This window comes from Alphaproteobacteria bacterium LSUCC0684 (genome assembly GCA_041228335.1).
In the GTDB taxonomy this organism is placed as follows: domain Bacteria; phylum Pseudomonadota; class Alphaproteobacteria; order Puniceispirillales; family UBA1172.
Genome location: CP166130.1, coordinates 2,609,669 through 2,664,805, shown reverse-complemented (window position 1 = coordinate 2,664,805; position 55,137 = coordinate 2,609,669). Strand labels below are relative to the sequence as shown.

Genomic DNA, 55,137 nt, shown 5'->3' with positions numbered 1-55,137 from the left:
GCCGCCGTAATGCTCGGCTTTATTCTGTCTTCGTTTTATCTCTTCGGGAAGGCTGCCGCAAAAATCCACCAGCCTGTCTTTCTTGTCCTGAAGAACGTCGCGGGCCTCACGTCTTCGGTTCTGCCGCTTGCCTGGGCTTTTTGTGTTGTCATGATCTGGATCATGAAGGGCGCAACTGCTTTTCACCCCAGAACTACACTGCCTCTTGTCGATATTGTCCTTTATCTGATCGGGCCGGTGGGCACCTTTATTCTGGTAGCAAGGTTCGGCCGCCTGGATGATTTGACTATGGCCATTCGCGCCCTGAAGCCATAGAGGAGATAGAAATTCATGCCTGATTTTTCCATCGTCACCATATCGTTCAACCAGGCAATCTATCTGGAGAAATGCATCACATCCGTGCTCGGCCAGACGGGGGCCAGTTTCGAATATATCGTGGTTGATCCAGGTTCAACCGATGGCAGCCGTGAGATCATCTCACGTTATGCAGGGGAAATAGACACGATCCTCCTTGAGCCGGATAATGGCCCTGCGGATGGGCTCAACAACGGGTTTCAGGCCGCCACCGGCCGATATCTGATTACCATCAATGCCGATGATTTTCTGCTGCCCTTCGCTTTGGAGAAAATTTTCTCTCTATTGAGCGCATCATCTTTTCCGGAAATCCTTTTATGCGGCGGCTGGCTTGTCAACGGCAGGGGCGAGCCAAGACGGCGGATGTTTTCGTCCCGGTATACGCCAAAGGGGCTGGTCAATCATGGATCATCAATGTTTCAGCCAGGCATGATCATCCGGCGGGAGCTGGTTGAAGAGGTGGGCGGGTTCAACACCGACAATCACACCTGCTGGGATCATGAACTGCTGGTTGATCTCACGATCGCGGGGGCAAAGCCCGTCATCAGCACGGCACGGGTAGCCGCATTCAGGATGCATGACACGAGTATTTCAAGTGGCCATTACGGCCCCGAAATGGCGGAAAGATATGCCCGTGATCTTGCGCGAATCCACGACAAAATGAGACCGGGAAAGTCACATGTTCCGGGCCGTGATCTGGGCTTGCTGGCCCGGTGCGAGAAATATCTGCGAACACCGGAAATCATTCCCTATATTTTGCACGACAAGATTCTGCGCCACAAGATCACCCGCGCATGGGCAAGGGATATTCGCTCCCTGTCATCATCTGCCCACAAGCAGAGGGAGGTGAAATGAGCCCTCACTTGCGCAGATTCCATGCCCGCACCACGGGGGAGTGGCCGCCCCTTGACCACGATACCCCCATGCTTCGGCCGCAATACGCCTGTCGCAACGCCTGGGTGAAAACACGCATCCATCAGCATTATACCGGGGGATGAAAGAGATGGCGCATGAATGGAAAATCGCCTTTGCCTGGCCCGGCCTGCCGGAATACGCATCCCGCTGCATCAGGGCCGCAATCGACCGCAACCTTGCGGCAATATCCGTGGTGGCGACACGCCCCGGCATCCCCCTCGAAGATGTGGAGAAATCACTTGGCCAGCCCGTGACGTGGATTGACGGGGACAGAGACGATCTGTCCTGGTCTTCGCTTGAACTCGATATGCCGGATATTCTTTTTGCCGGAGGATATGCAACACCCGCATTCAACAGACTGGCGCAACAGGTCAGGCAAGGGGGCGGGCATGTCATCCTCATGGCTGACAATAACTGGCCCTGTTCCATTGGCGAGCGCGCCCTTACCCCGCTGCGGCACCGGATCATGCGGCGGCGCAGCTATGACGGCATCTTCGTGCCAGGGAAATCCGGACGGCAGCTGGCGCGGCGATGCGGCTATGCCGAGGACGTGATCTGGGGCGGGCTCTACGGGGCTGATCCTGCCCTTTTTCATGGCGGGCTCCCCTTAAGCCAACGACCGAAAACCCTGATCTATGCAGGCCAGTTCATCGAAAGGAAGAATGTCCTCGGCCTTGTTGAGGCGTTTTGCCGGTTTTCGGAAACCCATCCCGACTGGCAGCTTGTTCTATGCGGCACCGGCCCGCTTGAAGACAGGATAAAGCCGCATCCGCAGATCTCACGCCGCCGCTTTGTTCAGCCTGCCGGGCTGGCCGAACTCATGCGCCATAGCCGCTGTCTTGTTCTTCCCTCATCAAGGGAGCACTGGGGGCTTGTCGTGCATGAAGCGGCGCTGAGCGGATGCGCGCTTGTCCTTTCGGACCGGATTGGCGCCGCGGCTGATCTGGCCACCTTGACGAATACGCGGATCCACCCGGCCGGCAAGACCGGCGCGATTCTGCTGAACCTCGAAGAGCTCGCCTCCTGGAGTGATGATGCCTGGCGCGAAGCTGAGCACGCATCACGCAGATTGGCTGAAAACTTCGGGCCCGAGATCTTTGCCGCCGGTGTCGAGGCGATGGTGAAACATTTTGCGGAAAGGAAATCATGACCGGAAAAAATCTGCATGTTCTGCATGTCATCCCGTCCCTTGCCGGGATACATGGCGGCACAACCTCATCGGTGCTGGAAATGATCGACGGGCTGGTCGAGCGCGGGATCAGTTGCGATGTGGCCCTTTCCGATGATGACGGGCCGGGGCAGCGACTTCCCCGCGATGCCGCGGCGCGAAGGATTGCCGGCCGGCATTATTTCCCCAAGCGGTCGGATATCTATACCTTTACCCCTGATATGACGCCATGGCTCAAGGCTAATGTTGCCAGCTATGACCTTGTGCATATCCACGGCCTCTTCAGCCATGTCAACAGCCTCGCCGGACGATGCGCAAGAAAGCGCGGCATTCCCTATATCGTTACCCCCCACGGGATGGCCAACCGATACGGGATGCGGCACAAGCCGATCAGAAAATTCATCGCCTTCAGATTGATGGAACAGGCGCTGCTCGAACAGGCCAGCGCGATCCACCTCACCAGCCGGGGGGAAGAGCGCGATTTCGCCGACCTCTCGATCACAACAAAAGTGAAGATGATCCCGCTTGCGGCGACGCCCGTGCCGCAGGGTGATCCTGCTGCATACCGGCATCTGCCGTCGGTGAAATCTTCCGACACGATCTGTCTTTTCATCGGTCGTCTTGATCCGATAAAAAATCTGGAGGGGCTGCTGGAGGCACTGGCAATGCCCCGTCTTGAAAATTTCCATCTTCTTGTATGCGGGGAGGGCAGCCCTCAATATGCCGCCCGCCTCAAGGATCGGGTACGGCGCCTCGGAATTGAAAAGAAAGTGACCTGGCTTGGATTTGTCAGCGGACCCGGGAAAGCTGATGTCTTTGCTTCATCCGATATGCTTGTTCAGCCTTCGTTTTCGGAAAGTTTCGGCATGGCGGCGATCGAAGCGCTTTCCTCCGGTCTTCCTTGTGTCTTGAGCCGATATGTGGCAACCGCGGAAGATCTTGTGCGGGCCGAACTCGCCATCCCTGTCGGCACGTCACCCCGGTCCATTGCCGCCGGCATGTTGCTGGCAAGAGAATGGAAAACCTCGTCTTTCACCGCCAGAGCCCGGCAGCATGTTGCAACCTGCTTTGATCGTTCGGTCATCTCAACGGCAATGGCGGCTTTCTATCATCAGACGGTGCAATGCAGCGGCGCCGTTGAGGAAATCAAATCATGACAGCTATTCTCGGATTAAACGCCTTCCACGCCGACTCGGCGGCGTGCCTTCTGATAGATGGCAAACTTGCGGGCGCTGTTGCCGAAGAACGCCTGGGGCCGCGTGAAAAGCATTCATCGGCCTTTCCTGCCCATGCGATCCGCTGGCTTCTTGAAGATAACGGGCTGGGGCTGAAAGACATAACCCATGTTGCCATCCCGCGGGACACATCTGCAAACCGGCATTCAAAAATTGCCCATGTGCTGAAACATCCCCTGACCGGCATCCCTTCTGCGCTGGAACATTTTGCAAGAGCCAGGCAAACACGGTCACTCATCGCAGAACTGGCCATGATTTGCGGCACCGATCCCGCCGATGCCAGATTTGAAACCGTGCCGGTCGAACATCACCTCGCCCATATTGCCAGTTCCTATTATTGCTCACCCTTTGACAGTCTGACGGCTGGTTTTTCCTATGATGCCTCGGGGGATTTCGCCTCGGCCATGGCGGCTGCCTGTGAAGGGACACGCATCAGGATCATGGACCGAGTCCTTCTGCCCGACAGTCTAGGCTTCTTTTACACGGCCATCTGTCAGTTTATCGGCTTCGATGCCTTTGGCGAGGAATACAAGGTCATGGGGCTCGCCCCCTATGGCGAGGACAGTTTTCATGAAGAAATGGAAAAGCTCCTTCATCTTCCCGAAAATGGCTGGTATCGGCTGGCACCTGGATATTTCGGCATGCATGGCGGCGGCCAGAGTGGCGCCGTGGACAAAAGCAGCAGGCTTGTGATGGATCAGCTTTATACCCGCAGGATGACCCGTCTCTTCGGCCCTCCTGCCCAACGTGGTGAGCTGACCCGGCGCGAAAAGGATCTGGCCCGCTCAACGCAGGTCCGTTTTGAAGAAGCGGCTCTGCACTTTCTTGAACGATTGCACAGAAAGGTGCCCAGTAGCCAACTGGTCATGGCTGGCGGGTGCGCGCTGAACGGCGTTGCCAATGCGCGCATCCTTCGCGAGACCGCCTTCAGCACACCTTACCTTCAGGCGGCGGCATCCGATGACGGCACCTGCCTTGGGGCGGCACTCTGGGTCTGGCATAACACCCTCGGCCGGACCGAGCGGTTTCACATGAAGCACGCCTTCTGGGGGCCGGAATATTCCGACCAGGACCACCGCAAGGCGATCGAGAAAACACATCTTGATATCACCGAATGCGCCAGTGAAGATGAGCTCGTCAACACCACCGCTGACCTGATCGCGGCAGGGCATGTCACCGGCTGGTATCAGGGCCGGAGTGAATGGGGCCCGCGGGCGCTGGGCAACAGATCGATCCTGGCCAATCCCTGCCTGCCGGACATGAAGGCAACCATCAACGCGAAGATCAAGCGCCGGGAAAGTTTCCGCCCTTTTGCTCCGAGCGTGCTGAAAGAAGATACAGGCACCTATTTCTGCCAGCAGGTCAACTCGCCCTTCATGATGCATGTGGTCAGGGTCAGGCCTGAATGGCAGGAAAAGATTCCCTCGGTCACCCATGTGGATGGAACAGGCCGTCTCCAGACCGTCGATGCGGAGAGCAACCCGCGATATTACCGCCTGATTTCAGCCCTGAAGAAACGTACCGGCGTCGGCATGGTGCTCAACACCAGTTTCAATGAAAACGAACCCATCGTGGACCGGCCCGAACAGGCGGTTGCCTGCTTCATGCGTACTGATATGGACAGCCTGGTCATCGGCCGGTATATCGTTCGCAAACCCCGTTCGTGAAAACATACCTCCGGCCATGTACTCGCGTGGCGGTTATTTATCCTGTCTTTCTGACCGGTATTCGCGGATCCTGATCTCAACAAGAAACCGGTACCAGAAGGCCTGAAGAAAACCATATCTGAAGCCGGCATATCCATCGAGAAAGCCCCCAAGCAGAACATATCGATAGAAAAAATATGCAAATGGCCTGAAAGCCGGCGGCAGGCGATAATAAAGCCCGCGCTTTCTTTTCTGCAAAGAGGGTGCGTGCCCCCGGGCCGGGGCCGTTGCTTGCGCTGGCACGCAGGCTTGCTCTTTGAGATACTGCCTCGCTTCAAGTTCGGCGTATCTGTTGTGTTTCTCGATCCAGAAACTGATCCCTTTCAGGTTATCGTCAATGATATGGATATTCGCTTTGGCCACGGGACCATCAACATGGATATGTTCGTCCACCAGACGCGCATCACAGATAGCATTGTTCTTCCTGAAAAGCCTGAGTACAGGTTTTTTATACATGCCGCCAAATCTGAGGAGCGTCCCCGTGAACACCATTGAGCGGCGGCACAGGATACCCTGAATGTCACTGTTCTCATCGAGAAGACGCGCCCGTTCCGCCTTGAAATCGACCTCGCCTGAAAGATACTCATCCGCATCAAGCCGCAGCACCCATTCAATATCATCCGGCAGTTGCGCAATGGCCCAGTTCATCTGATCTGCGTAGGATATCCATTCATGTTCCAGCACCTTCGCGCCCGAGGCTTGTGCAATGGCAACCGTCCGGTCAACGGACAGGCTGTCGATGACATAGATTACATCAACCCTGCCCTCAACTGACCGGATCGCTCTTTCGATATGCAGCTCTTCATCTCTGGTCAGGATGATGGCGGCGGTTTTCCATGGGTGGATGGAAGTTTTACCGGTGATGGTGCCGGGGACCTGCACCGCTATTTCGTCCGCGGCAGCTTCGATCCCGCCACCGCAAGTGCAACCGCGCTCCACATGAAGATGTTGTTCCACTGGCCAAAGAAATCGGCGCTGGTGGCGATGGGCCAGAAGAGCCCGAAAGGGATAACCCATGCGGTCGCAACAAATACATTGGCGCGGTTCCTGAAACTTGCCCGGAAGCACGTCCAGATGATGGACCAGAGGAATACCGTGCCCAGAACAAGACCGATGATACCTGTCTCTGCGAGGATCTGCACATAATAATTATGCGGATGGGGCTGGATCAGGGTATAGGGCACATCCTTGAGGGCTTCAGGCGCAACAGTCCTGAAATTACCAGTTCCAATACCGGCAACCGAATTATCCTGGGCGATCACCAAGCCGCCGTTTATCGCATGTATCCAGCCGCTGGTCTCAAAATCCGTCGCGCCTTGAATAAATTCATCGGTGTATCTTCTCGCCATTTCCGGCAGGGCAGAAAAAACCGCCAGCACCGCCAGCACCTCAGCAACTACAAGCCCGAGGTACCGCCCCCACTTAGGCTTCCACACAAGCCCCGCCAGCATCCCGCCGCAGGCACGGATCAGGAAATTGATCCGCTCACCCGTCATCACCGAGATCACCATCGTAAAGAGCGCGATAATGCCCGACAGTGCCGCAATGCGGCCCCTCACCGAGACCGCCAGCGCCACCATGATCGTGAAGGCCGGAAGCCCAACCTTGGCAACGTAATTCCCCGGCACCAGATCGCCGTAAGGCCAGGAGAGCCTGCCCCCCTGCTGGCCGACAATAATGATTTCCGCCGTCAGGATCCCGCACATCGCAACCAGCCCCAGCGCGGTGGAAAGAAGCATCGCATAAAGAAGCCGCTTATCCCGCGCAAGCCAGAAGGCGGTGGCCATGGCAAAGAGAGGGAAGCGGAACCAGATGAAGGCCTCCCCCATCGAATAGACAGGATGATCGGAAATCGCGCCGGCGATGATGCACCAGATCCAGAAAAGAAACCCGGCCCTGACCCAGAACGGCTTCAGCCAGTCGCCTTCGCGTTTGATAATGGAGCGCATCACGAAAGTCAGCGCCAGAAGACTGAGCCAGATATCGGCTGGTGTGCGCTCAATGAGAAGGATGAACGGCCCGAGCAGCCAGAAGATATGAAATCCCCGCTCCCAGCGGGGCAACTCGCCGAGTGCGTCCCGCGCGTCACGGATAATCGCCCTGAGCGCCGGCAGGATGCGCATCTTCTCCGCATCGGTTTCAAGATAGGTATCGAGATGGGACATCATCGGCATCTCCTCAATCAAACTCTTCTTCTTGAGGGCACAGAGACGCATCACCCGCACCCTGGTGCCGGAAAAGTCCGATCCTCCCATCGCCGAGGGAATTCCCGCCGAAAAATGAATGCGTCAACCCATCCATATTGTGGGTGAAAGTATCATCTGCGGCACCTATTCAAAAGGTCTAATGCTATTGAATTCAATCACTTTTTCGTGAATTGACAATATGCTGAACCGACTTGCAAGGCGGAAAGATTTCTGCCAGCCGCCTTCAGGTTTCGGTTGGTGCGCTGCCCTTGCCAAGAGCTGTGCTGCCCCGGCGGATGATCCAGAAAATCGCCAGCGCCACAAAGGGCGTGCTGCCAGCCTTGATCAGGTCAAGACCGATATGCCAGTTCTCCAGCGGCAGCATTTTCGCAATGATGCCAACAAGCCCCACCCCGTAATATGTCCCGGCAATGACCGAAAGTCCCTCGACGGTCTTCTGCAGCCGGAACTGGGCGGATGCGCGGCTGTTCATCGATTTCAAGAGACTCGTATTCTGATGCTGGATGATGAATTCGGTATGTGTCTGCAGAAGCCCCCCGGTGCGTTCAACACGTTTGGAAAGACTTTCAAGCCGCGTGCTGAAGGCTTCGCAGGTCTGCATCGCCGGCATCATCCGGCGGTCCAGAAACCCGTCAATTTCCTGATGCCCGTCGAGGCGGGAGGCATTGATGCTTTCAAGCCTGCTGAGAAAGATATCACGGTAAGCCTTGGTCGCCGAAAGCCTGAAAGATGTTGCCGAGGTAAGGTTCTCGATCTGTGCCGCCAGGCCGGAGAGCACCGGCAGGTGCCGTCCCACATCATCCTTTTCCGAGGAGATATGCTGGCTGATGGCATGGGTCAGTCGCTGCAGATCCTTTTCCACCTGCCCGAGTTCAGGGCTGTAATCACGGACAAGCGGCAGCCCGAGCAGCGCCAGCATCCGGTAGGTTTCAAGTTCAACGAGCCGCTGGACAATTCGCCCCATCCGGTTGCCGTCAATAGATGCGTTGAACAGCATGACGCGGGAATATCCCTCCGCATCGATATCAAAACTGAAATGCGCCTGCGCCATCCCATCCATGATCAGGCTTGAGGCCGCGCTTCGGCAGTCAAGAAGATCGGTGATTTTTCTCTGGGTCAGCCCGGCGGGCGGCTTTGCCCCCACTTCAAGCCAGATGGCATGAAACACTTCTGCCTCGATTGACTCGATCAGATCAAGGGGCAGTTCAGGATGAGCGGCAGGGTCAAATGCCCCTTTCGGCAACCCGGATCTTGATTTCTCCTTCGTGACGACAAAGCCGATGGTGACAAATTCACTATGCCGCTCAACCCTGAGGGTAAATGCGTCAAAAATCTCACGCCGGAATTTCTCGCTTTCCCGAATGGGGCTGCGGCCTTTCTCCTCAAGCCACCGGTTGACAGGTTCAAGGATTGCATCCTCCCCCCGATCGTGAAGATAGATAAAACGGAGAAATCTGCCCGAGCCCTCAAAATCATGGAAAGGTCGTGTGTGCAGCTCATCGGCAAGGGTCTGGCGCAGGGGATGCTGGTTCATGAAAACTCGATCCTGAAAAAAGACACTGGCATTTCCCTGTTCTTCACTAAAACACCCTGTCCGGCCAGCATAAAACAAAAAAGAGACGCTCGAAAGCGTCTCTTTTCCAATCGTTGGAGGAAAGGCCGGATGGCAGGCCTCTCTTTCCGGCACGCTTATCTAGGCGTCAAACCGGTCGGCGTTCATCACCTTGTTCCATGCCGCAACGAAGTCGCGGAGGAATTTATCCGCGTTGTCATTCTGGGCATAGACTTCGGCGATCGCCCGCAACTGCGAGTTCGAGCCGAAGACAAGATCAACACGGGTTGCGGTGCGAACCACCTCACCGGTCTTGCGGTCACGTGCCTCATAAAGGTTGTCGGCCTTTGGCTTCCATTCAACATTCATGTCAAGAAGGGTGGCAAACCAGGCATTCGAAAGCTTGCCGCTCTCGCCCCAGACACCATGGCCATCGGCGCTGATCCCGAGCGACCGGAGCCCGCCGACCAGCACGGTCATTTCGGCCGCGGTCAGGCCAAGCAGCTGGGCCTTGTCGAGCAGCATTTCTTCCGGGCTGACGGTGAAGGCTTTCTGCTGGTAGTTGCGGAAACCATCGGCCATCGGCTCAAGCACGGCGAAGGAATCGACATCCGTCTGCTCCGCCGAAGCATCACCGCGGCCAGCCAGGAACGGCACCTTGACATCGGCGGCGCTTTCGATCCCCACCGCACCGGCAAGGACGATCACGTCGGCAACGCTGGCGCCGTGCTCGCTGGCAATGCCTTCGAGCACACCAAGAACACGGGCAAGCTGTTCAGGTTTGTTGGCCTCCCAGTCTTTCTGCGGAGCAAGGCGGATGCGCGCGCCATTGGCGCCGCCACGCATGTCCGAGCCGCGGAAAGTCGACGCCGAAGCCCAGGCGGTTTCAACCATCTCACCGACGCTCAGCCCGCTTGCCTTGATCGCTGCCTTGACGGCATCAACATCATAAGAGGTGCTGCCAGCCGGAACAGGGTCCTGCCAGATGAGGTCTTCCGCCGGAACTTCCGGGCCGAGATAGCGGCATTTCGGCCCCATATCCCGGTGCAGAAGCTTGAACCAGGCACGGGCGAAGGCATCGGCGAATTCTTCCGGATTCTCATGGTAGCGGCGGGAGATCTTCTCGTAGTCCGGGTCCATCCGCATGGCCATGTCGGCGGTGGTCATCATCGGCGTTACCTTGACCGAAGCATCATCGACTTCAGGTGCCATGTCATCTTCGGTGATATTGACCGGATGCCAGATATGGGCCCCGGCCGGGCTCTTGGTCAATGCCCATTCGTATTTGAAAAGAAGATCGAAATAGCCGTTGTCCCACCGGGTCGGGTTCGCCGTCCAGGGGCCTTCGATCCCGCTGGTGATGGTGTCGCGTCCCTTGCCGGATGCGTAGGAACTGGTCCAGCCAAAGCCCATCTCTTCGATTGCGGCACCTTCGGGTTCAGGGCCGACATGGGCCGGATCGCCGGCACCGTGGGCCTTGCCGAAAGTATGCCCGCCAGCCACGAGAGCAACGGTTTCTTCATCATTCATCGCCATCCGGCCGAATGTCTCGCGGATGTCCTGCGCGCTCAGCAGCGGGTCCGGGTTGGCGTTCGGGCCTTCCGGGTTGACATAGATCAGCCCCATCTGCACGGCAGCAAGCGGATTTTCGAGCGACTGGCGCGTGCTTTCATAGCGCTTGTCGCCAAGCCAGTCGGTTTCCACACCCCAATAGATATCCTCTTCCGGATGCCAGATATCGGCGCGGCCGCCCCCGAAGCCAAAGGTCTTGCCGCCCATGGATTCGATGGCGACATTCCCCGCCAGGATCAGCAGATCGGCCCAGGAAATGCTGTTGCCGTATTTCTGCTTGATCGGCCAGAGCAGGCGCCGGGCCTTATCAAGATTGCCGTTATCCGGCCAGGAATTGAGCGGCGCGAAACGCTGCGCCCCGGTCCCGCCACCGCCACGGCCATCGCCGGTCCGGTAGGTCCCGGCAGCATGCCAGGTCATGCGGATGAAGAACGGTCCGTAATGGCCGTAATCCGCCGGCCACCAGTCCTGCGAATCGGTCATCAGATCATGGAGGTCCTTTTTCAGGGCCTTGAAGTCCAGTTTCTTGAAAGCCTCGGCATAGTCAAAGCCTTCATCCAGGGGGTTGGACTTTCTGTCATGCTGGCGAAGGATGTTGAGATTGAGCTGGTTGGGCCACCAGTCCTGGTTGGATGTGCCGGTCTGTTTGTTGCTGGTGAGCGCACCATGCATAACAGGGCATTTTGAAAGTTCGTTCATATCGGCCTCCATGATGGAAGAGAGTTCTTCGGTGAAAGGAATGTGCTTAGTTTACACTCATTCTAAAGTAAATAAAATTGATATATTCCTTTTTTGTGTAAAAAAATCTTCCTGCGCGGGTGATTTCATGCTCAGGACCGGCCGCTTTCGACGGTCATGGAGACAAACTTTCGAAACGCGGAAAGCATGGGCGGGATAAAGATCAGGGTGGCGAAGGTGGAAAGCAGCAGCCCGCCAAAAACAACCACGCCGATCCCGCGGTAGAGCTCGGATCCCGCACCCGGGAAAATCACCAGAGGCAACAGCCCGAAAAGCGAGGTTGTCGTCGACATGAAGATCGGCCGGATCCGGTTTGACGTTGCCTCGACAATCGCCGCATCAATACTCATCCCGTCCTCTCGCATATGCAGCACCGTCTGTTCGATCATCAGGATCGAGTTGTTGACCACCACCCCGGTGAGGATGACGAAACCCAGCATCGTCAGCATATCAAGCGGCTGCCGGATAAAAAGGTTAAGCAGGGCAAGCCCGGCCAGCCCGCCGGCCGCCGCCACCGGCACGACCATCAGGATAATCAGGGGCAGGGCAAAACTGCGCAGCAAAACCGCCATCAGAAGATAGATCACCACCAGTGCCGTTGCCACATTGGCCTGCATTGCCGCCCAGGTGTTTTTCAGCTCGCTTGCCGCGCCGGAGACATCGATACTGAGGTCATCGCTGAACGAAGCGGCAAGCGGGGTCAGCACCTCATTCTGGATGGTCTGGATGCTGTCTTCGAGAGTCAGGCTTTCTTCGGGACGAAGGATGATGGTCATCACCATCCGGCTGCCGAGCCGCCGGATCTCCTGCGGCGCATTGACAAAACTGATCTCCGCGAGACTGGAAAGACGGAGGATCTCACCTTCGCGGGTGACGATGGGGAGTTCGGCAAGCTGCTCGAACGTCATGGTATCGACGCTGCTTCCCGTCACATCCAGATCCATCAGCACCCCGTCATACGTCACCTGGCCGATGACAATCCCGTCGTTGAAGACATCAACCGCATTGGCGAAATCCGCAATACTCAATCCCGCCTGCGAGATTGCCAGAACGTCCGGCGATATACGGATCTGGGTGGAATTGTTATCAAGGCCCGGCCGGATCCGGATCTGGTTGCCGGACTTGCCGGGAAATTTTTTCCTCAGTTCCGCATTGATGCGTTCAACAGCAGGCAGGATCGTATCAAATCCATTGCCCATCACGTCGATCTCGATCGATCGGGAACCGCCGACAGAACGGCCGAAAAGAGATGACTGCTGCACAAAGACCGAAACCCCCGGAATGCCGCGCAACGGTTCCGTCAGCACCTTGCGCAGCTCAAGGATTCGTGCGGGATCTTCGGTGGAGGCCCCGGCAAAAGCCCCGCCGCCATAGGCGACAAAGAAAAACCGGTCAATCTTGGGCGGTCCGTCCGCGGCAACATCATCCTGCCAGAGCGGGCGGGCATGATCTTCCATTTTCTGTGCAATCTTGCGTGTTTCGGTAATGGAATATCCCGGCGGCGTGGAAATCCGGCCAAAAACAAAATTGGCGTTACCATCCGGCAGGTAATCGAGTTGCGGCATCAGGGCCACCGCCGCAAAGGATACCCCGGTCAGGAGACCAAGGCAGAGCAGAAGGCCACTGCGGCTCGATGCCGTGACTTTCCTCGCATAGAAAATCACCATCGCCCGGAACACCCGGGCGATATCATCAATGATCGGCAACCGCCATGACGGGCTGGTGGAATATTCCCGCCGGTTCAGCAGAACAGCCGCAATCGACGGGATGATCGTCACCGAGATCAGCACCGAAATCAGTACCGAGATCGAAATGGCAATGCCAATGTCACGGAAAAGCTGGCCCACGGGAATTTTAAGGATCACCACGGGCAGAAACACGATCACGGTGGTCAGGGCCGATCCAAGGATAGGTGCCCAGACCTGGCGGGCACCGTTATACGCCGCTGTCCTTGCCTCAATCCCGCCCTGCCGCAGCCGGTAAATATTCTCAAGGCTGACAATCGATGCATCAACCACCATGCCGACCGCGAAGGCAAGCCCGGCAAGCGAGATCACGTTGATCGACAAGCCAAGCCCGGAAATGGCGACAAACGTGCCGATCACCGATATCGGGATGGCAAGAAATATAACCACCGTCGGCATTACCGACCGCAGAAACAAGAGCAGGATCACAAGGGCCAGAAAGCCGCCGAAAAAGATATTCTGCTGCACAAGCGAAATGGCCGAGGAAATATAGACCGTCTCATCATAGACAAGTTTCAGGCGCATGCCCCGGTCTTCCAGCACATCCCTGTTGATCTCGCCGATAACCTCTTTCAGCAACTCCATGGTCTTGACCACGTTTGTGCCCTGCTCGCGGATGATATTGATGATCACCGCATCATCGCCGTTGAGCCGCCGGAAACTGGTACGCTTCTCGCCCACGATATCGATACGGGCAATATCCGAAAGCCGCACCGGTTCTGTTGCGCCATCGCTCTGAAGGCCGGTGCGGATGATGACTTCACGGGCAATTTCGGGGGTGAAACTCTCCGTTTCCACCCGGATCGCGTAGCTGCGCTTGCCGACTTCGATATCCCCGACCGATCGCTGGGCCGTGGCCAGCCTCAGGGCGTTGAGCACCGCCGCCATATCAAGGCGATAGATTTCAAGTTTGGCCAGATCAACGGTGATGCGCATGACTTTGTCGCCACCGCCGAATGTGCTGACCTCGGCAATCCCCGGCACCCGGACCAGCGGCTCGATGACGCTGGTCTGGAGAAATCGGCCAAGGTTTTCAAGATCGACTTTGGCGGCCTCACCCTGTTCGTTCCCGGGCGCGGTAAGGGCAACCCTCGCGATCGGGCTGTCATCCGAATTCGAGGTCCGCACGGTGGGCTGCTTTGCTTCACCGGGAAGATCGCTGATGCTTGAAAGCTCCGAAAGCAGGGTGGTCAGCGCCTTGTCCATATCCTGCGTAACAGCATAGGTCAGCGACAACCTGGCCTGACCGGCAAAGGAACGTGCCTCCGCCTTTTCCACCCCGTTGAGCGATGAAAGATCACGTTCAAGACGGGTGATGATTTCCCGATCCACATCCTGGGGCGAAGCCCCGGGCCAGGCGACACGCACCTGCAGGATGGGCTTTTCGATATCAGGGCTCATCTGGATCGGCACATTGAACAGCGCCACCAGCCCGAACAGCAGAATGAAGATCATCAGGGCGATGACCGCCGTCAGGTTATGGATCGAAAACTGGATCAGTCGCTGCATGATGGATCAGGTTTCACTTGCCGTTCACGATCTTGATCTTGGCGCCATTGCGAAGGTTCTCGTTGCCCTTGACGATGACCGCCTCACCTTCGGCAAGCCCGCCGCTGATTTCAACCCGGGCACCGGTTGCCGTACCAAGCTGCACAATCCTTCGGCTGGCCACACCTTCTTGTGCCACGAATACAATCGCCTGACCCTGATCGGAGATGATCGCATCCACCGGCACCGTGATGGCGGGGCGCGGTGATCCCTTCGGGATATCCAGCTGAAGCCGGGCACCATCCGCCATCATGGCCGAAGTCAGGGGGGAGGTGATGTCAAAACGGACCGGGCGTGTTGCCGTTTTCTGGTTTTCTTCCGGCAGTTCAACCCGGAAACGGGTGGTGACCGGCTGGCCTTCGGCGTCCATGCCGGCAATATTCTCACGCCCCCTGAGATACGCGAGAACCCCGACAGGAATATCCGCTTCGATTTCGTAATCATCGCCGCTCAGGATCCGGGCCAGCACGTCGCCTTCCCGCATGAACCGCTGGCGGGATGCCGGCACTTCGATCAGCTGGCCTGCCACCGGGGCGCGGATTTCTGTTTCCTTGAGATCTGCGCTGATTTCATCCTTCTCAACCTCGGTCTGCCGACGCTTGATCTGCTCGAGGCTGAGATCTGTTTCCAGTTTCATGATCCGGCCCGTGCTTTCGGCATATTGCCTTTGGGCCGTGAGGAGCTGGATTTCAACCGCCTCGAACTGATCTCTCTTGATCACCTGATTGCTCATGAGCTGGCTGAGCCGTTCCGCCCGCCCCATCAGCAGCGTCACCTGTTTTTCGAGCAGATCGCGCACCCTGCTTTCCTGCCTGATCTGATCATTTAACTGGGCGATCCGCTGGCTGATCATATCGAGGTTGAGACGATAAAGCTCCAGTTTGAGACGAAGATCACGATCATCCTGCGTTGCGATCAGCTCACCTTTCTTGACGAACTTCCCGATCTTGAGATCCGCCATGGTCATCACGGCATCCACTGATGCCAGCACCGCGGCAGGAGGATGGGTGACAATCCGCGCATAGATGCGGCTGGTCGGCGCGATATGTTCCATGGCCGCGACATCAACCTCGACAAGGGTATCACGCTGGGTCTGTGCTGCGGCCGGCAGGATCAGGCCAAGCCCCATGAGCAGGGCAAGCGCCAGCATGCGGTGGCGGAAATGCTGAACTATCATTGTCATCAAGAAAACAGCCAGAAAAACGATTCCCATCGGGGCATCCGTTATTAATCAACTTAATCTATTGCCTATATAAGTTGAGACAAGTCAATTTGAATTGTCACCCGACAATTTTTTTTCGCATCCCGTGATCACCCGGTGACATATCCTAAACGTATTTCAGCCATAAGCTGGTCGCATTGGACCTCCATAACAACGAGGATAGAAGGAGGGTCTGATGATATATCTGATGAAAATAACTTGGGGAATGCTGGCCGTGCTTCTCGGCTGGCTGGCTCTGGTCGCCATTGCCGACAGGGCCAATGCCTCCCCGATCTGCCCCAGTCTTGAAGACGCCAGCGCCGATATCAATTTCAGCGCCGAATATCTGGGCAGCAATTACTGGGCGATCACCAACAAAACCGGCAATGTTTTCTATGTCTGGGAAAACCGGACTTTCTGCCTCTTCACCATGGAAGCATCGATTGGCAAAAGCCGTGACGGCGCCGTGAAATTTATCAATCAATGGAATCAGGAAAGTTTACTGCTTAAAGCATCGGATGATGGCGAGATGATCTTTGCCGCCGGCTACACGGTTCTGCCCAATGCGGAGAAATCGCTTCTGGCCGTCAACCTTCTCCTATTCGATGCCCAGGTGAAGCGATTTGCGAAAGCCTTTTTTGAAAAATTTGCCGAATCCCGGCAACCCTTGACAAAGGACGGAAGCAATATTTCCCGGCCCCCGGCGATATCGGGGCTGCTTCTTTGAAACCGGTCTTAAAGACAGATTTTCTCCACGGATTGCCTTTGCGGCAAAACAGGATATTTCTATCTCGTAAACATTCCCCGGAGAACACCCATGAAGAACTTGCTCATCCTTGGTTTCATCTGCCTTTTCTCGGCCGCCGCATTTGCAGGGGAACCCAAGTCCTATAAAATCGGCGATGAAACCTTTGAAGGATATCACGCCGCCCCCTCGACACCATCCAGAGGCCTTGTGCTGGTCATCCATGACTGGGACGGCCTGACCGATTACGAAATTCGCCGCGCGGACATGCTGGCGGCCATGGGATATGAGGCATTTGCCGTTGATCTCTACGGTGCCGGGAACCGGCCCGTGGAAACCGCCGCCAAGAAAGCGGAGGCGGGCAGACTCTATCAGGACCGGGCCCGCATGAGGCAGCTCATCCTCGGCGGTCTTGACGCCGCCCGTGGCGAGACCGGCAGAAAAGCCGTCATCATGGGCTATTGTTTCGGCGGCGCGGCGGTGCTGGAACTTGCCCGGTCCATGGAGGCCGAAAACATTGCCGGCTTCGCGACCTTCCATGGCGGGCTCAAGACACCTCAAGGGCAGTCATACAGCCCCGATACCCCGCCTCTGCTGATCGCCCATGGCGGCGCGGATACATCCATCCCCATGGCAGATGTCGCGGCACTTGCCGAAGAGCTGGAAGCCGCCGGCCTGACCTATGAGATCGGGGTCTATTCCGGCGCGCCCCACGCCTTCACGGTGTTTGGCTCGCCCCGGTATCAGGAAGTGGCTGACCGAAAATCATGGCAGGCTTTCACCGATTTCCTGAACACCCATCTGGTGAATTGAGGCCATTCGCCCCACGCGATATCGACACCCGCGCCGCCACCATCGCGGTGCGGGTTATCTCTTGCCTGCACCATTAAGTTTCTGGCATGATTTTCCATCCGGGACGGAACGGACTCAGTTGAATAGCGCGCAAGAAAGATCAGGTTTTTGAACACCCACCCCATGCCCGAAACCGAAAATGCTGGCTGTTACTGGTGGCAGGACGCGCCGCCAGGATCAGCGCCGGAGACGCCATGGCAATCCCGTGCCGAAATTGCCGTGATCGGGGCAGGTTTTGCCGGGCTTTCCGCGGCGCTTACCCTGGCGCGGGCAGGCAGGCATGTCGTTCTTTTTGAAAAAGGGTTGATCGGGGAGGGCGCCTCAACCCGCAATGGCGGCATCACCAGCGGCAATATCCGGTATTCCTTTGATGAGCTCAAGCGCAGGTTTGGCCCGGAGAAAGCCCAGGCCTTCGAGGATGAAGCCGTCGCCGCGCGCGCTGATCTCAATCGTTTTGTTGCCGAAGAAGGGCTTGATTGCGCCTATCAGCTCTCGGGGCGTGTTGTCGGGTTGAGCGGCAGTTTTTCCCCTGATTCCATCCGCAAGGATCGTGACCGGTTTGAAGAGCGCCATGGTATCGCGGCACGCTACCTCAAGCCCGATGATCTCGGTGAGCATATATCAACCCACCAGTACAAGGGCGGCATCCTGCGCCCGGATATCGGCGGCATCCATCCCGCGAAACTGCTCCATGAAATGGCCAGAATTGCCCTTGAGGCCGGGGTCAGGATCTTCACCGGGACGGCCATCAAGAGCATCCGGCGCCAGCACACCACCTTCACCCTTGCCACCGACAAGGGAGAGGTTGAGGCTGAGCATGTGATCTCAGCCACCAACGCCTATACCGACAAGGCACAGCCCTGGCTCAGGCGCCGGCTTGTGCCGGTGATCTCGGAGATGATTGCAACCGAACACCTCGGCGCCAATCAGGTCCGGGCACTGATGCCGAAACTGAACATGTTTGGTGAGAACAAGGCGCTCGGGCATTATTACCGACCTTCACCCGATGGCAGCCGCATCCTGCTTGGCGGGCGGCGCATGCACCGGGCAGATGATCAGGCCCAGGCCAGGCTTCATCAGGGGCTGGCCGCGATCTTCCCGGAACTGGCTGATGCCGCGATTGAACATTACTGGTCCGGTTTTGTCGCCTTTCCCTTTGATCAACTCCCGAAACTTGCCGTTCATGATGGCATTATCTATCCAACGGGTTTCTGCGGGTCCGGCACGGTCTGGGCAAGATGGCTCGGCCAGAAATCCGCCTTCATGATTCTCGGTCAGGATGCCGAAACTGCTTTCAGCACCTTGCCGATGCGAACACTTCCCTTCTACAGCGGCAATCCCTGGTTTCTGCCGCTGGCGATGGAGTATTACCGGCTCCGTGACCGGCTTGCGGCGCACGGGCATTGATCCAGGGGCAGCAACGCCGGCAGGGCCGTTGATCTGGGGTGGAAAACTTTTCCCTTTCAACATGATGCGTGTTTTTTCACGCCCCTCATATTGACTTTGGGGGAAAGCATCACATATCCCGGGTATAACCTCCCCTACCTCGGAGTGGCCTTAAGGCCACTCCGTTTTTTTTAATCCTTGAGGGTATAGTCCCGAATGACTTCCGCAACCCGGATCCGGTAGTCCTTGAACAGTGTTGTCTTGCCCTCGTTCTGGGCCTTCTGGTGGGTGAGATTGGCTTTCCAGTCACGGATAGCCGCCTCGCTTTCCCAGGTGGAAATGCTGACGAAACGCCCTTTTTCCTGCACATGCTCAAATCGCTGAACAGAGATGAAACCGGGCTGTTTTTCTATTTCCGATCTCAGGTCTCCGGCAAGTTCGAAATACCGGTCCGTAGCAGCTCCTTCATGCGGCGTGAATTCAAAGATAACGACATGCATCAGGCATCATCCATCGCGCCGCCGGCCTCTTTCCACTCGCCGATACCGCCGATATTCGTCACCTTGCTGTAGCCCATATCGACAAGTGTCTTGCCGGCGAGCGCCGCCTGGCCACCAGCCGCACAGACAAGATAGATTTCCCTGTCACGGCTCAGCGCTTCCTGGTGAAAGGGGGTTGTGTCATCGGCGGCGAATTCGATGAACCCGCGGGGGATACGCAGCGCTCCCCTGATCGTTCCTGTCTTGGCGATATCCTGGCTGTCCCGGACATCGATAAAGACAGATTCATCCTTGCCGTAATGGCCCATCGCCTCCTCGCCGGAGATGCGGGGCACGACCGCATTGGCTTCGGCAAGAAAATCCTTTGCTGATTTCATGGTCTTGATCCGTTCGTGATTAAGGTTAGGTCTATCATCATAGGATGCCTCCCCGGCCGGTCAACAGCAAGAGCTTGTCTCCCATGGCAAAAATGCGCAAAAAGGCGGATCTGCCCCGTAAAACCTGCCTTGCCTGTGGGCTGGATTTCACCTGGCGACGGAAATGGGCGCGCGACTGGGAACATATCCGCTTCTGCTCCGAACGCTGCAGGAAAACCGGCTCGAGATATCATCCGGCGCCAGAGAAAATCACCGACTGATACCCCTTGATCTCATCAGTCCAGCATCTCTTTCATCCTTGCGCCGAGAGCGGCGGCACTGTCATAGGCGGATTCAACCCGCCCCCGGATGCACCAGTCCCCGATGGCCCCAAGACCAAGATCTTCATCCAGAAGAAATGCAGCACCAAGCGGTGTGTCGACGCTGGCATAGCGCCAGCGGTGAAACCGCTTGCAGGCGGCATCCTTGACCCGGATATCAACCCTTTCCTTTAGCCATTCCGCCATGATCGCAGCCGCTTCCTCCGGTGCCTCCAGCATGTCTTCCGCCCAGGCGTTTCTGGCCTGAACCGTGAGCGAACCCATAGGCTCGCCACCAGGTTTGGTCCCGTTCTCGGCCATAAATCCAACCGGCTGGTCTTCAACAAAGCAGGCACCAAAATCCAGCGGCAGCGGCGTTTCAAACCCCAGCATCAGGCTGAAACATCCCAGCATCCGGACTTGCTCAAGCGCGGATCTGCCTTGAAATTCCTCTGGCAGGAGGCCGCTTGCCTGCCGTGCCGGGATGGCCGTTATCACCCATTCCGCCTCCCCTTGCACCATCCCTTCTGCATCAAGCAACTGCCACAAGCCGCCTTTTTTTCTGATACGGCTTATGGTGATTTCATGCCGGCAGTCCAGCCTTGATGCCATGGCCTTGACAAGACCGGTCATCCCCGGGCAGGCCACCCACGGCGTTGACGTCATCGCGCGATCTGAAAGATTTCCATCCGCATCCATCCTGACAAATCTTGTCTGCCAAGGCCGGACCGTGCCATCACGGAAATACGGCTCAAGGAATTTGCGAAAACCTTCTCCCTTCACCGTGAAATACTGCGCCCCATGATCGAAGGTGAAGACGTCGTGACGTCGGGTGGACATACGCCCGCCGAGGCCCCGTGATTTCTCGAAGATCCGGACCCGGGCCAGCCCTTCAAGGCTCCGGGCCAATGTAACCCCGGCTAGACCGGCACCGATGATGGCGCATCTTGGCATGGTGGAACTGGTCATCTTGCACCTCGAAATCACTGATCAGTCAAAAAGGTCTGGCATACCGCCGCCAAATTGCATGGCAGATTTGCGGGCCTTGTTCCAGTAGCGGAAAAACCGCCGCAGATCCGGCGGGGAATTGAACCGGACGAAATCCTCCTCACGAACAAGTTTCACCGGCATGATCTGCCGCAGTGCCTCGATCCGCCGGAGCAGCTCCCGGCTCGGGGTATCAGCGGTGATGATCCGGCCATTCTCTGTGGCGAGTTCCGTCAGGATGGTGACCGTATCCCCTTTGACGATATCCACCGGCAACTCGCCTAACGCCTCATAGACAAAGACAAGACGCGCAAATCCATAATGCATGGCCTTGAAATAGGCCTCATCCCAGATAAAGACCGAGCGGCAATCCTCATCCCCATTGGTGAAAACCGGGTGATCGGCCCGCAAAGCCTCATCATGTATCCACCTGATATCAGGCATCTTCCGCCTCCCCGATATGCGGGAAGAGCCGCGCCGTCAACTCATCATAACTGGCGTCAAGCGGCCTGTTCTGATCCTCGCTTGTATTGATCTGGTTGCCGGCGTATCTGCGCATGTTCTCAAGGTTGAAAATATAGGGCTTGCGGGAAAAGGTGCTGGCGATCCATTGCCAGGAGAGATTGTTCGAGGCCATATCCGCATCCAGGAGATATTCCAGCATGAACCGGGCGCCAGCCTGCCATTTGATCCGCCGCCAATGCACGATATAGGCGGCCAGATACATGCGCGCATGGTTGTGGATATAGCCCGTGGTTTTCAACAGCGTGATGATATCATCAATCGCCGCAACCCCGCTCCGTCCCTCCCGGATATCGTCATCGAGATGATCGGCATAATCGGCAGGGGTATAGCCGGTTTTATAGGCTTCGACATCATGCCAGATCCAGTCAGGATGCGCCTGCTGGACGCGGCGCCAGTAATCCCGCCAGGCGAGTTCCTGAATGAACTTTTCCGCCTCATCCGGCTTGCCGACCCGGTCAAGCGCGAGGTTGCGCACCTGGTTGAGCGATATCATGCCATGCCGGATAAAACAGGAAAGACGGCTGACCTTGCCATCAAAAAAATTTCGGCTGCGGCCATATCCTGCCGGATCAAGCGCATCAAGCCGCGCCTTCAGCACCATCTGATGTCCTGCAATCGGGCTTGTTTGCGTCCGGGTGATGCCAGGCGTAATCGCCGCGACATGATCAGCCAGTGCCTCGCGGGAATGAAATTCCTTCGGTTCGATACGAATGGGCGGTTCAATACGGATGGGCATGATTTCCTCTGTTCATCTTGCACCCGGGGTCGCATCCTTGATCTAAGGGGATTGATTCGCATGTCCAGAGGGAAGCGTCCAAAGCCTGATGCCCGGCCACAAGATATTGCGTAACACAAGAGCGAAAGCGAGGCTCACGCTGCTGTGGCGGGGTGACGCAGGCATGAGGCCGCCGCGCAATCCTGTTGCGCAGAGCAGGTCACAAACGTACTAAAAATTCCAAAAACCTCTTTAAAACATCGCTTTCTTGCTCGCCTCCCCAACCCCTTTCCTGCACCCGTATTTTCGATCTTTTTCACCGTGAAAAACGGGCGTATAGGGGCCATATACATTCTCATCAACATTGAATTCAGGAGCCAAAAATGGCCAAGAACATCCTCAACCGTTCGCTGGTTGCGTCCAACGACAATGCCAGCAAGATCAAGCCCATGAGCTTTGCTGTGAACATCTATCACTGGATCAAGATCAGCGGCATCGTGAGCTCGCTTGAACAGCTCGATGATCGTACCCTTGAAGACATTGGCGTCAACCGTGTCGACATCCGGCGCTTTGCCCGTGACTTTGTCAAGAACGAAGGCAAGACCGCCGCTTGATCAAGGGGTGCCTGTCTGGTGATGAACATCACCGGACATATCAATCGCTCTGGCTTTTCCTCCCCCTTTTGCCAGGCGATACGATCAACTGCCCTGACCCGCAAGGGTCGGGGCAGTAACTGCCGAGGTCATCCAGCAGTTGTCAAAAGGGGCTTGCCGGGCTTTCTTGACCACCCAGATAAACGATAGCACCCGGCCTTTTTCATCTTCCATCAGCACGTCGAACTGCGCCCGGTCTTCGGTCTTGTATTTGAGCGTGATCGTATGGCTGCGGTGATTGATCAGATCCCTGTAGTTGGCGCCTTTGATCATGGAGGCAAATCTGGGGAGCGGGCCGGTCACCACCCTGTTTGCGGGATGCGCAAAAGCCCAGGTCTGCCGGATACCGTGATCCGGCTCGGGGGTGTCGTTCTCCTTGAGGGCAAGAAGCTGGATCGCCACCACCTGATCCGGCGTGATGGACGGGTCCGGCGTGATGAGGTCTTGAGCCGCCCTGACCTCCATGGTCAGCATCAAGACGGCGATGAAAATCAAGATGAAACGCGGCATCGAAAGCCCCCTTCTCCTTTTGAACAAAAAGCACTTCTTTAAATTGCGCGGATCTGCCAAAGGTCAAGCCGCCGGCCTCATTCAATCCGGCAATCCGGCCTTGATTTGGGCCTATACATCACGCCGGGGCGAGTTTATGATCAGGCCTCTTTTAATCGATGGCGTGACAGATGATTATCAACCTTCTCAATCTGGTCAATCTGCTGGTCAGTCTCTATGTCTGGACGATGCTGGCATATGTACTTTCAAGCTGGCTGATCGCCTTCCGCATCATCAATCCCTATCAGCCTTTCGTTCGCATGATCATGCAGGCCCTGTCGGCGTTGCATGACCCGATCCTTGAGCCGATCCGCCGCTGGCAGTATCGGCTTATTCCAAATCTGGGCGGGCTTGATCTCTCGCCTGTTGTTGCGCTGATCGTGGTCGAGTTTCTGATCGCCCCGCTGATCCGGTCGGCCCTTATCTCTCTCCTGACCTGAGCGGGGATGGGCCTTCAGGATGTCGCATCGAACGCAATAAGCGGCGATCAAGAAAAGACCGGCGGCCGATCTTTGAGGACTATGCTTTAAACCTTGATGGAGTTGAAGATGAGTAGCGCTAAAATCATTGACGGCAAGGCTTTCGCCGAAAAACTGACCGGACGCATCGCTGAAGCGGTGGCCGATTTCACGTCCGCCGGTCATCCCCGGCCCGGATTGGCCGTGGTGCTGGTTGGCGAGGATCCGGCCAGTCAGGTTTATGTGCGCAACAAGATCAGAACAACCGAAGCCTCCGGCATGCGCTCGATCGAACACCGCCTCGATGCCTCCACCAGCCAGGAAGAACTGCTTGAACTTATCCATTCCCTCAATCAGGACGACGAGATTGACGGTATCCTTGTCCAGTTGCCTTTGCCCCGCCAGATCAATGCCGATGCCGTGATCAACGCGATTGATCCCGACAAGGATGTCGATGGCTTCCACGTCATCAATGTCGGCCGCCTTTCGGTGGGGCTTCCTTCGCATGTTCCCTGCACGCCCTATGGCTGCCTGATGCTCCTCAGGGATCATTTCGGCGGCGAGCTCAGCGGCAGGTCTGCGGTGGTTGTTGGCCGCTCGAATATCGTCGGCAAACCCATGGCCCAGTTGCTGCTGGCGGAAAGCTGCACGGTGACGATAGCCCATTCCCGGACAAAGAATCTGCCCGATATCTGCCGCGCGGCCGATATCGTGGTGGCGGCGGTAGGCCGACCGGAAATGATCACCGGTGACTGGATCGGCGACGGCGCGGTGGTCATCGATGTGGGCATCAACCGGGTTCCCGCCCCGGAACGTGGCGAGGGCAAGCATCGCCTAACCGGTGATGTCGAGTTTGGGACGGCCACGGCAAAGGCCGGCGCCATCACCCCGGTGCCCGGCGGCGTCGGCCCGATGACCATCGCCTGTCTTCTGCGCAACACGATGGTCTCGGCGGCACGGCGGCGCGGCGTTGAAGTTCCGGCGTCAATAGGCTAAGAAGACAGCACGATGCGACAATTTACGCCGCTTCATGTGAACATAGACGGCCTATGATAACAAGTCATACAAGAAGAGGACATGCCAATGGCCTGGCAGTACATTCTCCTGATCATCGCGATGCTCTCCGTTCTTGGGGTGCTGTTCTGGGGCATAGGCACCATGGCACGCGGCGGGGAATACAACGTGCGCTGGTCCAACACGATCATGCGCTGGCGTGTCGTGCTTCAGGCGATCGCGCTGGTGATTTTCGTGGTGCTCCTGCTGCTTGGAACAGGCGACTGAAGCCCAGTGGAAACCAGCCAGCAGATATCCAGTCAAGAGGTATTCAGGAATTATGGTCAAACTGAATAAAATCTACACCCGCACTGGTGATGATGGGGAAACGAGTCTGGTCAACGGGCATCGTGTCTCCAAGCATTCGCTTCGGCCATCGGCCTTCGGTGCGGTGGATGAGGTCAATTCCATCCTTGGAATATGCCGGCTTCACACCGGCGCGCTTGAAGACCGGCGCTTTGACGACATGCTGGCGCGGATCCAGAACGATCTCTTTGATCTCGGGGCGGATCTCGCCACCCCGATCACCGACACCCCCGGCAAGCACGACCTCCGCATCAGCGAGAGCCAGGTCAAGCGGCTGGAAAGCGAGATCGACGCCATGAACGCCGAACTCGAGCCACTCAATTCCTTTGTTCTGCCAGGGGGCAGCCCGGCGGCGGCCCATATCCATCTGGCCCGGGCGCAGACGCGCCGGGCCGAGCGTGAAATGACACTGCTGGCAACACAGGAAGCGGTGGGGGAACCTGCCATGCAGTTTATCAACCGTTTGTCAGATCATCTTTTTGTTCTCGCCCGGTATATCAACAAGCAGGATGGAAGCGATGTCCTGTGGAAACCGGGCCTGAACGCCTGAGGCAATGAATTTTACAGCGAAAGGAGTAACCGCTGATGAAAATCCTAGTACCAGTAAAACGGGTTATTGATTACAACGTCAAGGTCCGGGTCAAGGCCGATCAGACCGGCGTGGAACTGGCCAATGTCAAAATGGCCATGAATCCTTTTGACGAAATTGCCGTTGAACAGGCGATCCGCCTCAAGGAAGCCGGCACGGCATCTGAGGTGATTGCCGTATCCATCGGCCCGGATCAGTCGCAGGAGACCATCCGCACCGCCCTTGCCATGGGCGCTGACCGCGGCATCCATGTCCCGGCCGCTCATGAAACCGAACCGCTGGCCATCGCCAAGGTGCTGAAAGCGCTGGTGGAACGCGAAGAGCCTGGCCTGGTCATTCTCGGCAAGCAGGCGATCGATGATGACAGCAACCAGACCGGACAGATGCTCTCCGCTCTTCTGGGCTGGCCGCAGGCGACCTTTGCCTCCGGTGTTGAGATCGACGGAAATATGCTGAAAGTCATCCGTGAAGTCGATGGCGGGCTTGAGCATATCTCCTCGTCCCTGCCCGCGGTCATCACCGTTGATCTGCGTCTTAATGAGCCGCGTTACGCCTCCTTGCCGAATATCATGAAGGCCAAGAAAAAGCCGCTGGACCAGATCAGCCTCGATGACCTCGGGGTCGATGCAAGCCCGCGCCTCACCACCGTCAAGGTCGAAGAGCCGCCCGCCCGCAAAGCCGGGATCACCGTCGGATCCGTCGGTGAACTGGTGGAAAAACTGAAAAACGAAGCCAAGGTCATCTAAGGGGAAAAGCGATGTCTATTCTTGTACTAGCAGAACACAACAACGCCGAGTTGAACCCGGCAACCTTGAATACCATCTCTGCCGCCAGTGCCGTGGGTGGTGACATTCATGTTCTCGTTGCCGGCAGTGGCTGCGCTGCGGTCGGGGATGCCGCCGCCAACGTGGCGGGTGTCGCCAAGGTTCTGGTGGCCGACAGCGCCGAATATGAAAACGGTGTTGCCGAAAACATCATCCCGCTCATTCTCGGCATGATCGATGGCTACAGCCACCTGATGGCGCCAGCCACCACCTACGGCAAGAATATCCTGCCGGGTGTTGCCGCCCTCAAGGATGTTGCCCAGATCTCCGACATCATCCGGGTGGATGATGCCAGCACCTTCCAGCGGCCGATCTATGCCGGCAACGCGCTTGCCACGGTCACATCGGGTGAATCGCTCAAGGTCATCACGGTACGCACCACGGCCTTTGAAGCGGCCTCGGCCGAAGGCGGCAGCGCCGGCATCGAGGCTGTCAGCGCAACCGGTGATGCGGGCAAGACAAGTTTCGTGAAATCCGAATTGTCTTCATCAGACCGGCCGGAACTGACATCCGCCAGGATCGTCATCTCCGGTGGCCGCGGCATGCAGGATGGGTCAAACTTTGCCATGCTTGAAAAGGTTGCCGACAAACTTGGTGCCGCGGTCGGGGCTTCCCGCGCCGCGGTTGATGCGGGCTTCGTGCCCAACGATTACCAGGTCGGCCAGACCGGCAAGGTGGTCGCGCCGGACCTCTATGTCGCGGTTGGAATTTCAGGTGCGATTCAGCACCTCGCCGGCATGAAGGACAGCAAGGTCATCGTCGCCATCAACAAGGATGAGGAAGCACCGATTTTCCAGGTTGCCGATTACGGGCTTGTCGATGATCTCTTCACCGCGGTGCCGGAACTCGAAAGCCAGTTGAACTAGACCAGCCTTTCATCAAGCGAAAAACCCCTGCCAGGCGCAGGGGTTTTTTATCCCCGCAAGATTTCCGAGACAGCGGAAATCACCTCACGCCTGCCCCAGTCAAGCGGGCCTTCGACCTTGCCGCGGATCACCCCGGTGGAGGATATCAGAAAACTGGTGGGCATCACGCGGATGGAAAGCGCCCGGGCAAGCTCGCCGGGCGGATCGAACGCCGAATTGCCGATCGTGATACCGCGATCTTCAAGAAAGGCCTGGCCAAACTTCCGCCCCTTGCGGTCAAGGCCGATCAGCAGCACCGCCATGCCTTCCTCGCGCAGTGCCTGATCAAGCACCATCAGCGACGGCAGCTCATGGACACATGGCGGGCACCAGCTGGCCCAGAAATTGACCAGCAGTGGCGTCGGCGCGAAATCGGCAAGCCGGCGACTTGTGCCGTCGTGAAACTCGATTGCCGTATTCGGGCTTGGCAGAGCAAGGGGTTTCATTGTATCCAAGGCAGCAAGGGCCGTGTCGGGCATAACAGCCGCACCAGATGTGGCGGCAAGCATCGCCAGGAACTGGCGGCGGGAAGTGATAGCGGCCGGGCAGAAGGTCATAGCCGGAGCATAGCAGATGTCGGAAAAAGACAATACCACAAAGACAAACTCGATCTGGGGTGGCCGGTTCGAAGGCGGTGTCTCTTCGGTCATGGAACGCATCAATGCATCCATCTCTTTTGACAAGGCGCTGTATCGCCAGGATATCGCGGGCTCGAAAGCTCATGCGGCAATGCTGGCCCATCAGGGGATCATCAGCGCCGCCGATGCCGAAGCGATCAGCACCGGTCTTGATACGATCCTCAAGGAAATCGAGGCCGGGGAATTCGTTTTCTCCCCCGCCCTTGAAGATATCCATATGAATGTCGAAACCCGGCTGGTCGAACTGATCGGTGACGCCGCCAAACGGCTTCATACCGCGCGGTCGCGAAACGATCAGGTGGCAACCGATCTGCGGCTCTGGGTGCGGGACGCGATTGACCGCATCCTCGACGCCATAGCGGATCTTCAGCAGGCTCTGCTTGATCAGGCCGAAACGCATGCCGGAACCGTCATGCCGGGATATACCCATCTGCAGACAGCCCAGCCCGTCACCGTCGGGCATCACCTCATGGCGTATGTGGAAATGCTGGAACGTGATCGTGGCCGCTTTTCCGATGCCCGGCGGCGGCTGAACGAATCCCCGCTCGGGGCGGCGGCGCTGGCCGGCACCTCCTTTCCCGTCGATCGCCGGATGACGGCGAAAGCCCTCGGGTTTGACCGGCCGATGCGGAATTCCATGGACGCGGTGTCGGATCGGGATTTTGCCGTTGAGTTTCTTGCCGCCGCCGCCCTTGCTTCGGTGCATCTGTCCCGTCTCGCCGAAGAACTGGTGCTGTGGTCATCGGACCGGTTTGGTTTCATCACCCTGTCGGACGGGTTTTCCACCGGCTCATCGATCATGCCGCAGAAGCGCAACCCGGACGCGGCTGAACTCGTGCGGGCCAAGCCCGGCCGGATCACCGGCAGCCTGATCACGCTCCTTACCATCCTCAAGGGCCTGCCCATGACCTACGGCAAGGATCTGCAGGAAGACAAGGAGCCTGTCTTCGATGCCGCCGAACATCTCCTGATTGCCCTTGCCGCCACCACCGGCATGATGCGGGATCTGACCTTCAGGCCCGAAGCGATGCGCGATGCCCTCAATGCAGGCTTTCCCACCGCAACGGATCTTGCGGACTGGATGGTGCGGGTGCTGGGCCTGCCTTTCCGCGAAGCGCATCACGCCACGGGCGCGATCGTCGCTCTGGCGGAACGCCGTGGCTGCCGTCTTGATGAGCTGGGTCTTGATGCGTTGCAATCCGTCCTGCCTTCGATCACCGAAGATGTGTTGCCGATCCTCGGGGTTGATCATTCCGTCACCTCCCGGATGAGCGAAGGCGGCACCGCGCCGGAACAGGTTCGCGCGGCAATCGAGGCATTTCGTAAAGAGGTTGAGTTTTAGCCTTCCCGGCCTAGACTGTATCTTGAGGAGGATATCCATGCTGCACCTGCACTCCACCCGGTTCGCCCGACTGTTTCTGACAGCCCTCGTCTGCCTGTTGCTGGCGGCCGGAACAAGTTCCTGCGGCAAGCGCGGTGACCCTTACCGGCCTTCCGAAGTCTCTTCATCTTCGTGATCCTGACATGACCGGATTTTCCCGCATCAACGGCACGCTTACGGTCGACGGCATCCCGCTTGAGGATATCGCCGCACGGTTTCCAACGCCGCTCTATATCTATTCGGCGGCAACCATCCGCGAGTCCTATACCCGTTTTGCCGAGGCTGTTGCCGGGCCAAAAAGCCGGGTGCATTTTGCGGTGAAGTCAAATTCCAACCTTGCCATCCTTCGTCTTCTGGGCTCGCTTGGCGCCGGGGCAGATATTGTTTCGGGCGGTGAGATGCAGCGGGCTCTGAAAGCAGGGATCGCGCCTGAAGCCATCATCTTTTCAGGTGTCGGCAAGAGTGATGCGGAAATCACCGCCGCCCTTGAGGCAGGTATCGGCCAGATCAACGCCGAGTCCGAAGCCGAAGTGATGCGGATCCTCGCTCTCGCCGGATCTTCGGGGAGAAGCAGCCGCCTTGCGCTTCGGATCAACCCGGATGTTGACGCCTCCACCCATGCCAAGATTTCAACCGGCAAGAGCGACACCAAATTCGGGATCAGCCGTGAGGCCGCCACGGACCTCTATCGCCGCATTGCTGAAAGCGGCGTGATGGAACCTGGCGGGCTGGCGGTGCATATCGGCTCCCAGATCATGACCCTGGAGCCGTTCAGGGAAGCCTGGACAACGCTTCTTGAAATGGCAAGGCAACTTGAGGCCGAAAATCTGCCAGTGCCCCAGCTTGATCTTGGTGGCGGCATCGGCATCGACTACAAGACAGGTGAGCCCGCGGATATCGAGGCTTTCGGTCACCTCGTGCGGTCGATTTTCGGCAATGAGCCTTATCATCTCGGCTTCGAGCCAGGCCGGTTCCTCACCGCCGAGGCAGGTATTCTGCTGACCGAAACCCTCTATACGAAATCCACGTCCGGCAAGCGGTTCATCATTGTTGACGCCGCCATGAATGACCTCATCCGCCCCACTCTCTATGAAGCCTATCATCGGATTGAGACGGTGGCGGACAAAGGCGCCCCCATCGGGGCGGCCGATATCGTTGGGCCTGTATGCGAAACAGGTGATTATCTCGGGCTGGACCGGATGATGCCGGCCATTGACAAGGGTGATCTTCTCGCCGTCTTCTCGGCAGGCGCTTATGGCGCGGTGATGCGGTCGGCGTATAATACGCGGCCACCGGCGGCCGAACTCCTCGTCCTTGACGGGGAGGTGCACCCCGTTTCGGTTCCGCAACGTGTTGAGGATCTGCTGGCACAGGACCTGATCCCGACGGCCCTGCAATAGCAACCCTCTAATAGCGGCAAATCCGGCCCGGCGGGGCGGCAATACCTTCTACCGGGGAAGTTTCGGCAGCGGCACCACGGTAATATTGGTGGTTTCGGTATCGGGAATATCCTGATCAAGCTGGATCTGCACGGTGAAGGAAGCCGCCTTTTTCCCCTTGATGTTGCTGGCATCCAGCGTGAATTCCTTCTGCACGAGAACAGCACCGATCCCGGATGTCACGGTCAGGAGAAACACCGGCGCATGAACGGGCAGGTGGCTTCTGTTGAACACCTCTCCGGTCAGCCGGATCGTATCCCGCTGTCGTTCCCCGGCAAGCTCCCTGATCAGGAGAGAGGACGTATCCGGGGTGATGGTGAGTCCGGCCATTTCAAAAAGCGGCCGTGTTGCCGGAAATCCGGCAGAGATCTGCTGACGAAGAATTCCGGATAAAGCCCCAAGCATGAGCAGAACAACAACACCTATCATCAGCCTGCCCAGAATCTGGCCCGGCCCAGATTCCTGATCTTTTGGAATGGTCCGGCCGGCCCCGTCTTCTCCTGCCGGCTCAGCTGCGGGCGAGGTCAGGTTGCCGCCTCCCCCGGCCTGCCAGACAGTACGGCAGACCGAGCACTGCACCTTGCGCCCTGCGGCCGGCAGGTCATCGGGGTTGATTCTGAAAACAGTTTCGCAATTCGGGCATTCAAGCAGCACTGGTGATCCTCCCTTTTCCCACTATATCAACTGTTTGCCATACTACCAACGATGTTCGCATGACTTTAGGCAAAGGATTACGGTAGAATAGCTTCCATGTTGATGTCCAAGGTTGTAACCGGAACAAGTGTGGTGTTGCTAGGGTGTTTTCTGGCCGGGATGCAGCAATTTGCCCATCAGATCAGAATGACCGGCAACAGCAATCCGGATACCGAGTTTCTTTTTAGCTCAGTTTCCCGCGACTCCTCCATCAATGAAGATGCCGCATCACGGCGGGGGATTGTCGTTGCCACAGGCAGCGGCGGCCGCATCCAGGCCGGCACCGCCCTGATGCTGAATGGTTCAGCTGCGAGAATGCTTATTTCAGGCACCGGTTCAGGTGTGTCGCTTGACGATATCCGTCTTCTTGCAAAGGAGACGGGCACGGATCACGCCCGCATTGATGCGGTGTTCGAATGCTGCGTTGATCTCGGCCCGGAGGCGCTGGATACCAGGGGCAACGCCATTGAGACAAGAACCTGGGCGGAAGCGCGCGGGCTCGGGGAAATCCTTCTTGTCACCTCGGATTTCCATATTCCGCGTGCCCTGATCGAATTCCGCCGGGCCATGCCCGGGATCAAGGTTCTTCCCCATGCGGTCCGCACCCCGGGGCTCGGTATTGATGAAAACGGCCGCACCATGTGGTGGCGTAACCCCGCCCGGATCATGACCGTCTGCCGGGAATACGGCAAGTATCTTGCCAGCCTTGTCGGCTAGTCCAGCTGGCCGATATCCTTGATACGGTTGCGGATCTCGCGTGTCCGGCTGAAGAGTTCTTCGAGTTTGTCGCCTTCCTTCCACCGGATAGCACGCTGCAGGTAGGAAAGATCTTCGTTGAACCGCCCCAGCATTTCAAGCACCGCATCGCTGTTGTTCAGGAAGACATCACGCCACATCACCGGGTCTGATGCCGCGATTCGGGTGAAATCCCGAAAACCCGAGGCTGAAAACCGGATCACGTCGTTGCGGATCTGCTGTTCGAAATCAAACGCCGTGCCGACAATCGTATAGGCGATCAGATGCGGCAGATGCGAGGTGATGGCAAGCACCCGATCGTGATATTCCACCGTCATGTCCTCGACCAGCGCCCCTGTCCCGGTGAGGAAGGCGCGGATGCGTTCCACCACTTCCGGCGGGTTGTCTTCGGGCAGGACAATCCAGTACCTGTCGCGGAACAGCGCGGAGAACCCCGCCTCGGGGCCGGAATATTCCGTGCCGGCAATCGGGTGGGTGGGCACGAAATACGTCTCCACGGGCAGGAAGGGTTTCACGTCGCGCATCACCGACCCTTTGGTTGAGCCGGTATCGATCACCACCGCACCCGGTTTGAGGGCTGGGCGGATCTCTTCGGCCACCGCACCCATGGCGCCAACCGGCACGGCCAGCACCACCAGATCGGCATCCTCTGCCGCCGCCGCCGCGGTGGCGGCATGCGTATCACCAAGCCCGAGCTGGATGGCCTTGGCGCGAACCTCATCGCTGCGGTCATAAACCTTTATCTCGTCGGCAAGTTTCGCCTCGCTCGCCACCCGCACCAGCGATGAGCCGATAAGACCAAGGCCGATGACGGCGATCTTCCTGAACCCGCCCTTGCTCATGACGACATCGCCCTTGCCTGGGCAAAATCCTTGAACGCCGCGCTGGTGATCTCCATTTCCTCATCATTGCCAAGCGACATGCGCAGGCAGGAGGGCAGGCCATAGGGGGCCATCTTGCGGAGCAGAATTCCGCGCTGCTGCATGAAGGCATGGGCGGCGTCCGCTTCGGCATCGGAGGCAAACCGGATCAGGAAGAAATTAGCCCGGCTTGGCAGCGGTTCAAACCCGGCCTGGCGGATGGATTCCTGTATTCTCGGCATCCAGGTGCTGTTATGGGCAAAGCTCAAGGCAACAAAATCCCGGTCCAGCATGGCGGCGCGGCCAGCGACCGCCGCCGCCGTATTGACGCTGAACGGCCCCCGGATGGACGCCAGAACCCCGAGGATGGCCGGCGGAAAATACCCCCAGCCCAGCCTGAGCGAGCCAAGCCCGTAGATCTTGGAAAATGTCCGCAGCATGACCACATTGTCATGCGCCTCAACAAAAGCCGCGCCATCGGTGTAATCCGGGTCATCCTTGGCGTTGTATTCGGCATAAGCACTGTCGAGCACGACGATGACCGATTTCGGCACGTTGCGGATCAGCCGTTCAACCTCGGCACGGGCAATCATTGTCCCGGTGGGGTTGTTCGGATTGGCAAGAAAGATGATGCGCGTACGCGGGGTGATGGCGGCGAGAATATTGTCGATGCTGACGGTCAGGTCATCATCATCGACCCGAACAGGCACGCCGCCGGCAATCCGGATAGCCTGGGGGAAGACAAGAAAGCCGTATTGGGTGTAGATCGCCTCATCCTCATCTTCAAGATAGGCGGTGGTCAAAAGACCGATGAGTTCATCCGATCCGTTGCTGGGCAGGATGCGTTCCGGATCAAGATCGTGCACCCTGGCGATGGCCTCAACCAGATCACGGTCGATCTGCTCCGGATAGCGATGCAGCCTGTCGCCGATCTCCTTGAGCGCAGCGACCGCGGCAGGCGAGGGCCCCAGCGCCCCTTCATTGACCGAAAGCCGGATGATCCGGCCTTCCGGCATGGCAGCGACTTCAGGCCGGTAGGATACCAGCGAACGAATGGATTTTTTGGGTTGTAGTTCCGTCATGCCCACACCTATGGCAGAAAATCAGCGCTGTTGGAAGATACCAAGTAACCCGGGGTGATCAGGATGATAACCCGGTTTTTCCGCGATCGCACCACCTGTGTGGACCAGGGTCATGTCCCGGGCAGAAGGATCCGGCAGATAGGGCGCAAGGATCACGCCTTCCTCAAGTCCCGATCTGTCGGCAAGCGGCGTGATGGCGGAGACATAGACCTTGCGGTCAGCATCCCGCATCCGGGCCAGATCCTGCCACCAGCCAGATTGGGCCCAATGCGGCAGCACGCCGAGATCCGCGTCGCCGGAAGCCACGGCATTGAGCACATCCGCCGCCGTGCTGCAGGTCCTGTATCGGGCGGCGCCGAAACGGAAGCGCGCCACTTCAATCTGTTCGGCGCGCGCGGTCACCGCGATGGTCAGCGGCGCCTGCCGGTTGAGACTGGCGGCAATGATCTGGCGCCAGATCACTTCGATGGTGAAAGGATCAAGACCGCTGGACTGGATGAGGTTCCTGATCAGGTCTGCCTCACGCCCGGCCCGAAAAATTCTCCTGCTGGATTTGGCGGCCCCGACCTCGCGCACCAGCCTGTCCCGTGCTTCAAGCGCATCAAGGATTGTCCGGTCCAGCCCGTCGATTTCGCGGCGGAGACGCAGAAGGGTCTCGTCTTCGGCGTTGGGCTTATCCATTTTTCCCTTTCCCGGCATGCCAGTCATGGTCGCGCGGCAAGACATTGGTGTTGATTCCGATCAGCGCAGGACGCACAAAACGCTGGCGGCGCGCCGGCACTCCTCTTACGGAATAGAGCATTTTTGTCGCCTCGACAATCAGAACTCCGCCCATGGGTTTGGAAAGCTTTTCCACGATAGGTGCAAATCGCGGATAAAGCGGCGAATGCGATGGCGGCGCGGCCAGCGCCTGATATATGTGTTCAACCTCGAAATCATGGCTGCGCAGAAGTGATCTGATCTGATGGGTGGAATAAGGCTGGCCATAACCAAATGGCGTCATCTCCCGCACCGCCCAGATAGTGCCCCGATGCGGAACAACGACCACAAACCGCCCCTGGCCCTTGAGCACGCGCCAGCATTCCCCCAGCAGGCGTGATGGATCGCGGGCAGTTTCAAGCCCGTGGATCAGCAGCGCTTCATCGAGACTTGAATCGAGCAGCGGCAGATTGTTTTCATCCACCAGCGCCGTCCGTGAAGGCTGCCGCCGCGGCCATCTTGTCACATCCATGCCGGTGAAATGAAACCCCACCGGACGCAGGCCCCCGCGCCCCTCGACAAGCCGCAGATAGGGGCGTGTATACCCGAACGCCCCCAGCGAGCGGTACGCTGTCCCGGTCTTGCCGGCATCCCCGAAAATCCGTTGCAGCCGCCGGGCAATAAGAAGCCGCGACACCCGCCCGAGCGGGGTGTTGTAATAGGTGGAAAACGCATCGGTCTCGGCCATTGTCTTATCGTTGCTCTTGGTTCACATCATGGGTAGGATGATCTGATATTCTGGTTTTGCCCGGCTGGTATTTGCCCTGAAGGAGTATCGCATGACCCTTGCTGAATGTATCCGCGTTCCCGCCCTGAACGACAATTATATCTGGATGCTTCACAACCCGTCCAGTCATGAGCTTGCGATTATCGACCCAGGCGAGGCCGAGCCCGTATTGAAGGAACTTGAGCGCCGGGGGCTGACGCCGACCGAAATCGTCAACACCCATCATCATGGTGACCATATCGGCGGCAATTCAGCTTTACTGGAACGCTTTGACATCCCGCTGACCGCCCCGGCAAGCGAGGCGGCGCGAATTGCCGATATCACCCGGCCTGTTCGTGGCGGCGATGAGGTCATGATCGCCGGGTATCGGGCCGAGGTTATTGAAACCCCGGGCCACACCACCGGGCATGTCGCCTTTTATTTTGACGACTGTTTCGGCGATCACGGCATCGCCTTTGTCGGCGATACGTTGTTTTCCCTGGGCTGTGGCCGCGTCTTTGAAGGAAGCATGGAGGAAATGTGGAACTCGCTTGCCGCCCTCCGTGCATTGCCGGATAAGACACTGATCGCCTGCGGGCATGAATATTCCGCCTCCAACGCGCGATATGTTGAAAGCCTGGATTGGCCTTCGGCCGAAGCCGAAGCCCGCTGCGCCGAAATTCATGCCTTGAGGGCGGCAGACACCCCGACTCTGCCGGTGATGCTCGGCACGGAAAAGAAGGCCAACCCCTTTCTCAACTGCGATACGGAAAGTCTTGCCGCTGTCTTCGGCCTTGATGCCCGCGACCCGGTTGAGGTTTTCACCGCCCTGCGAAAGGGCAAGGACAATTTCTGACAGGCCGGACAGGTTTGCGGTTCAGCTTCGCGCGCCCGGATCGATATCCGAAAGCCGATAGGCCACGGTCTTGCAGTTGGGGTAGACATCCGGCTTCTGGGTGCGTACCATCAGGCCTGCCACGTCACGCATGGCACGGATATGATCGAAGATGGATCTTGCCAGGGTTTCCTGCAGATCATAATGCCTGGCCTCGGCAATGCGAATGACGGCGTTTCGGACATCATCATAATTCAGCGTCTCATCCACCTTGTCCGCCACGGGTTCGCGATCAGATGCAAGGCGTACTTCCACATCGATCAGCACCCGCTGTTTTTCGGCCCGCTCGAAATCGTGCAGGCCGATGGAACAGACAACTTCAATTTCTTCAAGAAAAACGCTGCGCGCTACGGGGTTGGTCATGATCTTCCGTTTCATCCAGAAAAGCCACATCTCGATGATGGGGGTTGAGATGAAGCCCGCCATCCAGAACAACTGTATGGCCGGTCATGGACGGCGTGTCCAGCAGCATTATGGTTGCACGCAGAATATCATCAAGCACCGCCCCCTGGCCGAGAGGGTTCCGTTGATGGGCAATCCGGTATTCCTCTTCGGTCTGATCACCTGACCTGAGGATGATCCCCGGGGCGATGGCATTGACCCGGATTTCCGGCGCATAGGCCTGGGCGGCCAGCGTCGTCAACCCGTCGAGCGCAATCTTTGAAAGCGTGTAACTGAAATAATCCGGGTTGAGTCCGGCCAGTTTGGCATCGGTAATCGAGACAACAGCCCCGCTGGTGGCCGGATATCGTTTCCTGATTTCTTCGGCGAAAACCCGGGTCATCACCGCGGGCGCCGTCAGATTGACGGCGAGATGCTTCTCCAGCATGGCCGCAGAGACGGTCTGGGCGGTATCATATTCAAAAAGAGAGGCGTTATGCAAAAGCCCCATCACGCCATCGCCATAGGGAAGATGGCGCAGCAGGGCTTCAGCTTCCCCGGCATTGCCGAGATCAGCCTGATGCAGCTGGCAGGTTCCGCCTGCCTGAACGATCAGCCTTGCCGTATCTTCTGCCGCCTCCCGGGATGAGTTGTAATGCAGATGAATTTCCCATCCCGCACGGGCTAGACCGAGCGCCAGATGCCGGCCGACCCGGCGAGATGCTCCGGTGATCAGCACTGATCTTCTGGGCGGTGTTTTCATCTTTTCTGTCCTGTCTTTCAGACTGTTTTCACCATCACATCCGGGGTGATTCCGCTCGCTTTTATTGCCGCTTCAGCCCCACCCTCACGGAATATGCCGTGATCCGTGACGAGAACGGTTTTCAGCCCGGCCGCATTGCCGCCGAGAATATCGGTATGCAGGCTGTCGCCCACCATGGCGATGCGGTCTCTTCTCCAATTGGATCGCCCGCTCCATTCTTCAAGCTTCCGGAGCGCAAGTTCAAACACCGGCGCATGAGGTTTGCCGAACCAGCGGACCTGATCTTTGGGAATACCGGTCACCCGGGCTGTCCAGTATCCCGGCTCGAAACTGAATGCCCCCGGATGCGGCGCGGCAACATCCGGATTGGCGACCAGCAGCGGCACGCCCTCTTTGAGCGCGTCTTCGAGCGCTGCCTGCCAGGAGAGGTCCCAGTTGACGGCGCCCATGAAAGCAATCGTGTCGACCTTCGTCCAGGTCTCTCTCTTTTCGGGATCAAGCGCGATACATTCATGGGCGCTGAGTTCTGGCGGGATGCAGAAACTGTCCACCACGCCGACTTTAAGCCCGGGACTCGTCCCATGTTCGAGCCAGTCCACCAGCGCATCACGACTTGAAACGATCTGGCGGGTATCGAGCGAAAGCCCGAGCTGGCGGTATTTTTCCCCGGCAAAGGAAGAAGGTCGGCTGGCGCCGTTGGTGACGACCATCACCTCGACCCCGGCCTCAGCCGCCGCGGCCAGCATCAACGCTGCCCCCGGCACGGCATCAGCCCCGATATTCAGCACGCCATAGCCATCGAGCAGGACGGCATCCAGTTCATCAAAAAGGTCCCTCAGCCTTTCACGGCAAGCCGATGCCTTCCGCACCGATGGCGGCATGATATCACGCAAGGTTTCATAAACCGCAAGACATCGGGCCTGATCCATGGGCAGGTCCGGCAAAAAGAGTGTATCAGACATGGCAGAAAATAATGACGAGTGATTGCATGATCCGTATTGTAGCACAGTCAACGCCGATGAGGAGAAACAGATGTCATCACCCCTGCCGCCATCCGGCAAGCCCATGGAAACCCGAAAAATCATCCTGATCACGGGCTGTTCATCCGGCATCGGGCTTGATGCCGCCCTCACCTTGAACGCCCGCGGCTGGCGAGTTTTTGCCACCTGCCGCAAGGAAGAGGATTGCGCCCGCCTTAGCGCCATGGGGCTTGAAAGCTTCCGCCTTGATTACGAGGACACCGCCTCAATTCACGAAGGTTTTGCCGAGGCAATGAAGCGAGGCAGCGGCAGGCTTGATGCTCTTTTCAACAATGGCGCATATGGCATCCCCGGGGCGGTCGAAGACCTGCCCACCGAAGCACTGCGCCAGATCTTCGAGGCCAATTTCTTCGGCTGGCATGAACTGACACGTCTTGCCATCCCAGTCATGCACGGGCAGGGCGGCGGCCGCATCATCCAGAATTCATCGGTGCTGGGTTTTGCCGCCCTCCGGATGCGCGGGGCTTATAACGCCACCAAATTCGCGCTTGAAGGGCTGACCGATACGCTGCGGCTGGAACTTGGCGGCACTGGCATCAAGGTGGTTCTCATCGAGCCCGGGCCGATCCGGACAAAAATCCGCGAGAACAGCTATCCCCATTTCAGGCAATGGATTGACTGGAAAGGCACGCGGCTGGAGAATTTCTATCGTGAGGTGCTGATCCCTCGGCTGGAGGCGGTCAACCCGCCCAAAGACCTCTTCGAGCTGATGCCCGAAGCCGTCAGTCGTGCCGTCATCCATGCGCTGGAAAGCCCGCATCCCCGTATCCGCTACCGCATCACCACCGCAACCAAACTGATGGGGCTTCTGAAACGGCTGTTATCGTCGCGCGGTTTTGACCGGCTGGCCGCCCGGATCTGAAGATCAATCGCGAAAGTTCGAGCCTTCCTCATCAAGAATGGCCTTCATTTCAGCCATATGACGTTCACCCTGTTCGGGATAGTTTTCGATTTCCTGCGCGGTCTTCTCGGCAATGTCATCCGGCAGCACCCTGAGCGGCTGGCCTGTCTGCAGCGCCCGGATATAGTTTTCGGCGGCGCGCTCGAAATAATAGAGCCGATTGAACGTATCGGCGGGGGAAGAACCCAGCACCAAAACGCCATGATTGCCCATGATCATGGTCTTCTTCTTCGGGTCCTGAAGCATGGCGGCGCAGCGTTCACCTTCATCCTCGAAGGCAAGCCCGCCATAGCTTTCATCAATGACCACCCGGTCAAAGAAAATCGCCGAATTCTGATCGATTGCCGGCAGGCGGCTGTCGGCAAGCGAGGCCAGCACCGTTGCATGAACCGAATGCACATGCATCACGCAGCGGGCATGGCGGCAATGGCGGTGGATAGATCCATGCAGCCCCCAGGCGGTCGGGTCAGGGGCATCCTCACGTTCCATGGTGGAGGGATCATTGGCATCGAGCAGCAGAAGATCGCTGGCCCGGATCCGGGAAAAATGACGCTGATTCGGATTCATCAGGAATTGAGTGCCGTCGTCATTCACCGCAAGGCTGAAGTGATTGGCAACAGCCTCATGCATATTGTGCTTCACCGCCCAGCGGAACGCGCAGGCAAGATCCACCCGCTCTTCGTAATGATCGATATTGAACCGGTCTTTGGTAATGCTGGCCACGCCCATCCTTGCCTCCCTCGAGATGCTGTTTTCGCCTTTAGTTTGGGAGGAATTGACCAGATTGGCAAGACTGGAAATCCGGCGCCGCCACCGGCCTGGCCAATCAAAGAACACCACTTAAAAAGAGGGGCCGGAAGACCGGCCCCTTCAGGGGGAGGAGTATCATGAAATGCATGGTTTTCGTGATGCCGCACGTGTTCTTCGCTGAACAGGTAAACATCCTATGCGCAGGATTTGTTCATCCCGGGGCGCAATAAAGGTCATTTCAAGGCAGGGTGATCCATCCGCCCCAAGGGTCATCACGATCTGCCAAGAGCCGCTTCCACGGCGTTGCGCATTTTGCTGGAAGACGGGCGTGTCGGGGAGGAGAACCAGTCGATCAGCCGGCCATCACGACCAATGAGATATTTATGGAAATTCCACCGCGGCTTGGCGATGATTCCCAACTCGCTTGCAGCCCATTGATAAAAGGGATGCGCCATCTCGCCCTTGACCTTTGTCTTGTCGGTCATGGGGAAGGTGATGTTGAAATTCACCTCGCAGAATTCCTTGATCTCGTCGACCTGGCCCGGTTCCTGACCGCCAAAATCATTGCTTGGCACGCCAAGCACCACAAGACCGTCCTCCTTGTAGGTTTCGTAAAGATCCTGAAGATCATCGTACTGGGAGGTAAACCCGCAGCGTGATGCCGTATTCACCACCAGCAGCACCTGACCCTTGAAACCGGAAAGAGGCAAATCACCGCCATCGATGGCAGTGAAAGAGAAATCATGGGCGGTCTCCGCCCGGGCAGAAGACATGAGGGGCATCAGCAGCACCATAAAAAGGAGAAAACATCGCATGATTGAGCCATTTGAAAAACGACGCGGTAAAACCTTCAGTTAGGGTCCCGATCGTTCATGTCAATACCGGGAAATTCCGGCCAGCCCAGCTTTGCCGCGGCCTCCATTAGCGACGTCGCCGTCAGGTGACCGAAAGCCAGCACTTCCGCCGAAGGCCGGGCAAGATCAGGGATCTGGACGATTTGCATTCCCGCCGCATGGGCAGATCGCACCCCGTTATCGGAATCTTCGAACGCGAGCACCTCCGGCGGCGCAACGCCAAGCCGTCCTGCTGCTTCGAGATAGATATCCGGCGCAGGTTTGCTGGCAGGGATTTCATCGCCCCCCACCAGCACATCGAAATAATCGAGCAACCCCGCCCGCCCAAGATAGGTGAGCGCTTTGTCGCGGGCACTCGACGTGGCAAGCCCGCATGGAATGCGCCGCCCGTTTAAATAGGCAAGCACGGTTTCAGCTCCGGGTTTGACCGGCACATGATCGGTGAGCAATGCCTGAAAGGCCTCTTTCCACTCGGCATCGAAAGTGACCGGATCAAGGCCTAGGGGGAGATGCCGGGCAAAGATCATCTGGTGATCATCGCGGCTCCGGCCAACCAGTTGCGGGAAGATAAAATCAGGATCAGGGACACCTCTTGCCCGGGCCAGGGCGTCAAAACTCAACCGGGACAGCCTTTCGGTATCGAGCAGCAGCCCGTCCATATCAAAGATGACGCCTTGGGGCAGGGTGGCAGCTGGTGAGGTGTTCGTATCAGGCATGGGGGTAATCTGCGGTATTTGCGTGCAAGTTGACTTATGGCAAGATACTACCCGAAGCCCGAGGCCGCATCACGCAAAAAAGGATCCCCATGTCGCCCCCATCCATGCTTGAACATCACGATATCCGGTATCTTGTGGTGCATTGCTCCGACACCCCGGATGAAGAACACCTGACATTACGCGACATACACGCCATGCATCTGGGCTTCGGCTGGGAGGGCGTCGGCTATCACCGGGTCATCACCCGTGACGGTCAGGTGGAACATGGCCGCCCGGATTGCTGGGTCGGCGCCCATGTCTATGGCCACAATACCGAAAGCCTCGGCGTTTGCCTGATCGGACGGCACCAGTTCACCCCCGCCCAGATGAAATCCCTGACCGAGGTCATTTCAGGCTGGAAAGCCGCCTATCCTTCCGCGCAAGTCTGCGGCCATTGCGATTTTGACTCAACGGAAAAAACCTGCCCGAATTTCGATGTCAAGGCCTGGGCCAGGCGGGAAGGGCTGGCCTGATGCCCGCAATCCTGCCAGCCTCCACCCCGATCCATGCCGAACCTGACCGTGAGAGCGGCCGCGAGACCGATGCCCTCCATGGCGAGACCGTGACCCTGCTTGAAGAGACCGGCGGATGGGCCCGGATCATCCTTGAGGTTGACGGGTATGAAGGCTGGATTGAGGCCCGGGATATCGGCACCATGCCAGCGGCAAGCCACCGGGTGATCAGCCCCCGCGGGCTGGTGACGCGGACCGCCGATATCAAAAGCCCGGCCATCGGTTACCGGCCCATGGGGGCGCGGCTTGCCGTGCTGGACCAGACCGATGCGACCGCGGAAATCGCCCTTCCTTCCGGGGGCAGGGGGTTCATCCCCCTTGCCCAGATCACGCCTCTTGCGGGCAAGGTGGAGGACTGGGTAAGCCTTGCCGAAGATCTCAGCGGAACACCCTATCGCTGGGGCGGCAGGGATACGATCGGGATTGACTGCTCGGCGCTGGTCCAGCTTGCGCTGGCCGGCGGGGGGATTGATGCGCCGCGAAACAGCGGCGATCAGGAACGCGCCCTCGGGCATACACTTGCCGCGGATGCACCCCTTCGGCGAGGCGATCTTGTCTTCTGGAAAGGGCATGTCGGGATCATGCGCGACGGCATCACCCTCATCCATGCCAATATGTTTCACGCCATGACCGCGTCCGAACCTCTCAAGACGGCAAGAGAGCGGCTTGCCCGGATGGGGTTGCCGATCACCCGGATTGCGCGCCTCTGAGATGCGGGCCCAGTTTCAGCAGTATCAGAAGCGACGGGATGACCATCAGGGCGGTGATGATGAAGAAAATGCCCCAGTCTCCTTCAAGCCAGTCCACCAGCGCCCCGGATGACGACGCCAGCAGCGTTTTGCCTGCCGTGCCGATAGAGGCCAGCAGCGCGTATTGCGTTGCCGTATATTTCCGGTCCACGAGAAGGGAGATGAAGGTCACGAAGGCGACCGTGGCGAAGGCTGCCGCGAGATCATCCAGCACCACGGCAAGCGCAAAGAGCCAGGTGGATTTTCCCGACCAGTAGAGGACGGCGAAAAGAATATTGGTGCCCGCCATGGCGATGCCGGAAAACAGCAGCGCCCGCAAGGATCCTGCCTTGATGGCAAACCAGCCGCCGATCAGCGTGAAGGCCACCGTCGTGATCCAGCCAAGCCCCTTGGAGTAGATCCCGATATCGGATTTGCTGAACCCCATCTCGCGGTAGAAGATGATGGACATCTTGCCGAGAAAGGCCTCACCGATCTTGAAGAGAAAGATAAAGCCAAGCAGCCCAAGACCGATGGCAAGCCCGTTATTGCGGAAAAAGGACCAGAGCGGTTCGATCACCGTGTGCCGGAGCCAGTCCAGCACTTCGGCAAAACCTGCTCTTTCGCTGGCTGGCTTGCTTTTGTCCGGCAGCGCTTCGGGAACGAAGATGAGCCCGATATTCATGAGCACCATCATGCCGGCGGTCGCAACAAAGGTCATCTGCCAGTAATCGGCATGCCCGGCGGCCTCAAACGCATCCGCGATGAAGAAGGTGATGAGCCCGCCAAGCTTGAACCCGCTCCACCAGCCAATGACCGCCATGGCGGCACCGGCGGCCATGACGGCTTTCTCATCCTGCCCGGCCTGCTCGATCCTGAAGGCGTCAATGGTGATATCCTGCGAGGCGGAAGCGATGGCAATGATGAGGCCGAGGAAAATGACCATTTCAAGCTGGGCCGTCGGATCAAGCATGGTCCAGCCCATGAGCGCGAGGATGATCACCCCCTGAAAGAGCATGATCCAGGCTTTTCTGGCCCCGATGCGGGCGCTGAGCCAGGGCACCCTGATCCGGTCAATCAGCGGCGCCCAGAGAAAATTGAACGCATAGACCCCGAAAATCAGCCCGGCAAAACCAACCGTGCTTCGGCTGAGCCCGTCTTCCTTGAGCCAGAGACTGAGGGCGCTGCCGATCAGCACCCAGGGAAATCCGCTGATGGCGCCGATCAGGAAAATCCTGAACATCCGCCGGTCGTTATATCCGTCCATGAGTGAAGTTGTTGCCATTGTCATTCCTCCCCAACATACTCGGGTAAGTATATTCGCAAGAAACGGGAGGTGACAAGAACATGCTGTTCAAGGTCCAGGCCGAAGGGGAAGGGTTTGTCCTGAAATGCGGCAGCCGGCGTATCCCGTGCCGGATCGGCCGCAATGGCATCATCCCGGCCGGGGACAAACGCGAAGGTGATGGCTGCACCCCGGCCGGAGACTGGAGCCTCAGATCCGTCTTCTTCCGTGCTGATCGCCTTGATGAGCCGCGCACCTCTCTTGAATGCCGCCCCATAACCCGCCTGGATGGCTGGTGCGATGAGGGAGATCACCCCGCCTATAACACCCTTGTCCAGCTGCCCTTTGCCGCGTCGCATGAGGCGTTGTGGCGGCAGGATGGCGCCTATGACATCATCGTCGTGCTGGGCTATAACGACGATCCGGTCCAGCCTCACCGCGGCAGTGCCATCTTCTTTCACTGCCTTGCCGAAGGCCAGACCGAAACCGCCGGATGCGTGGCGATCCGCCGCGATGACATGCTTGAAGTTCTGGCCATGATATCGGCCGATGCGGTGATGCTGATCACGATTTGAGCGCCGCGTCGATCTTGATCTGCCGCGCCCGCAATTTGGCATTGCTGGCCCGCATGGCGCTCATCATGCCGTTGCGGACACGCCCCAGCCTGACCATCACCAGCGTCGAGATGAGGTTAAGGCAGATTTTCTGTGCCGTTCCTGCCTTGAGCCGGGTTGAGCCGGCAACGCTTTCCGCCCCGGTCTTGAGCGTGATGCCATGCTCGGCCAGCGCCACAAGACGGGAGGCGGGATTATTGGCAATCCCGATGGTCAGCGCCCCCAGGCGGCGTGCTGTTTCAACCGCCGCACAGGTAAAGGGGGTGGAACCGCTGGCCGCAATCCCGATCAGCACATCATCGGGGCCGACAGTGTTTGCCCTGACCTGATCTTGCGCGTCTTCGGCATTGTCTTCGGCGTTCTCGACGGACCGGAGCAACGCCCGGGGGCCACCGGCGATAAGGTAGAGCGCGCGATCTTCGGGCCAGTCGAAGGTCGGCGTCAGCTCAACCCCGTCCTGCACCCCGATCCGGATCGATGTTCCTGCCCCGGCATAGATGATCCGGCCGGTTGAACTGGCCTTGAGGCGATCAAGGATTGCCCGGCTGGCTTTTTCGATCTCGGGCAGGGAGGCGCGCACGGCCGCCGCGGCCCCAGCCTGATCTTCGGCCATGATGCCAAGCGCTGCCGGATCGCTGAGCTGATCCAGCCAGCGGGCAGCATCCGGAATTGATTCGGTAGTTTCAGGATTTTCATTCATACTTCCGACGATACACCGCTCTGAAGGGAAGGCCAAGTCCGGAAGCCATGCACAGATCCTCTCTTATCCCGGTTCTCGGCCTGATGGCGGGCACCAGTGTCGACGGTATCGATGCCAGTCTTGTCTTCACCGACGGGGAGAAGATTGAGCGCACGGGTTTTCATGCCACCACCCCGATGCGTCCAGAAACCCGCGCCGCCATTTTTGCGGCCTTCGAGACCCCCGATCCCGGGGATCAGGACCTCGCCCGTCTTGTCGCCGAAGATCACGCCGCCGCGGCCCGGGCCCTGATTGAAACATCAGGCATCACCCCCCGGCTGATCGGGTTTCATGGCCAGACGATCCGGCACGCCCCCGAAGACGGCATCACCCTTCAGGTCGGCGATGCAGGCCTGATTGCCGAAACCCTCGGGATGGATGTGGTCTATGATTTCCGCCATGCGGATATGGCCTCGGGCGGTCAGGGCGCGCCACTGGCGCCGGTCTATCATCGGGCCATCATCGAGGAACTTGGGCTCGATCTGCCGGCGGCGGTGGTGAATATCGGCGGCATCACCAACGTGACCTTCTGGGATGGAGTTGCGCTCACCGGCTTTGATACCGGCCCGGGCAACGGGTTGATGGATGCCGCGATGCGCCAGCGCACGGGCCAGCAGTTTGACAAAGATGGCGCAACCGCCCGGTCCGGGATACGGGATGAGGCATGGATCAGGACTGCGCTCACGCATCCGTTTTTCGCCGCAAGCCCGCCGAAATCACTCGACCGCAAGGCGCTGGACACCATGCTGAAACCAGATACGTTGAGCGGCCATCGTCTTGCCGATGCCATGGCAACCCTCACCTCGCTCACCGCGGCAAGCCTGGCGATGGGCCTCTTGGCGGCAACACCCCGGCCAAACTCGGTTATCCTGGCGGGCGGCGGCGCCGCCAACCCGACCCTTGTCGGCATGATCCGGGACGCGCTGCCGTTGAAGGTGACCACCATGGAAGATCACGGTCTTGCCTCAGGCCTCATCGAGGCGGAGCTGATGGCCTTTCTTGCGATGCGGTCACGACGCGGCCTGCCCATCAGTTTTCCCGGAACAACCGGCGTGGCCCGGCCCATGACCGGCGGCAGGCTTGCCCCTGCCCCCCACCCCGGGAGAGCCGCGAGCGGACAAAATCCCGCATGAAGATCATCAGCTCATGCACCGACCGGCTGGCTTCAATTCTCCGGTCAATTCGTGTTAACTGGTAAGCGGAAGAGAAAAAGGGCAGAAATGATCAACAGCATTCCAGACAAAACCTCGGCACCTCACCGGGGATATATCGAAGGGTATTATGGACGCCTGCTCACCTGGGATGAGCGGGGGCAGATACTGGAGACCCTTGCCCGCCTCGGGATGAATACCTATCTCTACGCCCCGAAGGAAGATCCCTGCCACCGCCGCAACTGGCGGCAGCCATGGGACAGAACCTGGCAGGAAGAGTTCAGCCGTTTTGCCGCCGGGGCCGAAACCCTCGGCCTTCATCTCATGGCCGGCATCGCGCCCGGGCTGGATTTCGATTTCGGATCATTCACCGGCAGCGGTGATGACCTCATAGTCCTTTGCCGGAAAGCCCGGATGCTCAAAGATCTCGGCGCCGCCTCCATCATGCTGCTGATGGATGATATCGACGCAGGCTTTCCCGGCCGGTCAGGGCATTTCCGCAAGGAAGGTGAAGCTCATGCGGCGCTGGCCAATGCGCTCTCCGAAAGCCTGGGAGAGGCAGTCAGCCTGACACCGCGAATCTATGCCGATGAAATTCTCGATAAGGCCGAAGGCTACCTTGAAGAGATGATATCCACCCTTGACCCTTTGCATCTCATCACCTGGTGCGGCACCTATATCGTGGATCCTGAACCGGGGCTGGAGCATACCGGCCTTGGCCGGCTCGGCACTGCCCCCGAACGGGTGATCTGGTGGGATAATCTCTACGCCCATGATTACTGCCCGCGCCAGCTCTGGCTTGGCCCATGGCGGGGGCGCGGGGAAATCCGGCAGATACTGCTCAACCCGACGGGCCTGCCCCATACCGACATGCTGCTGCTGGCGCTGATGGAGCGAGGGCCGGATCAGGCAGGATGGACCCGTGCCCTGCAAGATCACGGCGTTCCGGAGGCGTTTCTCAAAGTCGCCCCGTTTTTTGATCTTCCGCCGGACCCGCGCGCCCCCCTGCCCGGCACCATGTTGGACCTGCGCCTTATCCCGACATGGCTTGAGGCGCTTGATGAGCTTTTATGGCGGTGGAAAACCCCTCTTGCCAGGGAATGGTATCCGTTTCTGATGGCCTTGCGTGGTGATCTGTTGCGCCTCGATGGCAGGATGGATGAGCTCCGGGTCAGGAAAACCTACCCGCCCGCGCTCAATGCGCTGACCGGAAAACCGGAAAGGCCCGCCTGACATGCAACCTGTTTTTGATGGCCACAACGATATTCTTCTCCGCCTCTGGCTTGCCGGTGACACATCAGGCAAAGGCTTTCTCGATGGCATGGACACCACCCATATCGACGCTCCCCGCGCGAGGCAGGGGGGGCTTGCCGGCGGGTTTTTCGCGATGTTCGTCCCCGCCACCAATGCCGCCGGCGAAGCCATTCTGGCCACATCCCCCATTGACCAGGAAAGCGCCATGGCCGCCACCATGGAGATGGCCCGGATCTTCCGCCATCTGACCGACCGGCATCATGGGGTCATCCGCCGCTGTCTTGACGCCGAGGACGTGGATGAAGCCATGAAGGATGGCGCCATCGCAGCCATCCTCCATCTCGAAGGCGCCGAGGCCATCCCGGCTGATCTCGGCCTTCTGGATGATCTTTATGATCTCGGTCTCAGGTCCATCGGCCCGCTCTGGTCAAGGCCGAACATTTTCGGGGTCGGGGTGCCGTTCAGCTTTCCCGGTAGCCCTGATCAGGGCCCGGGGCTCACCGCAACAGGCAAAGACCTTGTCCGGGCCTGCAATCGCCGCCGGATCATGGTGGATCTGTCGCATCTGAACGAAGCCGGTTTCTGGGATGTGGCGGCCATAAGCGACAAGCCGCTCGTCGCAACCCATTCCAATTCCCACGCGATCTGCCCGAGCCCCCGCAACCTGACGGATCGCCAGCTGGCCGCCATTGCCGAAAGCGGCGGGATTGTCGGGCTCAATTTCGCGGCAGGGTTTCTGCGTGCAGATGGACGGAAGGATCCGGCGACACCGCTTGCGCTCCTGATCCGGCATCTTGATCATCTCATCGGCCTTCTTGGTGAAGGCGGGGTTGCCCTGGGCTCGGATTTCGACGGCGCCGTGATCCCTGAAGAGATCGGCGACTGCACCGGCCTGCCGCGTCTTGTCCAGGCCATGGCGGAGGCAGGTTTCGGGAATGAGCTGATCGACCGGATCTGCCGCCGCAACTGGCTTGACCATCTCCGGGTACAGATCGGATAATCCGTAAGGGTGATCACCCGGCTGTCCAGCCACCATCCACAAGGATGGATGTACCGGTCACCATGGCCGAGGCATCGGAGGCGAGATACACCACCGCCCCCATCATGTCCTCGACCCGGGCCACGCGGCCAAGCTTGATCTTGCCTTCCACCCAGGCACGGCGTTCAGGGTTATCGAAGGTGGATTGGGTCAGCGCGGTCAGCACGAAAGTCGGACAGATCGTATTGATCCGGACCTGATGCGGGCCCCATTCAATAGCCATGGCCCGGGTGAATCCCTCGACCGCAGCCTTGGTGGCGCAATAGACGGATCGCTCAATGCCGCCCACCTTGGCCATCTGGGATGAGATGGAAATGATCGAGCCCGGTTTTCCCGCCGCAATCAGCCCCTCGGCCACCGCCCGTGCCTGAAAAAATGCCGATTTGAGGTTGAGATCGACCACCGCATCGAAATCCTCCGCCCGGGTTTCCAGCGCCGGGCCGTGGCGTGCCATGCCGGCGGAATTCAGGAGGATATCCACCGGCCCGCAGTCCTTGATCGTTTGGGACACGGCATCAAGATCGGTCACATCCAGCGCCAGCGGGGTGACATCCCAGCCTTCCGCCTGACAGGATGCAGCAAGGTCATCGAGCCGGTCGGCACGGCGGGCAACCGCGATGACCTTTGCCCCGGCTTCGGCCAGCGCCACCGCTCCGGCCTCGCCAATCCCGGAAGAGGCGCCCGTGACAAGAGCTGTCTTGCCATCAAGGCGGAAAGATGGGGTTCTGGGCAGAGTCATGATGGTCTCCTCAGGTATCGGCAACAGATGGCCTTAAGTGATAAAGGGAAATCGCCAAAAGGAAAAGAGCGGCGTGAAATCTGGCGGAGAGGGGGGGATTCGAACCCCCGATGGGCTTGCACCCATACCGGTTTTCGAGACCGGCGCATTCAACCACTCTGCCACCTCTCCTCTGCGCATCCCAGGATGGGAATATCCTTCTATCTAGCCGCGATGCGTCCGGCTTGCAACCCACAATGACCATAAATCTCCAGCCCTCTAGGACAGGCGGGATTTTCCGGCGCGAAGGAATTCGCCTCTCGCCTGTCGAGAATGCTTGACAAGGGGCTTTGACTGGCTATATTGCCACTCAATCAGCGAAAGGCGTGCCTTTCGCTCGGTTTTTTATGGATTTCCGGCTGGGTTGAAGATAGACATGGCCGCACGCGCCGCAAGAAGATTGCGGGGCCGTTAACACGAAGGATGACCGCCATGTATGCTGTGGTGAAAACAGGGGGCAAGCAATATCGCGTTGCCAAGGATGATACGCTCATCATCGATCACATCGCCGGTGAAGCTGGCGACACGGTTGTACTTGATCAGGTACTGATGATGGTGGATGGCGACAAGGTGAATGTCGGCGCACCAACGGTTGCAGGTGCCGCCGTCGGCGCCACCGTACTGAAACAGACCCGCGGGCCCAAGATCATGGTTTTCCGCCGCAAGCGCCGCAAGAATTTTCGCCGCGTGCGTGGCCATCGCCAGGATCTGACGCTGATCAAAATTGACGATATCGCCGCTGACGGCAAGCTGAAGGCACCGGCAAAACCTAAGGCCGAAGCAAAGCCGAAGGCTGAAAAAACAAAAAATCCCGAAACGAACCCAATTGCCGAAGCAGCCCCGAAGAAAGCTGCCAAGAAAGCCGAAGCGAAGGCTGCGCCGAAAAAGGCTGCCGCCAAGAAAGCCGGCGCGAAAAAGGCAACCAAGGCCGCCGCTTCAAAAAAAGCTGCAGCCAAGAAATAGAACTGATATTTACGGTTTAGGAGACGCGATATGGCACATAAAAAAGCAGGTGGTAGCTCTCGTAACGGTCGTGATTCCGCCGGTCGCCGCCTGGGTGTGAAGAAATTCGGCGGGGAAAGCGTAATCCCCGGCAACATCATCGTGCGGCAGCGTGGCACCAAATTCCACCCCGGCCAGAATGTCGGCATGGGCAAGGATCATACGCTTTTTGCCCTGACTGATGGCAAGGTTGCCTTCAGCAAGACCACCGGCGGGCGCAGTTTTGCCCATGTGGTCCCGGCAGCTGAGGCCGCGGAATAGGGCCCAGGTTCTGGCATTATGCCGGAGCATGAAATCGGGCCCTGACGGGCCAGAGGAAGCGCATCCGCAAGGTTGCGCTTTTTTCATGAAAGATCATAGACCATGAAATTCCTAGATCAGGCGAAAGTCTATATCCAGAGCGGCAATGGCGGGCCGGGCTGTATCAGTTTCCGGCGTGAAGCCCATGTGCCGAGAGGTGGACCTGATGGCGGCGATGGTGGCCGTGGCGGCAGCGTGATTGCGGAATGCGTGAACGGGCTCAACACGCTGATCGACTACCGCTACCAGCAGCATTTCAAGGCAACCTCCGGGCGGGGCGGGGCTGGCCGGAATCGCGCCGGGCTGAGCGGCGAAGACATCATCCTGAAACTGCCTGTCGGAACACAGATCCTCAATGAGGAAAACGATATTGTCCTTGCCGATCTCACCGCTGTCGGCCAGCGAATCGTCCTTGCCCGGGGCGGCGATGGCGGGCGCGGCAACGCGGCGTTCAAATCATCCACGAATCAGGCCCCGCGGCGTGCCGACAAGGGGTTTCCCGGGGTTGGCATGTGGATCTGGCTGAGGTTGAAACTGATTGCCGATGCCGGGCTGGTCGGCCTGCCCAATGCCGGTAAATCCACTCTTCTTGCCGCCAGTTCGGCCGCACGCCCGAAGATTGCCGATTATCCTTTCACCACCCTGCATCCCGGCCTTGGTGTTGTCGCCGTGGATCAGCAGAGTTTTGTTCTCGCCGATATCCCGGGGCTGGTGGAAGGGGCCCATGACGGAATTGGCCTCGGGCACCGGTTTCTCGGCCATGTCGAACGCTGTTCTGTCCTTTTACATCTGGTGGATGGCACCGCGGCTGATCCGGCCGGTGACTGGAAGATCATCCGTGGAGAACTCGGCGCCTATGACAAGGATCTGGCGGAAAAGCGGGAGATTACCGCGATCAGCAAGATCGATGCCATGACCCCTGACCAGATCAGCGACGTCATGACATCGCTCAAGAAGGCCGGCGCTGAAGACGTGATCGCTCTTTCCGCCGTTTCAGGTGAAGGCATGACGGAAGCCTTGCGGTCCTTGTGGCAGATCATCACCGCGGCACGCGAGGAGGATATGCGCAGCAGCATGACGCCGGAGCCATGGCAGCCATGAGCACGGATTTCCACAAACTGACCCAAACCTATCTCGGCGGCGCCCGCACGGTTATCGTCAAGGTTGGTTCTGCCCTGCTTGTCGATGATGACACAGGAGAGGTCCGCACCCACTGGCTTGAAAGCCTGGCCCGTGATCTTGCCGCCTTGCATCTTGATGGATGCACCCCGGTGGTGGTGTCTTCCGGGGCGATTGCCCTTGGTCGGCATCAGCTTGGCCGTGGCCAGGGGAGGCTGAAACTTGAAGAAAAGCAGGCCGCCGCCGCCATCGGGCAGATCCGGCTGGCCAAGGAATGGCAGAGCGCCTTTGCGCTTTTCGGGATTGGCACGGCCCAGATCCTGCTTTCCCCGGACGACACCGAAACCCGCCGTCGGCATCTCAACGCCCGGGCAACCATCCAGACATTGCTGGCCCAGGGCATCATTCCGGTGGTCAATGAAAACGACACCGTTGCCACCATGGAAATCCGCTATGGCGACAATGATCGTCTTGCCGCCCGTGTTGCCCAGATGATCACCGCTGACGTGCTTGTGCTTCTCTCTGATATCGACGGGCTTTATTCCGCTGACCCGAGACAGGATCCATCGGCCCGATTCCTGCCGGAAGTCATTCATATCGATGATGATATTCTCTCCATGGCGGGCCCGGCCCATAGCAGCGCCGCCTCGGGGGGGATGATAACCAAGATTGCCGCCGCCCGCATTGCCACCACCGCCGGATGCCATATGGTGATCTGCAGCGGAACAGAGCCGAGCCCCATCAGCCAGCTCAAGGATGGCGGGCGCTGCACCTGGTTCCGGGCTGCCGCAAACCCGCCGCAGGCACGAAAGACCTGGATTGCCGGCGGGTTGACCCCCAAAGGCCGGATCATCCTGGATGATGGCGCTGTTAAGGCGATCAGAAGCGGCAAGAGCCTGCTGCCCGCTGGCATCGCCCGCGTCGAGGGCAGTTTTGAGCGTGGGGATCTGGTGGCACTGGCCGATCAGAACGGCGCCGAAATAGCCCGCGGCCTCAGCCATTACAGCGCCAAAGACGCCGCCCTGATTGCCGGGTCCAAGAGTCGTGCAATTCCGGAAATCCTCGGCTATCGTGGACGGGATGAGGTCATCCATGCCGATGATCTGGTGCTGACCTATCACGCAACCCGAGGGAGGGATACGCCATGAACATGATGGTAAGCGACGCCGCCAGGATCATGGCTGGCTATACCGGCAACGCCCGGGCCAGCGCCATGGTGCTGGCGCAATCAACCCATGATCAGCGGTGTCAGGCACTCGAAGCGGCAGCCCGCCATCTTCGCGGGAATATCCGGGCCATCCTCAACGCCAATAAAGAGGATATCGCGGCCGGAACAGCGCGCGGCCTGAAAGCCTCGTTCATTGACCGGTTGACTCTGGATGCAGCGCGGGTCGAGCAGATGGCGAAAGGCCTTGATGATATCCGGGCCCTGCCAGATCCTCTAGGGCGTGAACTTGATCGCTGGCAACGTCCGAACGGGCTGGACATCACCCGTCTCTCGACGCCGCTTGGCGTGATCGGCGTCATTTATGAAGCACGCCCGAACGTGACGGTGGACGCAGCCGGCCTTTCCATAAAATCAGGCAATCCCGTGATTCTGCGGGGGGGCAGCGACAGCATTCACACCTCCAGTCTCTTGGCAAAACTTGTCCGGAACGGGCTTGAAGACTCAGGCCTGCCCGCGGATGCGGTTCAGCTGCTTGAGAATACGGACCGGGCCCTGGTTGGAGCAATGCTGACCGCGACAGGTGGGATCGATGTCATCATCCCCCGCGGCGGGAAATCACTGGTTGAGCGCGTGCAACAGGAAGCGCGTGTTCCTGTATTCGCCCATCTTGAGGGGATCTGCCATGTCTATATTGACCGCGCGGCTGATCCGGAAAAGGCCCGGGCAATCACGGTCAATGCCAAGATGCGCCGTGTCGGTATCTGCGGGGCGGCTGAAACCTTGCTGGTGGACCGGTCAGTTGCGGCAGAAATTCTGCCCGATGTGGCGGCGGCACTCATCGGGGCAGGGTGCAGTTTGCGCGCCGATGCCGCGGCGATGAAACTGATCCCTGAAGCGAGCCCGGCCAGCGACAAAGACTGGTCGACGGAATATCTTGACGGTATTCTTTCCGTTGCGGTGGTGGATGGCGTCGAGGGCGCCATCGCGCATATCCGTCGCTACGGTTCGGATCATACCGAAGCGATCATCACCGAGGATCAACAGGCGGCCGAAGTGTTCATCGCAGGCATTGATTCGGCGATCGTGATGGTCAATGCCTCAACCCAGTTTGCCGATGGTGGTGAGTTCGGC

The 55,137-nt window shown here is 58.5% G+C and carries 62 protein-coding genes and 1 tRNA gene (2 of these 63 only partly in view); 34 read left to right on the top strand and 29 right to left on the bottom strand.

The window, feature by feature from the left end:
- The 5 genes from AB8880_12805 to AB8880_12785 form a co-directional block, all read left to right on the top strand.
- Positions 1–315, top strand: the 3' portion of a protein-coding gene (locus AB8880_12805; GenBank protein XDZ65780.1) for a lipopolysaccharide biosynthesis protein. The gene continues 1,242 nt to the left of window position 1, outside the view; 315 of the gene's 1,557 nt are visible here — the last part of the coding sequence; its start codon lies beyond the left edge, outside the window; its stop codon occupies positions 313–315.
- Between the two features lie 15 nt (positions 316–330).
- Positions 331–1,209 carry a glycosyltransferase gene (locus AB8880_12800; protein ID XDZ65779.1) on the top strand — a complete coding sequence of 293 codons (879 nt, stop codon included), beginning with the start codon at positions 331–333 and terminating at the stop codon, positions 1,207–1,209.
- Between the two features lie 148 nt (positions 1,210–1,357).
- A complete protein-coding gene (locus tag AB8880_12795) occupies positions 1,358–2,419 on the top strand; it encodes a glycosyltransferase family 4 protein (GenBank protein XDZ65778.1) in 1,062 nt (353 codons plus the stop codon).
- A complete protein-coding gene (locus AB8880_12790) occupies positions 2,416–3,594 on the top strand; it encodes a glycosyltransferase (GenBank protein XDZ65777.1) in 1,179 nt (392 codons plus the stop codon). Before AB8880_12795 ends, AB8880_12790 begins: the two co-directional genes overlap by 4 nt.
- Entirely contained in the window at positions 3,591–5,339 is a 1,749-nt protein-coding gene (locus AB8880_12785) for a carbamoyltransferase (protein XDZ65776.1), read from the top strand. The genes AB8880_12790 and AB8880_12785 overlap by 4 nt, the downstream gene beginning before the upstream one ends.
- 33 nt (positions 5,340–5,372) lie before the next feature.
- Here AB8880_12785 and AB8880_12780 read toward each other — a convergent pair whose 3' ends face one another.
- The 3 genes from AB8880_12780 to AB8880_12770 all read right to left on the bottom strand — a co-directional run bounded on the left by AB8880_12780 (position 5,373) and on the right by AB8880_12770 (position 7,170).
- On the bottom strand, positions 5,373–6,260 hold the full coding sequence (locus AB8880_12780) for a glycosyltransferase family 2 protein (GenBank protein XDZ67073.1): 888 nt from the start codon (positions 6,258–6,260) through the stop codon (positions 5,373–5,375).
- Between the two features lie 2 nt (positions 6,261–6,262).
- Positions 6,263–6,874, bottom strand: a complete 612-nt coding sequence (locus AB8880_12775) for an O-antigen ligase family protein (GenBank protein XDZ67072.1) — start codon at positions 6,872–6,874, stop codon at positions 6,263–6,265.
- Positions 6,875–7,068: 194 nt separating this feature from the next.
- Positions 7,069–7,170, bottom strand: coding sequence for a hypothetical protein (locus tag AB8880_12770; protein ID XDZ65775.1), 102 nt, complete (start codon positions 7,168–7,170; stop codon positions 7,069–7,071).
- Positions 7,171–7,219: 49 nt separating this feature from the next.
- On the opposite strand from AB8880_12770, the gene AB8880_12765 reads away from it, so the two are divergent.
- Positions 7,220–7,690, top strand: coding sequence for a hypothetical protein (locus tag AB8880_12765; protein XDZ65774.1), 471 nt, complete (start codon positions 7,220–7,222; stop codon positions 7,688–7,690).
- 118 nt (positions 7,691–7,808) lie between these two features.
- Here the strand turns inward: AB8880_12765 and AB8880_12760 are convergent, their stop codons facing one another.
- The 4 genes from AB8880_12760 to AB8880_12745 all read right to left on the bottom strand — a co-directional run bounded on the left by AB8880_12760 (position 7,809) and on the right by AB8880_12745 (position 15,923).
- A complete protein-coding gene (locus AB8880_12760) occupies positions 7,809–9,119 on the bottom strand; it encodes a DUF3422 family protein (GenBank protein ID XDZ65773.1) in 1,311 nt (436 codons plus the stop codon).
- 159 nt (positions 9,120–9,278) lie between these two features.
- Complete coding sequence (gene katG / locus AB8880_12755) at positions 9,279–11,408, bottom strand: catalase/peroxidase HPI (GenBank protein ID XDZ65772.1); 2,130 nt, start codon at positions 11,406–11,408, stop codon at positions 9,279–9,281.
- A 131-nt stretch (positions 11,409–11,539) separates the two neighbouring features.
- Positions 11,540–14,701, bottom strand: a complete 3,162-nt coding sequence (locus AB8880_12750) for an efflux RND transporter permease subunit (GenBank protein ID XDZ65771.1) — start codon at positions 14,699–14,701, stop codon at positions 11,540–11,542.
- Between the two features lie 13 nt (positions 14,702–14,714).
- Positions 14,715–15,923 carry an efflux RND transporter periplasmic adaptor subunit gene (locus AB8880_12745; protein ID XDZ65770.1) on the bottom strand — a complete coding sequence of 403 codons (1,209 nt, stop codon included), beginning with the start codon at positions 15,921–15,923 and terminating at the stop codon, positions 14,715–14,717.
- 214 nt (positions 15,924–16,137) lie between these two features.
- Between AB8880_12745 and AB8880_12740 the strand changes: the two genes are divergently transcribed.
- The 3 genes from AB8880_12740 (at position 16,138) to AB8880_12730 (ending at position 18,945) form a co-directional block, all read left to right on the top strand.
- Positions 16,138–16,668: a hypothetical protein gene (locus AB8880_12740; protein ID XDZ65769.1), complete on the top strand. Its 531-nt coding sequence runs from the start codon at positions 16,138–16,140 to the stop codon at positions 16,666–16,668.
- A gap of 90 nt (positions 16,669–16,758) precedes the next feature.
- Positions 16,759–17,499, top strand: a complete 741-nt coding sequence (locus tag AB8880_12735) for a dienelactone hydrolase family protein (protein ID XDZ65768.1) — start codon at positions 16,759–16,761, stop codon at positions 17,497–17,499.
- Positions 17,500–17,661: 162 nt separating this feature from the next.
- Entirely contained in the window at positions 17,662–18,945 is a 1,284-nt protein-coding gene (locus tag AB8880_12730) for an NAD(P)/FAD-dependent oxidoreductase (GenBank protein ID XDZ65767.1), read from the top strand.
- A 170-nt stretch (positions 18,946–19,115) separates the two neighbouring features.
- On the opposite strand, the gene AB8880_12725 is transcribed toward AB8880_12730, so the two are convergent.
- Both AB8880_12725 and AB8880_12720 read right to left on the bottom strand, forming a co-directional pair.
- Positions 19,116–19,424, bottom strand: coding sequence for an antibiotic biosynthesis monooxygenase (locus AB8880_12725; protein XDZ65766.1), 309 nt, complete (start codon positions 19,422–19,424; stop codon positions 19,116–19,118).
- A complete protein-coding gene (locus AB8880_12720; protein ID XDZ65765.1) occupies positions 19,424–19,801 on the bottom strand; it encodes a rhodanese-like domain-containing protein in 378 nt (125 codons plus the stop codon). Before AB8880_12720 ends, AB8880_12725 begins: the two co-directional genes overlap by 1 nt.
- Before the next feature lie 83 nt (positions 19,802–19,884).
- On the opposite strand from AB8880_12720, the gene AB8880_12715 reads away from it, so the two are divergent.
- Positions 19,885–20,061 (top strand): DUF2256 domain-containing protein, encoded by a 177-nt coding sequence (locus AB8880_12715; GenBank protein ID XDZ65764.1) that lies wholly within the window; start codon positions 19,885–19,887, stop codon positions 20,059–20,061.
- A 15-nt stretch (positions 20,062–20,076) separates the two neighbouring features.
- Here AB8880_12715 and AB8880_12710 read toward each other — a convergent pair whose 3' ends face one another.
- From AB8880_12710 to AB8880_12700, 3 genes are read right to left on the bottom strand one after another with little or no spacing between them, the layout of a single operon-like run.
- Positions 20,077–21,069, bottom strand: coding sequence for an NAD(P)/FAD-dependent oxidoreductase (locus tag AB8880_12710; GenBank protein ID XDZ65763.1), 993 nt, complete (start codon positions 21,067–21,069; stop codon positions 20,077–20,079).
- A gap of 21 nt (positions 21,070–21,090) precedes the next feature.
- Entirely contained in the window at positions 21,091–21,531 is a 441-nt protein-coding gene (locus AB8880_12705) for a hypothetical protein (GenBank protein ID XDZ65762.1), read from the bottom strand.
- Positions 21,524–22,348, bottom strand: a complete 825-nt coding sequence (locus tag AB8880_12700; GenBank protein ID XDZ65761.1) for an FAD-binding domain-containing protein — start codon at positions 22,346–22,348, stop codon at positions 21,524–21,526. Before AB8880_12700 ends, AB8880_12705 begins: the two co-directional genes overlap by 8 nt.
- A gap of 362 nt (positions 22,349–22,710) precedes the next feature.
- On the opposite strand from AB8880_12700, the gene AB8880_12695 reads away from it, so the two are divergent.
- The gene (locus tag AB8880_12695) at positions 22,711–22,941 is read left to right on the top strand and encodes a DUF1127 domain-containing protein (GenBank protein XDZ65760.1); all 231 of its coding nucleotides are present in this window, start codon (positions 22,711–22,713) and stop codon (positions 22,939–22,941) included.
- An 84-nt stretch (positions 22,942–23,025) separates the two neighbouring features.
- Here AB8880_12695 and AB8880_12690 read toward each other — a convergent pair whose 3' ends face one another.
- The gene (locus AB8880_12690) at positions 23,026–23,490 is read right to left on the bottom strand and encodes a hypothetical protein (protein XDZ65759.1); all 465 of its coding nucleotides are present in this window, start codon (positions 23,488–23,490) and stop codon (positions 23,026–23,028) included.
- A 170-nt stretch (positions 23,491–23,660) separates the two neighbouring features.
- Between AB8880_12690 and AB8880_12685 the strand changes: the two genes are divergently transcribed.
- The 6 genes from AB8880_12685 (at position 23,661) to AB8880_12660 (ending at position 27,625) form a co-directional block, all read left to right on the top strand.
- On the top strand, positions 23,661–23,969 hold the full coding sequence (locus AB8880_12685; GenBank protein XDZ65758.1) for a YggT family protein: 309 nt from the start codon (positions 23,661–23,663) through the stop codon (positions 23,967–23,969).
- A 108-nt stretch (positions 23,970–24,077) separates the two neighbouring features.
- On the top strand, positions 24,078–24,983 hold the full coding sequence (folD, locus tag AB8880_12680) for a bifunctional methylenetetrahydrofolate dehydrogenase/methenyltetrahydrofolate cyclohydrolase FolD (protein ID XDZ65757.1): 906 nt from the start codon (positions 24,078–24,080) through the stop codon (positions 24,981–24,983).
- Between the two features lie 87 nt (positions 24,984–25,070).
- Complete coding sequence (locus AB8880_12675) at positions 25,071–25,268, top strand: twin transmembrane helix small protein (GenBank protein XDZ65756.1); 198 nt, start codon at positions 25,071–25,073, stop codon at positions 25,266–25,268.
- A 52-nt stretch (positions 25,269–25,320) separates the two neighbouring features.
- Positions 25,321–25,896: a cob(I)yrinic acid a,c-diamide adenosyltransferase gene (locus AB8880_12670; GenBank protein XDZ65755.1), complete on the top strand. Its 576-nt coding sequence runs from the start codon at positions 25,321–25,323 to the stop codon at positions 25,894–25,896.
- 35 nt (positions 25,897–25,931) lie between these two features.
- On the top strand, positions 25,932–26,681 hold the full coding sequence (locus AB8880_12665; GenBank protein ID XDZ65754.1) for an electron transfer flavoprotein subunit beta/FixA family protein: 750 nt from the start codon (positions 25,932–25,934) through the stop codon (positions 26,679–26,681).
- A gap of 11 nt (positions 26,682–26,692) precedes the next feature.
- Positions 26,693–27,625, top strand: a complete 933-nt coding sequence (locus AB8880_12660) for an electron transfer flavoprotein subunit alpha/FixB family protein (GenBank protein XDZ65753.1) — start codon at positions 26,693–26,695, stop codon at positions 27,623–27,625.
- Between the two features lie 47 nt (positions 27,626–27,672).
- Here the strand turns inward: AB8880_12660 and AB8880_12655 are convergent, their stop codons facing one another.
- On the bottom strand, positions 27,673–28,221 hold the full coding sequence (locus tag AB8880_12655) for a TlpA disulfide reductase family protein (GenBank protein ID XDZ65752.1): 549 nt from the start codon (positions 28,219–28,221) through the stop codon (positions 27,673–27,675).
- A gap of 16 nt (positions 28,222–28,237) precedes the next feature.
- Here AB8880_12655 and argH point away from each other — a divergent pair, with 16 nt between their 5' ends.
- Genes argH through lysA form a run of 3 tightly spaced genes read left to right on the top strand, consistent with a single transcriptional unit; the run spans position 28,238 to position 31,083 of the window.
- Positions 28,238–29,644, top strand: coding sequence for an argininosuccinate lyase (gene argH / locus AB8880_12650; protein ID XDZ65751.1), 1,407 nt, complete (start codon positions 28,238–28,240; stop codon positions 29,642–29,644).
- Positions 29,645–29,681: 37 nt separating this feature from the next.
- On the top strand, positions 29,682–29,819 hold the full coding sequence (locus AB8880_12645; protein XDZ65750.1) for a hypothetical protein: 138 nt from the start codon (positions 29,682–29,684) through the stop codon (positions 29,817–29,819).
- A 7-nt stretch (positions 29,820–29,826) separates the two neighbouring features.
- Positions 29,827–31,083 (top strand): diaminopimelate decarboxylase, encoded by a 1,257-nt coding sequence (gene lysA / locus AB8880_12640; protein XDZ65749.1) that lies wholly within the window; start codon positions 29,827–29,829, stop codon positions 31,081–31,083.
- Positions 31,084–31,131: 48 nt separating this feature from the next.
- Here the strand turns inward: lysA and AB8880_12635 are convergent, their stop codons facing one another.
- Positions 31,132–31,776 carry a zinc-ribbon domain-containing protein gene (locus AB8880_12635; protein XDZ65748.1) on the bottom strand — a complete coding sequence of 215 codons (645 nt, stop codon included), beginning with the start codon at positions 31,774–31,776 and terminating at the stop codon, positions 31,132–31,134.
- A 96-nt stretch (positions 31,777–31,872) separates the two neighbouring features.
- On the opposite strand from AB8880_12635, the gene AB8880_12630 reads away from it, so the two are divergent.
- A complete protein-coding gene (locus tag AB8880_12630) occupies positions 31,873–32,532 on the top strand; it encodes a YdcF family protein (protein ID XDZ65747.1) in 660 nt (219 codons plus the stop codon).
- On the opposite strand, the gene AB8880_12625 is transcribed toward AB8880_12630, so the two are convergent.
- Genes AB8880_12625 through AB8880_12610 form a run of 4 tightly spaced genes read right to left on the bottom strand, consistent with a single transcriptional unit; the run spans position 32,529 to position 35,960 of the window.
- Positions 32,529–33,413 (bottom strand): prephenate/arogenate dehydrogenase family protein, encoded by an 885-nt coding sequence (locus AB8880_12625; protein ID XDZ65746.1) that lies wholly within the window; start codon positions 33,411–33,413, stop codon positions 32,529–32,531. The two genes, AB8880_12630 and AB8880_12625, sit on opposite strands and share 4 nt — an antisense overlap.
- On the bottom strand, positions 33,410–34,513 hold the full coding sequence (locus tag AB8880_12620; GenBank protein XDZ65745.1) for a histidinol-phosphate transaminase: 1,104 nt from the start codon (positions 34,511–34,513) through the stop codon (positions 33,410–33,412). Before AB8880_12620 ends, AB8880_12625 begins: the two co-directional genes overlap by 4 nt.
- A gap of 21 nt (positions 34,514–34,534) precedes the next feature.
- Entirely contained in the window at positions 34,535–35,194 is a 660-nt protein-coding gene (locus tag AB8880_12615; protein ID XDZ65744.1) for a chorismate mutase, read from the bottom strand.
- A complete protein-coding gene (locus AB8880_12610; GenBank protein ID XDZ65743.1) occupies positions 35,187–35,960 on the bottom strand; it encodes a class I SAM-dependent methyltransferase in 774 nt (257 codons plus the stop codon). The genes AB8880_12615 and AB8880_12610 overlap by 8 nt, the downstream gene beginning before the upstream one ends.
- Positions 35,961–36,051: 91 nt before the next feature.
- Between AB8880_12610 and gloB the strand changes: the two genes are divergently transcribed.
- Complete coding sequence (gloB, locus tag AB8880_12605; GenBank protein XDZ65742.1) at positions 36,052–36,834, top strand: hydroxyacylglutathione hydrolase; 783 nt, start codon at positions 36,052–36,054, stop codon at positions 36,832–36,834.
- A 21-nt stretch (positions 36,835–36,855) separates the two neighbouring features.
- Here gloB and AB8880_12600 read toward each other — a convergent pair whose 3' ends face one another.
- From AB8880_12600 to AB8880_12590, 3 genes are read right to left on the bottom strand one after another with little or no spacing between them, the layout of a single operon-like run.
- A complete protein-coding gene (locus AB8880_12600; protein XDZ65741.1) occupies positions 36,856–37,236 on the bottom strand; it encodes a dihydroneopterin aldolase in 381 nt (126 codons plus the stop codon).
- Complete coding sequence (locus AB8880_12595) at positions 37,202–38,017, bottom strand: SDR family oxidoreductase (GenBank protein XDZ65740.1); 816 nt, start codon at positions 38,015–38,017, stop codon at positions 37,202–37,204. The genes AB8880_12600 and AB8880_12595 overlap by 35 nt, the downstream gene beginning before the upstream one ends.
- Before the next feature lie 17 nt (positions 38,018–38,034).
- Complete coding sequence (locus AB8880_12590) at positions 38,035–38,979, bottom strand: HAD-IIA family hydrolase (protein ID XDZ65739.1); 945 nt, start codon at positions 38,977–38,979, stop codon at positions 38,035–38,037.
- 70 nt (positions 38,980–39,049) lie between these two features.
- Between AB8880_12590 and AB8880_12585 the strand changes: the two genes are divergently transcribed.
- Positions 39,050–39,919 (top strand): SDR family NAD(P)-dependent oxidoreductase, encoded by an 870-nt coding sequence (locus AB8880_12585; GenBank protein ID XDZ65738.1) that lies wholly within the window; start codon positions 39,050–39,052, stop codon positions 39,917–39,919.
- A 3-nt stretch (positions 39,920–39,922) separates the two neighbouring features.
- Here AB8880_12585 and AB8880_12580 read toward each other — a convergent pair whose 3' ends face one another.
- The 3 genes from AB8880_12580 to AB8880_12570 all read right to left on the bottom strand — a co-directional run bounded on the left by AB8880_12580 (position 39,923) and on the right by AB8880_12570 (position 42,278).
- Positions 39,923–40,687 (bottom strand): class II aldolase and adducin N-terminal domain-containing protein, encoded by a 765-nt coding sequence (locus AB8880_12580; GenBank protein XDZ65737.1) that lies wholly within the window; start codon positions 40,685–40,687, stop codon positions 39,923–39,925.
- 293 nt (positions 40,688–40,980) lie between these two features.
- Positions 40,981–41,523, bottom strand: a complete 543-nt coding sequence (locus AB8880_12575) for a glutathione peroxidase (GenBank protein XDZ65736.1) — start codon at positions 41,521–41,523, stop codon at positions 40,981–40,983.
- A gap of 35 nt (positions 41,524–41,558) precedes the next feature.
- Positions 41,559–42,278, bottom strand: a complete 720-nt coding sequence (locus AB8880_12570) for an HAD family hydrolase (protein XDZ65735.1) — start codon at positions 42,276–42,278, stop codon at positions 41,559–41,561.
- An 89-nt stretch (positions 42,279–42,367) separates the two neighbouring features.
- On the opposite strand from AB8880_12570, the gene AB8880_12565 reads away from it, so the two are divergent.
- Positions 42,368–42,790, top strand: a complete 423-nt coding sequence (locus AB8880_12565; GenBank protein XDZ65734.1) for an N-acetylmuramoyl-L-alanine amidase — start codon at positions 42,368–42,370, stop codon at positions 42,788–42,790.
- Positions 42,790–43,539: a C40 family peptidase gene (locus tag AB8880_12560; protein ID XDZ65733.1), complete on the top strand. Its 750-nt coding sequence runs from the start codon at positions 42,790–42,792 to the stop codon at positions 43,537–43,539. Before AB8880_12565 ends, AB8880_12560 begins: the two co-directional genes overlap by 1 nt.
- On the opposite strand, the gene AB8880_12555 is transcribed toward AB8880_12560, so the two are convergent.
- Positions 43,517–44,842 (bottom strand): MFS transporter, encoded by a 1,326-nt coding sequence (locus AB8880_12555; protein ID XDZ65732.1) that lies wholly within the window; start codon positions 44,840–44,842, stop codon positions 43,517–43,519. The two genes, AB8880_12560 and AB8880_12555, sit on opposite strands and share 23 nt — an antisense overlap.
- 62 nt (positions 44,843–44,904) lie before the next feature.
- On the opposite strand from AB8880_12555, the gene AB8880_12550 reads away from it, so the two are divergent.
- A complete protein-coding gene (locus AB8880_12550; GenBank protein XDZ65731.1) occupies positions 44,905–45,417 on the top strand; it encodes a L,D-transpeptidase in 513 nt (170 codons plus the stop codon).
- On the opposite strand, the gene AB8880_12545 is transcribed toward AB8880_12550, so the two are convergent.
- Entirely contained in the window at positions 45,407–46,156 is a 750-nt protein-coding gene (locus AB8880_12545; protein XDZ65730.1) for an N-acetylmuramic acid 6-phosphate etherase, read from the bottom strand. The two genes, AB8880_12550 and AB8880_12545, sit on opposite strands and share 11 nt — an antisense overlap.
- Positions 46,157–46,203: 47 nt before the next feature.
- Between AB8880_12545 and AB8880_12540 the strand changes: the two genes are divergently transcribed.
- The 3 genes from AB8880_12540 (at position 46,204) to AB8880_12530 (ending at position 49,600) form a co-directional block, all read left to right on the top strand.
- Positions 46,204–47,328: an anhydro-N-acetylmuramic acid kinase gene (locus tag AB8880_12540; GenBank protein ID XDZ65729.1), complete on the top strand. Its 1,125-nt coding sequence runs from the start codon at positions 46,204–46,206 to the stop codon at positions 47,326–47,328.
- A gap of 87 nt (positions 47,329–47,415) precedes the next feature.
- Complete coding sequence (locus AB8880_12535; GenBank protein XDZ65728.1) at positions 47,416–48,579, top strand: beta-N-acetylglucosaminidase domain-containing protein; 1,164 nt, start codon at positions 47,416–47,418, stop codon at positions 48,577–48,579.
- Position 48,580: 1 nt separating this feature from the next.
- Entirely contained in the window at positions 48,581–49,600 is a 1,020-nt protein-coding gene (locus AB8880_12530) for a dipeptidase (GenBank protein XDZ65727.1), read from the top strand.
- Between the two features lie 13 nt (positions 49,601–49,613).
- On the opposite strand, the gene AB8880_12525 is transcribed toward AB8880_12530, so the two are convergent.
- Together AB8880_12525 and AB8880_12520 are read right to left on the bottom strand one after the other, a co-directional pair.
- Positions 49,614–50,378 (bottom strand): SDR family NAD(P)-dependent oxidoreductase, encoded by a 765-nt coding sequence (locus tag AB8880_12525; protein XDZ65726.1) that lies wholly within the window; start codon positions 50,376–50,378, stop codon positions 49,614–49,616.
- An 81-nt stretch (positions 50,379–50,459) separates the two neighbouring features.
- Positions 50,460–50,549: transfer RNA gene (locus AB8880_12520), tRNA-Ser, on the bottom strand.
- Between the two features lie 300 nt (positions 50,550–50,849).
- Here AB8880_12520 and rplU point away from each other — a divergent pair.
- From rplU to AB8880_12495, 5 genes are all read left to right on the top strand, one after another.
- A complete protein-coding gene (gene rplU / locus AB8880_12515) occupies positions 50,850–51,380 on the top strand; it encodes a 50S ribosomal protein L21 (GenBank protein XDZ65725.1) in 531 nt (176 codons plus the stop codon).
- 30 nt (positions 51,381–51,410) lie between these two features.
- Positions 51,411–51,680, top strand: a complete 270-nt coding sequence (rpmA, locus tag AB8880_12510; protein ID XDZ65724.1) for a 50S ribosomal protein L27 — start codon at positions 51,411–51,413, stop codon at positions 51,678–51,680.
- Between the two features lie 102 nt (positions 51,681–51,782).
- Complete coding sequence (gene obgE, locus AB8880_12505; GenBank protein XDZ65723.1) at positions 51,783–52,820, top strand: GTPase ObgE; 1,038 nt, start codon at positions 51,783–51,785, stop codon at positions 52,818–52,820.
- Positions 52,817–53,986, top strand: coding sequence for a glutamate 5-kinase (proB, locus tag AB8880_12500; GenBank protein XDZ65722.1), 1,170 nt, complete (start codon positions 52,817–52,819; stop codon positions 53,984–53,986). The genes obgE and proB overlap by 4 nt, the downstream gene beginning before the upstream one ends.
- Positions 53,983–55,137, top strand: partial view of a glutamate-5-semialdehyde dehydrogenase gene (locus AB8880_12495; protein XDZ65721.1) — the 5' portion only. The gene runs 117 nt beyond the window's last position; only the first 1,155 of its 1,272 coding nucleotides appear in the window; the start codon lies at positions 53,983–53,985; its stop codon lies beyond the right edge, outside the window. The genes proB and AB8880_12495 overlap by 4 nt, the downstream gene beginning before the upstream one ends.

Coding starts and splice junctions, on each gene's coding strand:
- AB8880_12525 (XDZ65726.1), bottom strand. CDS start 50,378: ATGACTCTGCCCAGAACCCCATCTTTCCGCCTTGATGGCAAGACAGCT.
- lysA (XDZ65749.1), top strand. CDS start 29,827: ATGACCGGATTTTCCCGCATCAACGGCACGCTTACGGTCGACGGCATC.
- AB8880_12700 (XDZ65761.1), bottom strand. CDS start 22,348: ATGCCCATCCGTATTGAACCGCCCATTCGTATCGAACCGAAGGAATTT.
- AB8880_12665 (XDZ65754.1), top strand. CDS start 25,932: ATGAAAATCCTAGTACCAGTAAAACGGGTTATTGATTACAACGTCAAG.
- AB8880_12530 (XDZ65727.1), top strand. CDS start 48,581: ATGCAACCTGTTTTTGATGGCCACAACGATATTCTTCTCCGCCTCTGG.
- AB8880_12795 (XDZ65778.1), top strand. CDS start 1,358: ATGGCGCATGAATGGAAAATCGCCTTTGCCTGGCCCGGCCTGCCGGAA.
- AB8880_12620 (XDZ65745.1), bottom strand. CDS start 34,513: ATGACGGAACTACAACCCAAAAAATCCATTCGTTCGCTGGTATCCTAC.
- AB8880_12790 (XDZ65777.1), top strand. CDS start 2,416: ATGACCGGAAAAAATCTGCATGTTCTGCATGTCATCCCGTCCCTTGCC.
- AB8880_12715 (XDZ65764.1), top strand. CDS start 19,885: ATGGCAAAAATGCGCAAAAAGGCGGATCTGCCCCGTAAAACCTGCCTT.
- rplU (XDZ65725.1), top strand. CDS start 50,850: ATGTATGCTGTGGTGAAAACAGGGGGCAAGCAATATCGCGTTGCCAAG.
- AB8880_12655 (XDZ65752.1), bottom strand. CDS start 28,221: ATGACCTTCTGCCCGGCCGCTATCACTTCCCGCCGCCAGTTCCTGGCG.
- AB8880_12585 (XDZ65738.1), top strand. CDS start 39,050: ATGTCATCACCCCTGCCGCCATCCGGCAAGCCCATGGAAACCCGAAAA.
- proB (XDZ65722.1), top strand. CDS start 52,817: ATGAGCACGGATTTCCACAAACTGACCCAAACCTATCTCGGCGGCGCC.
- AB8880_12750 (XDZ65771.1), bottom strand. CDS start 14,701: ATGCAGCGACTGATCCAGTTTTCGATCCATAACCTGACGGCGGTCATC.
- AB8880_12645 (XDZ65750.1), top strand. CDS start 29,682: ATGCTGCACCTGCACTCCACCCGGTTCGCCCGACTGTTTCTGACAGCC.
- AB8880_12735 (XDZ65768.1), top strand. CDS start 16,759: ATGAAGAACTTGCTCATCCTTGGTTTCATCTGCCTTTTCTCGGCCGCC.
- AB8880_12600 (XDZ65741.1), bottom strand. CDS start 37,236: ATGACCAACCCCGTAGCGCGCAGCGTTTTTCTTGAAGAAATTGAAGTT.
- AB8880_12765 (XDZ65774.1), top strand. CDS start 7,220: ATGATCGGAAATCGCGCCGGCGATGATGCACCAGATCCAGAAAAGAAA.
- AB8880_12775 (XDZ67072.1), bottom strand. CDS start 6,874: ATGACGGGTGAGCGGATCAATTTCCTGATCCGTGCCTGCGGCGGGATG.
- AB8880_12695 (XDZ65760.1), top strand. CDS start 22,711: ATGGCCAAGAACATCCTCAACCGTTCGCTGGTTGCGTCCAACGACAAT.
- obgE (XDZ65723.1), top strand. CDS start 51,783: ATGAAATTCCTAGATCAGGCGAAAGTCTATATCCAGAGCGGCAATGGC.
- AB8880_12685 (XDZ65758.1), top strand. CDS start 23,661: ATGATTATCAACCTTCTCAATCTGGTCAATCTGCTGGTCAGTCTCTAT.
- AB8880_12690 (XDZ65759.1), bottom strand. CDS start 23,490: ATGCCGCGTTTCATCTTGATTTTCATCGCCGTCTTGATGCTGACCATG.
- AB8880_12615 (XDZ65744.1), bottom strand. CDS start 35,194: ATGGATAAGCCCAACGCCGAAGACGAGACCCTTCTGCGTCTCCGCCGC.
- argH (XDZ65751.1), top strand. CDS start 28,238: ATGTCGGAAAAAGACAATACCACAAAGACAAACTCGATCTGGGGTGGC.
- AB8880_12800 (XDZ65779.1), top strand. CDS start 331: ATGCCTGATTTTTCCATCGTCACCATATCGTTCAACCAGGCAATCTAT.
- AB8880_12745 (XDZ65770.1), bottom strand. CDS start 15,923: ATGACAATGATAGTTCAGCATTTCCGCCACCGCATGCTGGCGCTTGCC.
- AB8880_12595 (XDZ65740.1), bottom strand. CDS start 38,017: ATGAAAACACCGCCCAGAAGATCAGTGCTGATCACCGGAGCATCTCGC.
- AB8880_12670 (XDZ65755.1), top strand. CDS start 25,321: ATGGTCAAACTGAATAAAATCTACACCCGCACTGGTGATGATGGGGAA.
- AB8880_12720 (XDZ65765.1), bottom strand. CDS start 19,801: ATGAAATCAGCAAAGGATTTTCTTGCCGAAGCCAATGCGGTCGTGCCC.
- AB8880_12740 (XDZ65769.1), top strand. CDS start 16,138: ATGATATATCTGATGAAAATAACTTGGGGAATGCTGGCCGTGCTTCTC.
- katG (XDZ65772.1), bottom strand. CDS start 11,408: ATGAACGAACTTTCAAAATGCCCTGTTATGCATGGTGCGCTCACCAGC.
- AB8880_12660 (XDZ65753.1), top strand. CDS start 26,693: ATGTCTATTCTTGTACTAGCAGAACACAACAACGCCGAGTTGAACCCG.
- AB8880_12625 (XDZ65746.1), bottom strand. CDS start 33,413: ATGAGCAAGGGCGGGTTCAGGAAGATCGCCGTCATCGGCCTTGGTCTT.
- AB8880_12570 (XDZ65735.1), bottom strand. CDS start 42,278: ATGCCTGATACGAACACCTCACCAGCTGCCACCCTGCCCCAAGGCGTC.
- AB8880_12785 (XDZ65776.1), top strand. CDS start 3,591: ATGACAGCTATTCTCGGATTAAACGCCTTCCACGCCGACTCGGCGGCG.
- AB8880_12580 (XDZ65737.1), bottom strand. CDS start 40,687: ATGGGCGTGGCCAGCATTACCAAAGACCGGTTCAATATCGATCATTAC.
- AB8880_12560 (XDZ65733.1), top strand. CDS start 42,790: ATGCCCGCAATCCTGCCAGCCTCCACCCCGATCCATGCCGAACCTGAC.
- rpmA (XDZ65724.1), top strand. CDS start 51,411: ATGGCACATAAAAAAGCAGGTGGTAGCTCTCGTAACGGTCGTGATTCC.
- folD (XDZ65757.1), top strand. CDS start 24,078: ATGAGTAGCGCTAAAATCATTGACGGCAAGGCTTTCGCCGAAAAACTG.
- AB8880_12610 (XDZ65743.1), bottom strand. CDS start 35,960: ATGGCCGAGACCGATGCGTTTTCCACCTATTACAACACCCCGCTCGGG.
- AB8880_12550 (XDZ65731.1), top strand. CDS start 44,905: ATGCTGTTCAAGGTCCAGGCCGAAGGGGAAGGGTTTGTCCTGAAATGC.
- AB8880_12760 (XDZ65773.1), bottom strand. CDS start 9,119: ATGAACCAGCATCCCCTGCGCCAGACCCTTGCCGATGAGCTGCACACA.
- AB8880_12725 (XDZ65766.1), bottom strand. CDS start 19,424: ATGCATGTCGTTATCTTTGAATTCACGCCGCATGAAGGAGCTGCTACG.
- AB8880_12575 (XDZ65736.1), bottom strand. CDS start 41,523: ATGCGATGTTTTCTCCTTTTTATGGTGCTGCTGATGCCCCTCATGTCT.
- AB8880_12590 (XDZ65739.1), bottom strand. CDS start 38,979: ATGTCTGATACACTCTTTTTGCCGGACCTGCCCATGGATCAGGCCCGA.
- AB8880_12675 (XDZ65756.1), top strand. CDS start 25,071: ATGGCCTGGCAGTACATTCTCCTGATCATCGCGATGCTCTCCGTTCTT.
- AB8880_12540 (XDZ65729.1), top strand. CDS start 46,204: ATGCACAGATCCTCTCTTATCCCGGTTCTCGGCCTGATGGCGGGCACC.
- AB8880_12565 (XDZ65734.1), top strand. CDS start 42,368: ATGTCGCCCCCATCCATGCTTGAACATCACGATATCCGGTATCTTGTG.
- AB8880_12535 (XDZ65728.1), top strand. CDS start 47,416: ATGATCAACAGCATTCCAGACAAAACCTCGGCACCTCACCGGGGATAT.
- gloB (XDZ65742.1), top strand. CDS start 36,052: ATGACCCTTGCTGAATGTATCCGCGTTCCCGCCCTGAACGACAATTAT.
- AB8880_12730 (XDZ65767.1), top strand. CDS start 17,662: ATGCCCGAAACCGAAAATGCTGGCTGTTACTGGTGGCAGGACGCGCCG.
- AB8880_12555 (XDZ65732.1), bottom strand. CDS start 44,842: ATGGCAACAACTTCACTCATGGACGGATATAACGACCGGCGGATGTTC.
- AB8880_12705 (XDZ65762.1), bottom strand. CDS start 21,531: ATGCCTGATATCAGGTGGATACATGATGAGGCTTTGCGGGCCGATCAC.
- AB8880_12545 (XDZ65730.1), bottom strand. CDS start 46,156: ATGAATGAAAATCCTGAAACTACCGAATCAATTCCGGATGCTGCCCGC.
- AB8880_12630 (XDZ65747.1), top strand. CDS start 31,873: ATGTTGATGTCCAAGGTTGTAACCGGAACAAGTGTGGTGTTGCTAGGG.
- AB8880_12710 (XDZ65763.1), bottom strand. CDS start 21,069: ATGACCAGTTCCACCATGCCAAGATGCGCCATCATCGGTGCCGGTCTA.